Genomic DNA, 57,671 nt, shown 5'->3' on the forward strand with positions numbered 1-57,671 from the left:
TATTGTTTTTACCAGCATGAAGTTGTGGGATATCACTTAGGTTTTATGCGAGGCTAAGGCGGATAAGCTGATTCAGAGATAAAAAAACCACCTTTGCGATGGCGTTAAAAATGAATATAACCAAATAAAATTTCACTATTAGTCAGCAGCTCCCCCCCCTTTTCACTGATTCAGGAGCCCCTTTAATAACCATTCCAGTGCGTTATTTTTAACAGCGCTAAACACAAAAAAAGCCAGCTTATTTAAATAAGCTGGCTTTTTGTCAAAATTCAATAATGCGTTAAGCACTTTATAAACGCTTTTCTATCAGCGCTTTTCGATTAAGAGCACGAACAAAGTGATTCGTTTTCGTTACAACACTGTCATTGCGACTAATTAAGCCGCTTCTGTCTCAGTTTTTTCAGACTCAAGCTCAACTTGCTCAGCCGCTGACATGTCAGCTTCACTGTGTCTAATCAGATAATCAAAGGCACCGAGTGAGGCAGTCGCGCCGCTACCCATGGCAATAATGATTTGTTTATAGGCTGAGTTAGTGACATCACCTGCGGCAAATACCCCTGGTATGGAAGTTTGGCCTTTGCCATCAACAATAATTTCACCACGATTAGTTAACTCTACAGTGTCTTTTAACCATTCAGTATTTGGCACTAAACCAATTTGAACGAAAATCCCTTCAAGCGCGACATTATGCGATTCGTTAGTACTGCGATCGGTATAAGTGAGCCCGGTAACGCGTTTGCCATCACCTAGCACTTCTGTGGTCATCGCTTCAGTGATGATGGTGATATTACCCATTGAGTTGGCTTTGCGCTGCAAAACTTCATCAGCGCGAAGGCTAGTATCAAACTCAAGTACAGTAACGTGCTCAACGATATTCGCTAAATCGATAGCCGCTTCAATACCAGAATTACCGCCGCCAATCACAGCGACGCGCTTACCTTTAAATAACGGCCCATCACAATGTGGGCAATAGGCTACGCCGCTGCCGCGGTATTCTTGCTCACCAGGGACGTTCATTTCACGCCAGCGCGCGCCGGTTGCTAACAATATGGTCTTACTTGATAAAATCGCGCCGCTTTCAAGTTCGATTTCAAAACGCTCACCCGATTTAAGGGATAGCGCCCGTTGGTTGTCCATGACATCAACATCGTAATCTTTCACGTGAGCTTCAAGATTGGCAACTAATTTTGGCCCTTCGGTTTTTGACACTGAGATAAAGTTTTCAATGCCGACAGTTTCTGCCACTTGACCGCCAAACTTATCAGCCACTATGCCAGTGCGCAGGCCTTTACGCGCCGCGTAAATGGCAGCAGATGCGCCTGCAGGGCCACCACCAACCACTAATACATCAAAGCTTTGTTTATTATTTAGTTGTTCTGCTTGTCGTGCTACAGCATTGACGTCTAACTTATTTAAAATTTCTACTACGCTAATGGCGCCAACAGAAAATGGCTCGCCATTCATATATACCGTCGGTACTGACATGATATTACGGTCATTAATCTCATCTTGGAATAATGCACCATCAATCATCACGTTAGTAATATTGGGGTTAATCGCTGCCATCATATTCAGTGCTTGTACCACTTCAGGACATGTCTGACAGCTTAGTGATACGTAGGTTTCAAACTTAAACTCACCGGGCAGATCTTTAATTTGCCCAATAACCTCATCGGTTAATTTAATTGGGTGGCCACCTGAGTGCAGTAGTGCCAACACTAACGAGGTAAATTCATGGCCCATAGGTAAACCAGCAAAGCTAATGTTGCTACCAAGTTCTGGGTTAATGATACTCATTGATGGGGTTCGGATCCCTTGCTGCTCTTTAAGGCTTACAAGGTTTGATAAGCCAACAATATCATTGGCTAAAGAGCTCAATTCTTTTGCTTTCGGGCTATCGTCTGCTGACACGACAAGTTCAACTGGTCGTTTAAGGTTTTGCAGATAAGTCTTCAGTTGATTTTTAATATTCGCATCTAACATACGTGTGCTCCTAGTATTGAAGTTGAGCCAAAAAAAAGCCTAATTCATAAATGCTAAACCCATTTAGCATTAACAAAGAACCAGGCAGATTGGAGTGTGATGAAACTTAGCTGAACCGTGGATGAGGCGACTCAGCTATTGGAGAGAATTAACGCCAGTGGTTTAGATTTTACCTACTAGGTCAATTGATGGTGCTAATGTGTCTTCACCTGGCTGCCATGCTGCTGGACATACTTCGCCGTCATGTGATGCAACATATTGTGCTGCTTGAATTTTACGAACTAATTCAGCTGCGCTACGGCCAATACCTAGGTCATGAATTTCAGCAACTTTGACTTCGCCTTCCGGGTTCATTACGAACGTACCACGAAGTGCTAAACCGTCTTCTTCAATCATCACACCGAAGTTGCGAGTAATTGCGCCAGTTGGGTCACCAATCATTGGGTAGTTAATTTTACCGATAGTGTCTGAACTTGAGTGCCATGCTTTATGAGTGAAGTGGGTATCTGTTGATACTGAGTAAACTTCAACACCCATTTCTTGTAACTTAGCGTAATGGTCTGCCATGTCGCCTAATTCAGTAGGACATACAAAAGTAAAATCAGCTGGATAGAAAAATACTACTGACCATTTGCCCAGTAAATCTTGTTCAGTTACTGAAACAAAGTCACCATTGTGAAAAGCAGTTGCAGAAAATGGCTTGATAGTTGAATTAATAATTGATTGAGTCATGGGTGTGCTCCGTTATATTTAAAGTAAATTCTAATTTAGTGTGTAGCTGTATCTGTTTGATGGAATAGATAATAGCGACAAGTTAGAATTAAATATAACGGGTAAAAACTATCACCCTAATCGATTTTTTAGAAAGTGAACACTAAATAAACCTTGGCAATCGAAATGCTCGATAAGCGAGCATTCGTTGGTGTAAAGGTGAGCAATGGCTATTAATTAAAGCAAAAAATAAACAATTAGCAGGATAGCCAAACTGTTGAGGCAAAGGCTGTCATTAATCGGTTGCTTGTTCGTTCGTTAGTTATTAGTACTAGCACCGCAAGTGCCACTATCATTTGCTAACAGCTATTCCCATTGAGTGAAACGTGTCAGTGAACGCCCTACTGGGTAATCAAGCTGTTGCGATAATTGCTGCAACTGCTGTTTGTTATAAGCTGAGCTAAAAGAATGTGGCTGCTTACTGGCGTAAACCACCCAATTTCCCCCTCCTGTTAAAGTGGCATAAACATTGGCAAAGTGCGCTGATAACACTTGCTTTAGCAGCTCACTTTTACTGTGCTCTTTCCAGCAGTTAAGCACTAAAAAACCTTCCGCTTTAAGGCCTTTATGACAAGTGCCAATGAACTCGCTGGTTAATTGCTTTTCATCAACCCCTTGCTCGATATACATATCAGCAAAAATAATATCCACTTTTTTGTGTTCAGCTCTGGCTAAAAATGTGCCGCCATCATCAAGTTCAATTTTAAGCTTTTTGCCAATAGGCAATTGAAAATAGCGTTTAGCAATCTCAATCACATCAGCGCGCAACTCAACTGCAGTCAGCTTAATCCCGGCATCAAAACGTCTAAGTGCATGCACCAGCCCGCCGCCACCAAGGCCAAATATGATGGCACTTTTAGGTTTGCTAAATAGCAGTACCGCTAGCATGGCCTGAACATAGGTATGCTGAGGGATATGGGGCGCCGCTTTCAGTATTTTACTCTGCTCGTCATTGTCACCAAAAGATAACACGCGAAAATCGCCATCATCTAATACATAGATGGGGCCGATATCGTCACTGACATGGTGTAACAGCTGGTACTCTGACATGGAGTTCTCATGGTTTATAGGCAGGATATTCGGCGAAATTATACCGCATAAATAGATCTTTTAAGCAGTTTTTATTGCCCCTAAAACCCCAACATTTAGCTCACCAATCGTTAAAAACAACCAAGCAATAGCAACAGTTAGCCAACCTGCACACAGTAAACAAACTAGTTCAACATTTCAGATACTTAGCCATAAATAACCCAACACACTGACGTGACAGCCATCACATACTCCAAGGGAGAAATGCCTATAATCCGCAGCTGATAAAAAAATAAGAGATTGATGAAATGAAAAAGAAGTTTTTAGCAACTGCTGCAATGATCGTAACTTGTAGCCAACTATCTGGCTGTATGGGACAAATGGCCACAAGCCAAATGGTCACTAAGTTAAATTTAGATACTGTCGACAACCGTTATGGTCGTGCGGGTTTATTCGCATTATTGTCGCCAGTTTATGGTTTAGCAGCTACAGCTGATCTTTTTGTATTTAACAGCATTGAGTTCTGGACCGGGACTAACCCATTAACAGATAAAGAAGCGGTAGTTGATTTACCAACTGATGCTATTTTTAAAATGAATAAGCACGTTAGCGACGACTTTAAAACGGCGCCAGTTAAACTATCAAGTGCACAAATTAGTCAACAGGATGAGCGCACTCTGGTGATGACCTTGGCTTATGAAGATGGCTCTAAGCAAGAGTTGATTGGCAGTAAAGGCGAAGAGCATATCGATTTTTATCTTGATGACATGCTAGTGGCTCAAGTAAGCCTTGCTGAATTAGCGCAATATCAACAAGCGGCTTAAGCCATAATTCATTTGCGATTATGTCGTGAATTAATAAGCCCTGAGTATCACTCAGGGCTTATTTTTTTACTGATCCTAACAAGGTTTTACTTTAAGGTGCGCTGAAAAAAGCTCACCGCTTGCAAATACATTTGCAGTGCTAATGCCGCATCATAACGCTCGCCTTCATCACGCATAAAGGCATGCTGAGCATTCACCTCTAACCAGCTAAAGTTGGTATCAAGCTGCTCTAACTTTTGATAAATGGCTTTTCGGCCTGCTTTAGATACATGAGGATCTTGCTTGCCAAAGACTAATACCAGCTCACCATTAATATCACCACAGCGAGTTAATGAATCGTTCTCTGGCTCACAGGGCAAGGTATTTGAATGGATATCTGTGGGATATAAGCAAAAAGCACCGCTGATATCGGGGTTTAACGCTGCACGAAAAGCCAAATGGCCACCTATGCACACGCCCATCGCGCCCACTTTACAGCTGCAATATGCTTGGCTACGGGCAAAGTCGATAATCGCCTGAGTATCGCTATCATGTTGCTCTAAGGGCTTAGCAAATTTATCAGCATTGCCCTTATCTTTACCCACATCGTCATACTCAAGCACAGTGCCTAGCGGATTCAGTTCATGAAAAACTTCTGGCACTAACACCACAAAACCATGTCCGGCTAAGATGGCTGCACTTCTGGCAATAGGCGCAGTTTGTTGAAAAATCTCAGAGTAGAATATGATACTGGCAAATTGCCCAGGGGCATCTGGGCGATATACATAAGTCCGCATATCACCTGTTGGGGTTTCAATATCGTGGACTTCTTTGGTAATGATCATATTGCTGATTCCTTGTTAAGTAACCTAAGCTTGGGTTAAGTCGATTTTTCTCAATCCTTTACAAACTCGAGCGACAACGGCACTAGTTGGTGAGTTCATTTACGCAGCGCTGACCATCAAGCAAGTCGGTGACATTTTGCAAGGTCGTTTGGGCAATCGCATTAAGCGCTTCAACGGTTAAGAACGCCTGATGTCCGGTAAAAATAACATTATGGCAAGCAGAAAGCCTTCTAAAGACATCATCTTGAATAATTTCATTAGAGTTATCTTGGAAAAACAGCTCTTTTTCATTTTCATAAACATCTAACGCCAATGAACCAATTTTACCGGTTTTTAACGCTTCCATGGCATCAATGGCATTGAGCAAGCCACCACGACTGGTATTAACCACCATCACCCCAGGCTTCATTTTTTCAAATGTCTTAGCAGATAACAGGTGATGATTTTCAGGTGTTAATGGACAATGTAAACTAATTACATCACATTGAGGATAGAGTGCTTCTAAGTCAATATACTCAACGCCTAATGCCTCAACTGCAGGATTAGGGTACGGATCGTAAGCCACCACTTTACAGCCAAAGCCTTGCAATATTTTGATGGTAGCAAGACCAATTTTACCGGTGCCAATCACTCCAACGGTCTTACCTTGCATATTAAAGCCCACCAGGCCAGTTAAGGCAAAATTCGCGTCTCTAGTACGTTGGTAAGCTTTATGAATTTTACGGTTTAGGGTTAACATTAAGGCAATGGTATGTTCAGCCACAGACTCTGGCGAATAGGCAGGCACATTAACCACTGTGATACCTAAGCGCTTAGCGGCATCTAAATCAACATTATTAAAGCCTGCACAGCGCATGGCGATAATCTTAGTACCGCCATTGGCAAGCTCAACCAATACCTCTTCACATAGGGAGTCATTGACAAAAGCACAAACCACTTCAAAACCATCAGCCAGTTTTACTGTTTGCATACAAAGTCGATAATCGAAATATTCAATCTCTGCGTTAAAGCCTGTATTCATGGCATCAAAATGCTGAATATCGTAGTGCTTAGCACTAAAGAACCCGATTTTCATCCTTAACTCCTGTGTTGTTTATTTGGCTCATTAAAAATGGATTGCCCGACTTTACCTATGTCAGTGCAATTGAGCGTTTGGTTAAAGCATAACAATAATTGAGTTTTTGCTACAGATCGCTGAACATTTTAGATCTTCTTGTTAAGCTGAGACATTACTCACAGGAATATGTGTATAGACATGTCAAAAAAGCAGCAGCAAGCAGTTTCAGAAGTTCAGTTTTGGATTCAACGTCTAGGAAAAACCAGCCTGAGAGCATTACATATTGTTGGTGTAGTCGGCGCTGGCGGTGGCATTCTTCTTGGCTTAGAGCAACCACTTTGGCTCAATTACTGGATCTTAGCCATGGTCAGTGGACTTGCATTATTGTCATGGGAAGTCATCAGAGATTGGCGCTGGCTTATCCAGCTAAAAGGAGTACTGACTATTTTTAAAGTACTGCTATTACTGCTGTTTATCCCTATGGCCAACTGGAAACCTGAAATTACTATTTTTATCATCCTATTATCTGTCATCGTATCCCATGGCCCTGCGGGTTTAAGACATTATTCAGTGGTTCATAGAAAAGTAATACATGGCAAAAAGGAAATAAAAGGTTAACCTAGGGTTACAACACATCAAACTTAAGGTTAACAAATGTTCCCTTACCCAGAACAATATCGATTAGCAACACCGCCTTTAACCACAAGTTTTATGGTTTTTTGGGCTTTACTCAGCCACAGTATTTTTGCTGATGCGAGCCCATTTGCACTCTACCCTTTAATGGCGTTATTTCCGCTAGTGGTGTTCAGTCATGTGTTTTTAATTTGGAACGCCCAAGGGTTATCGCGCTTAGATCAAGGTTTTTATGCCTTAGTCCATATTCCGCTAGCCTTTGTGGTGTGGACATTCACCATCATGCACGTTAACGGCAATGCATTTTCATAAAAGCTTTTTAATAAACCATTAGTTCAAGTTTTGTATAAAAGCTATAACCCTCTTAAATAGGCTCAGATGACTTGCACTCACGCCAAGGGATAGGTATCTTTGCCGCGCATTCTCTATTAAGGCTAGGCGCAACACATGGCAGACTTTATCTATACTCCCCCAACCGATCCTTGGTTAGATATTATTCATGAAGATAAAGATATTATCGTTTTGAATAAGCCATCTGGATTGCTGTCTATTCCTGGCCGCCAAGCCCAATATCATGACAGCATCTATAGCCGAGTGCTTGAACGCTTTCCTAATTCACACATTGTCCATCGACTTGATATGGCTACCTCAGGGGTCATTGTAGTGGCGTTAAGGCGTAACGCTGAGCGTGAACTGAAACGGCAATTTCGCGATCGTGAAACCGCCAAAACATACTATGCCAGAGTCGCAGGCCATGTCAGTCCGGCCGTTAAGCAAGTTGATTATCCCTTAATTTGTGACTGGCCTAATAGACCAAAACAGAAAGTCGATCACCTTGTGGGGAAACCGTCTTTAACCCATGTTGAAGTGGTAAGCTATGGGAAAAAATCAACACTGGTTAAGCTAACGCCTATTACAGGGCGGTCCCATCAACTTAGAGTACATATGATGGCAATTGGCCACCCAATTTTAGGTGATGGCTTTTATGCTGATCCTTGGGCCAAAAGTCTATCAAACAGGCTGTTATTGCACGCAGCTGAATTAACCATAAAGCATCCTTACCATCAAACGCCATTAACCTTTAATGCTGAAGTGCCGTTTATAACGCCCTTAGATACACAATAATATCAGTCACAATTGACGATAAGTGCTTAGTAAAAAACTAATCATGAGAACTTTTTGATAGCCAATTATCACATTTATCCGTAAATTAATGTCTAATTATAATTTAATTAGGCATTTTACTATGGAAACTCCATTTCAGCGTGACCAGCTAGATAACCAAATCCTAGAAGCATTAATGCAAGAGGCCAGAACCCCATTTGCAGAGCTGGCAAAGCGTTTTGCAGTAAGTGCCGGCACCATTCATGTACGAGTGGAAAAAATGAAGCAAGCCGGCATTATCACTGGCGCGCGCATTACAGTAGACCCCAAAGCTCTAGGTTATGACGTTTGCTGTTTTATTGGGATTAACTTAAAAAGTGCCGGCGATTACCCTGCCGCGATCTCCAAACTCAATGCCCTTGAAGAAGTGGTAGAAGCCTATTACACCACGGGTAATTACAGTGTTTTTGTCAAAGTGATGTGCCAATCAATCGATGGCTTACAGCACGTGTTAATTAACCGCATTCAATCAATCGATGAAATTCAATCGACAGAAACCTTGATAAGCCTGCAAAATCCTATCGTTCGCGGTGTTAAGCCTTAAGCACTGAATTGTCGATACAAAAATGCCCAGCAATTGCTGGGCATTTTTGTCAGTTAATCTGGCGATAGACTAATGGTTTATCACCACTGTTGATAGGAAGTAGCCTAATACTGTTGCGGTACTCACCCCAATAAATCCAGGCACAATAAAGCTGTGATTTAGGACGTACTTACCAATATTAGTGGTACCAGAGCGGTCAAAACTGATTGCCGCTAAATCACTTGGATAAAACGGGAAAAAGAAATAAGCATAACAGGCTGGAATAACCCCAATCAGCACAGGGGCAGGAATGCCTAATGCAAAGCCCAGCGGAAACATAATGGTTAGCACGGCTGCCTGACTTTTTAAGAATATTGATGCCATAAACATCGCAATGGCAAACGACCAAGGGTAAGCACTAACTAAATCACTCAATGAGCTCACTAAGTAACTCTTATGGTGGCCAATAATGGTGTCACTTAACCATGCGATACCAAAGATAATCACCACCGCCGTCATACCGGCTGTAAACACATTGCTGCTAACGATTTTTTGCGGCGAGACTTTTGTTGCCAGTAAAATAATGGCGCCAACGGATAGCATCATAAACTGAATGGCTACCGACATTTTTACGCCTTCAGGCAGTAATTCTTTGCTGAACATTGCCAACATGATCACAGATAAAATACCGCCTAAAAACAGCATTAGACCTCTTTTAGCTATGGTATCAGTATGGGCTTGGTCATCCGTTTCAATTTCTGGGTCAATTAAGTTGTTTTTAAACTCGTCATCTTTTAAACGCGCTTGAAAGTCTTCATCTTTATCAAGATCTTTACCGCGATTTAAGCTCCAAGCACAACCTGCTAATACGCCCACTAAAGTCGCCGGGATAGTGACAGATAAAACATTGATTAAGCTAATATCAAGATGATTATCCATTGCCGTTGCCATAACCACTGCGGCGGCTGCGGCAATTGGGCTGGCTGTAATGCCCATTTGTGATGCCACGGTAGCCATTGCTAAAGGACGCTCAGGGCGGATACCTTTTTTATAGGCCACGTCATAAATAACCGGTAATAATGGATAAACCGAATGACCCGTACCCACTAACACAGTTAATGAATAAGTACATAATGGCCCTAAAAAGGTAATTTGATTGGGGTGTTTTCTTAATAGTTTTTCAGCATACTTAACCAATAATTTCAGGCCACCAGTTGCTTCTAACGTCGCTGATGCCGCGACAACCGCTAAAATAATTAACATCACACTGACAGGCGGTGAACCGGGGGCGACTCCGAAAGCAAACGCTAATACGGAAACCCCTAAGCCTCCTAATAACCCAAATGCGACCCCGCCATGACGGATCCCCACAAAGATCACTGCAAGCAATAACAACATGTGAACATAAAACATTAGCCAATCTCCTTAGCAAAACCCTATCGTTTTCGAACCTGACTTGGGACAACTAAGCCATTAGCTAACTCAACAACAGCGTTAATTATCGACAAAATCATATCGATACAATTTCAAAATATGTTTCAATTATCTGAATTTATGGCTTAAATTTTAGTTATCTTTCTTACTTAGCCACATACAAGGTTATACATGAAAAATCATCCTCAAAAGTGGGCTAAAAAACAATAAAGTGACAAAGCGCATACAATCCCATAACTATCTTTCATATTTGTGATCTACCAATAATTAAGTCATATGTGATATGGCACCTCGATTCAAAAATTAATTCGATTGCAGTTTCCCAGAGCCTATTTAAGCCAAAACATTGCCAGCAAAAAACCAGTGATAAAACCAGTTCTACCCTGGTAAAAAATACATAACTCTTCTAAGCGATATGAAAATAGCAACGATTTTATTCAGTAACGATTCAGCTAGCTCGCACTATGGTGACCTCAACAGCAAAAAAACACTGTGAGAAATTATTAATAGTGATTATTTACACTTGGAGTAAAAAATGAAAACGAAGCATCTTGTTCTCGCGGGTTTAATCTCATCGGTAATGTCAGTTCCTGCTATGGCATCAGATTGGTTTGTGGGTGGCGCAACAGGTTATCAGCAAGATACCTATAAAATGAAATCTAGTGCAGAAAGTAATCAGAGAAATATAGAAGAAGATATAAGCTACCAATTTAGAGTGGGTAACTACCTCAATGATAACAACCGTATATACGCCACCTACGGCTATAACTCTGATGATATAGCAAGACAACAAACCTTTTTATTATCATATGATTACCTTGTTAGCTTAGGTGACAGTAATAAAATGAACTGGTTTGTTGGTGCAACTGCAGGTATGACGCATAACGGGATTAAAGACAGTGGCTTTGACTCTAAAAATACCTTTGTATGGGGCGGTCAAGCAGGTTTGATGTATAACATTAATAACAGCTGGTCTACTGAAGTGGGTTACCGCTATTTAAAACAAGATTATGATGTAAACGCATCTAACGGGGCGAATAGTGCCAGCTACTCATTAAATGATACACAGCAAGTGTATTTGGCTATTGATTATAAGTTCTAAGCTTAACGCCAATTTAAAGTCTCTATAGCCGATGAAACAAATAAGGATGCCTTGGCATCCTTTTTCATTAGCTGAAAATAAGAACACTATTATTCAACTTTATTTACGCGATCGCATCCATTCCACATAGGTCACGATTGAAAGGATTAAAGACTCAGAGCTTGTCTGAGCAATCACCCCAATAATAACTAACCTTGCTAAGTTTCATCGCTGACGAAATCAGTTCGCCCGAGTATCAGAATAGTTTTACAACATTCCTGTTTATCTAAAAAACTGCGATTAACTGCAGAGTAATGTCATTTTATGCCTATACTCAATACAAAGACATTAATTAAGGATGATTATGAAGGGTATTATTTTTTCTGAGTTTTTAGAACTTGTTGAAAGCACATTTGGTTTAGAAGTATGCCAAGAAATACTTGATGAAAATGCAGATGAAGGAGTGTATACCTCCGCTGGCACCTACGATCATAAGGATTTAGTAAAACTGATTATCTCTTTGAGTAAAATAACAGGTATCAGTATTGAAGAATTACAGGCTGTATATGGTAAATCAGTATTCACTAATTTACTAGACAGTATGCCAGAGCTTAAAATTAACTCGAGCTCGACTTTTCAATTTATTACCCAAGTCGAAGAATATATTCATCTTGAAGTTAAAAAGCTTTACGGCGATGCAAAGCCACCCAAGTTTGACCTTATTTCAAGCAGTGAATATGACATGGTGTTAGATTATATTTCTGCCCGTTGTTTTTCTCATGTTTGTTTTGGCCTCATTGAAGGCTGCGCTGAATATTATAATGAAAAAATTGATATCCAAATGAAACCGATTCAAGCGGACGGTTCTCAGGTTCGCTTTACATTGACCAAAGTTTAGGCTTTATAAATGGATAGTGAAAAAACAATAGAACTGCTTAAGAAAAAGATTCAACGAGAAACTAAAATTCGCAAAGCAGCTGAATCGCTATTGGAAGAAAAAAGTACCGAACTGTATTTCGCAAAATTACTTGTGGAAGACTCTTTAGTTGTTGCAAAAAAACAAGCTGAACAAGATGAACAACTGCTGATCTTCATCAATAAATTAGAATCCACCCTGTCACATTATAACTCGCAGTTATTACAAGTCCCTCCCAGTGAGCAGGTGATCCAACAATTACTTGAAGATCTGATGGATACTGCCAGTATTAAAGCAATCCGGCTGTCTTCCAGCTTGGATATATTAGAAAATGAACACTTACAATCCGGTGAAGCAACCACCTTTGATGAGTTTCCAACCCCGAAAAATAACTTCCAATGGAATCAAGATAAAACCGAGCTAGTAGTATATCTGCAATTTGGACCTAAAAAAGTGGGCCGATTACATTTTATTTTCCGTACCAGCCCTCAAGAAAGCTGGCATCGCGTGATTGAAAAACAGTACTGTTTAATTGCCGATATGATAAGTGCCTCTTTTCAGCGCCAATTATTACTTAACAAAACCATTAAGGAAAAAATAAGAGCGGAACACTCTGAAAAGTCGACCCGTGACTTTGTGGCAATGATTAACCATGAATTAAGAACCCCCTTAAATGGCTTACTTGGGGCAGCGGAGCTCATGGAGGACACCTCCATTACCAGCTACCAAAAAAAATTACTCATGAGCGTACATCAAGCGGGAGAAATGCTTCGAGTTATTATTAATGACTTACTTGATATCAGCAAAATGAACGCTGGTATGCTTGAGTTGAAATTAGCCACTTTCAGCCCGCAAACCCTAATTGATACCATAGAACAAATTTTTACTGAGAAAATCAAAGCCAAGGGACTGACATTCAGTTGCGAAAATGACCAATCAATACCTACCACCCTGCTTGGGGATGCAGACAGGATTAAACAAATCCTAATTAACCTAATCGGCAATTCAGTTAAATTTACCAATCAAGGATCGATTCATCTACACACATCATGGCAAGACACGTCATTGATTTTTATTATCTCTGACACTGGCTGCGGCATCCCCCAAAATAAGCAAGCAAGCTTATTTGAGCCCTTCACCCAAGTCGATAACTCTAGCCAAAGAAAGTTTGAAGGAACAGGTTTAGGGCTATCCATTTGTAAGCAGTTGATTGAATTGATGAATGGTGAGGTCAGCTTCGTCAGTACCCTTGATAAAGGGACAGAGTTTACCGTTAAGCTTCCCCTTGAACTTGCCGTAGAAAATAACCAAAGTGTTATTGAGGTAAACAGGAATACTCACAGTATCAATCATCTACGCATTTTAGCCGTAGAAGACATCAAGACCAATCAAGTTATTTTAGGGATGATGCTAGATAAATTTAGCATTAACTATCAGTTCGCTGATAATGGAGAACTAGCCCTTGAAGTCTTAAAAAATAATGAATTTGATATCATTTTAATGGATTGCCGTATGCCCATTTTAGATGGATTTCAAACAACAAAGTACTTACGTAAACAGGGTTATACTAAACCGATAATTGCACTAACGGCTGGCACAACATCCACTGAAGTCGCTGAGTGCGTTGAATCAGGCATGAATGACATTTTACACAAACCTTATAAACTTAAAGAGTTGGAGGCCGCGTTAAAAAAATGGAGCTATAGGCTACAACACTATGATATTTAGCTTTCGAAGCTAGCGCTTTAGCGGGTAATTGTGTCTCATACAACAAAGCAATGAACGCAATGAACGAAATGAACGAAATCAACACAATTACTATTAGGAAATTAAACCTGGCTTGGTAAATTTCAAGCACAAAAAAACCGACTTACGTCGGTTTTATCCTCAAAGAGGAGATGGTACCAGCGGTCGGACTCGAACCGACACGTCTTTCGACAGGGGATTTTGAATCCCCCATGTATACCAATTTCATCACGCTGGCATCATATTGTAGTCAATCAAGCTTGGCTCAATTGAGTGACGGAATTATACCTAGGCCAATGACAATGGCAAGCCCTTTCATAAGCAAAATGATCAAATCAATCTCAATAGCTTAAATCTCATTCAAGTAGAGTAAATTTGCGCTAATCGACATTAATAAATCTTCCCCATTAAAAAGCACTGACTTTATTGATCAAGATCATAAATGTTAAGAAATGAAAATAGTATGTTAAAGCTAGTTTTACAATGAAAGGATAATGATTATGGCTTTTTGGTTAGATTTAATGTTTGGTAACGCAATCGGATTGCTGTCAATGATTGTTATCTTCTGCACCATGGGGATCATGTCTTACATGATGTGGATGTTTATTGTGAAATCTGCTCCTAAGGAATAGTTACTACCCTCCTTCTATAATTTTTGTTATTTGTTATTTGTTTCTTTAGGGGGCTTTCGCCCCCATTTTTATGTTTATTAAACCTAATTTTTAGATTACGCGGCATGCTTTCTAGATTGCACTAGACCATTTACAAACTGTGGTCGCGCTTTAATAAGGTGATTAAGCTCTTCCTTACTTGGCTCGCCTGCGGGTAATCTCAATACTTCACGATTTAAATACAAACGCGCTTTCATTGAAATTTTATACTCAGCAGTCGGTCCTTGAATCGCATAGTGACGCTCATTACCCACTAACTCTAAAATATTACTGTCCACTAGACCTTTAACTGCCAATTCGTTTTGCGGTAGCGCCAAAATTGTCGCTCCCTGTAAAAAGAACTCTCGCAGTAACGCTCGCTCAGCGGGATCGAGTAACTTAACTTTGGCTTCTATGGTTTCAACAGCGCGTTTTTCTTTTAAAATCCCAATCGACTCGTCAACCACAAAGGTGAATAATTGGCTTAAGAAAAAAGCGGCACCAACAATGAGCCCTAAGCCAATAAAATGGCCATAATCTGACACCAGAGCCGACAAAGAAAGCGTCTCAAGCACGTGCTGAGGTGCAACTAATAATACCGCACAAGCGATCACTAACCACAGCATAGTGCTGACTAAAACGCGTTTGATATTCACTAAATTTACAGCCTTTAATTTCATTTTCATCATCATGCTATCCACAGTGTCAGATTTTTGAATCTAGACTTAGTAAAGCAATTTCAATGCCAATAAAATGAGAAATGAATAAAAGCAGTTAACGCAATGACTTATTTAGAGGGAAGAGCAAACAACGGCAGTTAGGCGCATCAAATAAGCTGTTTAATGCGCCATGAAGATCGAAACTAAGCTATAGGTTAAATGAGATTGATAAGCTAAACGTTAAGCTTAAAAATATTGGCATTCTGTATACATTATTTGGCTGCCAATTTGGCTAATACTCGACTTGCAGCAATAAAACCAAAAGTGCCAGTAACCATAGTCACTGCGCCAAAGCCTGACGCACAATCCATTCTCATACTGCCATCGGCGCTATTTTTAGTACTGCAGACGCTACCATCATTTTGAGGATATACCAGTTGTTGCGTTGAAAACACTGCGTCAACGGCAAACCTGCGGGCAACATTTTTTGAAAAGTTATATTCTCTACGCAAAATGTTTCTGACTTTCGCTAATAATGGGTCTTGATAAGTTTTAGCTAAATCGGTTAACTGAATTTGAGTGGGATCGGTTTGACCTCCCGCGCCACCTACGGTGACAATTTTCAGCTTATTTCTTTTACACCATGCAATTAACGCCGCTTTTTGTTTGACGGCATCAATACAGTCAACCACATAATCAATCGCTAACGGACTGGCTTTACTACCCAGATGCTCCGCCAAATTATCGACAGTGATAAAGTCTTCGACTTCATTCACCACGCACTCAGGATTAATTTCAATAATTCGCTGCGCCATTACTTCAACTTTGGACTGGCCGATGGTGGATGCAATTGCGTGAGATTGACGATTGGTATTAGTGACACATATGTCATCTAAATCAATCAGTGTTATTTGCCCTATACCACTTCGAGCCAGCGATTCAGCGACCCAAGTCCCTACCCCACCAATACCGATGATCACGACATGTGCATTAGCAAAGTTTTCCAATGCCGCTTGACCGTATAGTCGACCTATACCACCAAAACGATTTAAGTATGATTCAGACAACATGTATTGCTCTTTAAACTCTCAATGTGGGGGCGGTATTTTATACGAAATCAACGCAGATCTGAATGTATTCCTCAATTAAACCTTAGTTAAACCCTAGTTACACGCTGAAACACCTATTACCTAAACCCGCAACATGCAGCAAAAACAAAGAAAGCCAGTTAACCGCACCAATAAAACTGTTAACTACGATTTAAGTCATTGTAAATCATAATGATACATATAAATTAAATCCAACCTAAAGTGACATAGATCACACTTTGGTATGAGCTTTTTGTGGCAATATCCTCCACAGAACAGGAATTACTATGAATAACGATAAGGTTGATAACCCAGTCGTTATTTTCTATCAATATCAGCAAGCATAGCTGATAAAAATCAAGCCCTTACCAAAGGAAGATTAAGATGATGAAAAAAAAACTGATCACTGCAGCTATTTTATCTTGCACTGCAATGACCTCTTTTACTGCTCTAGCTGATGGCCCAAATTTTTATGGCCGCGCCGATCTTGCAATCACTAACTCTAGTGAAGGTATTGCAACTCAAAACCAAAAAGATGGCACTGTCCTTGAAAATAACTTTTCATGGTTAGGTGTTAAAGGTTCTGAAAAAATCAGTGATGACGTAGAAATCTTATATCAAATGGAGTTCGGCGTTTCTAACTTTGATAACTCTGGTAATACTTTTGCTGCTCGTAACAGCTTTTTAGGTATTAAAACAGTTGCAGGTACTGCATTAGTGGGTCGTAACGACACTGTGTTCAAAGCAGCAGAAGGTGGATTTGATTTATTTGGTAACAGTAACTCTGATATCGATTTATTAGTTGTTGGTCAAAACCGTGAAGCTGATGGCATTAGCTATTACTCACCAAAAATTGCAGATTTAGTGACATTAAATGCGACTTATTTAATGGATGATAATCACGAATCAACTAGCAGTTCTATGTATGCATTAAGCGCAACTGTTGGTGATAAAGCATTTAAAACACATAACTTTTATGCAGCTGCAGCATACCAAGATGGTATCAGCGATGTAGAAGCATACCGTGGTGTAGTACAAGCTAAATTTGGTGACTTTATTGTTGGCGGTTTATACCAAAACAGTAAAAGCCAAAAAGCTGAACTAGCTCATCTTGAAGGTGATAGCTACTACGTAAACCTAGCTTACCTAATGGGTAACCTAAAGCTTAAAGCCGCTTACGGTTATGATGATTCAGGTCTTGGTAAGTACGCTAGCCGTTTTGCTAATGATACTTCTAGCTTAGAAAACATGAGCGATTTCGAAATCAACCAGTTCAGTGTTGGTGCAGATTACCGCGTTAGCCCAAGTACCTTAGTATATGGTCACTACACTAAGTATGATGGCGACATGGTACTAAACCAAACTAGCCAAAGCTTAAATGACGATATCGTGACTGTGGGTTTACGCTACGATTTCTAACTCATCACAGCGACTTATTAACGGCTTAATCATCGTTTTTAAGCGTTAATTTATCTACCGATATGATGATTAAAAACGGTCTATTTAGGCCGTTTTTTTTGTTTTAGTCATTAGAGGTTGATTTTAATGACCTAATAGCTAAAAAAACTGCAATAACAACACTTCAAAGCTCCCACTTAAGCAATCCCTAAACCTGATGTAGATCTCATAAATTACTGGGCTAGCGCATTTTTAATTAGATGTGAACCTCTCTAAATAGGTATAACGCTATAAAAGTGTTAACCAAAACCCAAATACACAGCATTTATCACATCTTTTACACGCCAATTTTACCTCAAAACAAAAAACTTGATCTAGGCCACAACTTTTTAACGATAAACCTGTAAATATTGCAACAAGTTTGTTACGCAGAGTGTTCTGCGAAAAATACCACTAAAACAATCCCATATAAATGGGGATAGAACATCATGTTCTAAAGGGAGTATGAAAGATGAAAAAGACATTATTATCTGCATCAGTTGTATCGGTTTTAACCCTCACTTCGTTCGCTGCGTTAGCCGACGGTCCTGATTTTTACGGTCGCTTAGATTTATCTATCACCAACTCCGAAACCGGTGCAACCCTGCAAGGCGGCACTAACGGTGTAACCCTAGGTGAAAGTGGTACTTACATTGAAAATAACTTCTCAAACTTAGGCGTTAAAGGCAGTGAAAAAATTACTGATGGCGTTGAAGTGCTATACCAAATGGAATTTCAGGTAGAGAACACGTCTGGCAAAGGTGATGTTTTCAAAGCGCGTAACACCTACTTAGGAATTAAAACTGAAGGCGGCTCAGTGCTAGTCGGCCGTAACGATACCGTATTTAAAGCTGCTGAAGGTGGTGTGGATATTTTTGGTAACACCAATGCCGATATGGATCGTTTAGTTGGCGGCCAAACCCGTAGTGCCGATGGTTTTTGGTACTATTCTCCGCTGATTGCTGACATGTTTACCATTAATGCCACTTATTTAATGGAAGATAATCAAGCCTCTGATGACTCTCAATATGCCTTAAGCGTGACCTTTGGTGACAAAGGCCTTAAAAAACACAATTACTATGTTGCTGGTGCTTATAACAAAGCCATTGGTGGTATTGATGCATACCGCGCAGTAGCACAATTTAAAGCCGGCGATTTTAAAATTGGTGGTTTATTCCAAAACTCAGAAAGTGTGACTAATTCAGATCAAGACGGCAATACTTACTTTATTAACCTAGCTTACAACTTAAATGGCGTAAACTTGAAAGTAGAGTACGGTGCTGATGAAGCAGGTTTTGGTAACTACTACAAAAATCTAGGTGAAGCAGGCGCAGATGATGTCAATGTGCAAAATATCACAGTGGGTGCTGATTATCGCGTTGCTAAATCAACCTTAGTGTTTGCCCATTACGCTATGTATGAAGGTGATTACACCATGGCTAATGCTAAGACAGATCTTGAAGACGATAATGTCTTCAGTGTAGGTATGCGTTACGACTTCTAACAACGAGTTAGTCTACAACTGAAAAGCGACCTGATGGTCGCTTTTTTATTGTCTGCAGCTCACTAAAACAATAGAGAAAAGTTTATGATGATTTGCGGGTTAACAAATAAGCCGCTTCATTTAGCCAAGAGACATTCTTATTTAAAAATCGAGGGTTATCCGCTAGTACATCAGCGCACTCGAGTAATTCAATCTCGAAATATGGCGCCAGGTATTGTTCAATCCACTGCGGGCTCACCGCAAATGGCGGGCCATTAAGCTCGGCTTGTGGGTAATCTAAGGTAATCAATAACCCTTTAACTTTAGCCGGAATTAACTTGGCAAGCTGTTGTGCATATTGCTGGCGCATTTGCTCTGGCCAAGCAATTAAGGCTGCGCGATCGTAAAAAGCCTGAATCGACTTTGTCGCCGTTAATGGTAGGGTAAAAATATCACCTTGAATAAGGGTTACTTGATCAGCACAAAAAAATTGATGCTCAGCTTGCGAAGTCATGCTCACAGGCAAATTATTGTCGCTAAAAAAGTCCTCAACAGCGGTTTGGCTTAGCTCACAGCCAACAACATCATGGCCTTGCTCTGCAAGGTAACACATGTCTAATGACTTGCCACATAAAGGTACAAACACCTCTGCGCTGTTATCGACGGCAAGTGTAGACCAATACTTTACTAAAAATGGATTCACTTGCGGCTGATGAAAACCGATTTGTTGTAACTGCCACTTCTCATGCCAAAAACTCGCTTCCATGTAGATAAACTCAAGTCAGTAAATAATGCGTCTAACTCTAATCACTCTAAAAGTGAGATGCAACACTAAAAAGCTTAAACCCGTAAACCACAGTTTGAACCCGACAAACGACAACTTTGATTGACTAAACCTAAGCTATAAAGCAACAGTAATGGCAATGTCTGCTACTCTTGTTCAGCTTTACCTTGAAGCACATGCTGAACTTTTTTAAGCCACTTGCAGTTATCACATTGACAATTACGACGTGATAAATGATGTGGGCTCAAATTCGAGTCAATAAAGTCCACCGCAATCAACAACTGTTGTTTCAGATCTTCCACTGATTTTTTCTCAAGGGCCACCAGTTCATCATTATGATTCATCCAAATGCACTCTTCGCCCTGATGACAAGTAGTACATTGCTCATCACTGGCATTATAAAACACCGCATGTGGACAGTGAGTAACTTCCATCGACTGTAAAATACGTTGCCGTGGAAAAGGAAATAGTGAAATTAAATCCGCTTTGTTAATGGTAGGCATAAGCACTCCTTGATTAAACCGAATATTTTTACTTACTTAAATACTACCTACCTAACGCACAAAACAATTTGACTCACGTCAAAGTTTACAACAGCTAATTTTTACGATAGGTCGGTTTGAGATCTAGGTGAGGTTAATTTGCTTTATAAAGGCTAAAACAGAAAAAAAATCGGCTCAATCAATCCAATAGCTTGCCAGCAATGTGTAAATATGAGTTTATGAGATAAGCCAATACCAATACACTCAACAGGCACCTTGGTACATAGGAAGTTAATTTTGCAAACACCGCAGTTACAGCATTTTTATATCAATGAAGAGCAATCAGTTTACCTGCTCAAGGCTGAAGATGCCCGTAAGCATCGAGCCTGGATCCGTTTATGTAAACAGCAACTAAGCAAGCTTGGTTATCATGATATCGAGTTTATCGGCAAAGGTGCCTATGGCTTTGTGTTTGCGGGTATCAATGATATTAGCCAATCCCATGTGTTTAAGTTTTCCCGCATTACCCTGCCACGAAGCGTGCAAGATAGACTTGAAGAAGAAGCCTTCATGCTCAGTCAATTAGTGCACCCTAATGTCCCTAACGCCATCAAATTTGAGCGGGTCGGCAAGCAAGGCATTATGGTCATGGAGCGAGCCAAAGGTGAAGATCTCGATAAAATCTGTCACCGAATGGGGACGTTACCCATAGCCATGATCATCAGCATTGCACGGCAATTGGCCAATTTATTGTACTACCTGCGCACAGGTAAATGCTTAGTCCATGGCGATATTAAGCCATCAAATTTAGTGTATGACATTGAAAACGAACATTTATCACTCATTGATTGGGGCTCGGCGGTGTTTGCCCAACGTGATGAGCATAATAACTCGGTTGAAGACAATGTGATGTCCTTGATGTCGAGCGATCAACAACACACCAACGCCAGAATGGGCGATGTGTACTTTATCGGTGAAGATCAGCTTAATGGGGCGTTATCCAGTCCAAGATTTGATGAGCAAGGGGTGGCAGCCACCTTATACGCACTGGCATCAGGGCAAATTAGCCGCTTTGGCAGTAAAGTGATCACCGCCAGTAGTTTAGGTTTACCCATTGAGCTGGCCCGCACTTTAGATGGCATGCTTAGCGATGACCCCAGCAGACGTAATTTAGCCGGTGATTATTTTTTAAAGAGCATGCGCCACAATCACCGTATGCACTTGCCACACCTTGGGGCTCAGCCGTTAATTGAAGATATACCACTGTGGGTTTTACCAAAGCAAAAACAGGTCGAAACCGTGAGTTACAGTTCCAGAAAATCATTTTTAAAGGAACATAACACCCAAGACCCCATTACGAAGATGGATGATATTCAATTAGAAAAATATTACCGTAATTTTCTTGCGGGCATGGGTGACACTGAAAAAGGCTTTATTGCCGCAGTGGGTAAATTAGCCCAATACCCGATTGTGGGAGGCCTTGCCATTCATTGGCGTAAAAGCGGCGTCTATATCGACTCTAACCTTGCTATTTATGACCCCGACACTAAGGAAGTGTTAATCCAAGCGGTCAATAATATGGTGACCTTAGCCCGCGGCATTCGACGTATCGGGGTATTTAAAGCCTGCTTTTTTAACGCTAAAGACACCTTACATTTAGAGCGAAACAATCCATCTGAGCCATATAAAATGGTCAACGATGCGCAATTAAGTTTTGAAGTGGGTGATGTGCCCGCATCAGAAGGCCGTTCGCGGCTACATTCTTACTTTGAAGATGGTAAAGATCCTGAAGAGAACCTTGAGCTGCCCACCGAGATCATGACAGAACTGGGTTGGATAAACCAAATTCATCATACCGGCTGTATTATTTTTGAAGCCTTACCTAACCATCTAAAAATACACAGTTATTTGCGCTTATTAAACCCGAGAAAACAAGCAGCTTTTAGAGCTTCTCTGGATAGAATCTTATTTCATGCCAGTAAGATTCAAGGCCATGGGGTCTCAGGTTTTATGAAACTGCCTTATAAAAATACCCGTCAGTTTTCCCATATTGATCATAAAGCGGATCATTTTTACCCTAAAAATCCAAAGCAAATAGCAGAGTGATTATCTGCAGATGTCATCTCATCGGCTAAATTACTGCCAATAAAAAGCCCTGTTAGTCCGAGCATACCGGCTTAACAGGGCATTTTTAGCCACGCACTTATAACGAGCAGTTCATAGCAAAAAACTAAATTGGCGAACCCGGTGGCATCATTAGACGTTTGGCAATAAAGCGATACTCCGCTGACTCAAGCCCTTTGGCTAAACCTTGCAATAACCATTCAAAATGGGCAGCTTGATAATTACTGGCGCGATTGCTACGGCGCTTTAATTGCTTCTCGGCATACGTTAAGCGCGCTAACAATTGCGCTTTTACTTCAGCTGAGGTGTTGTCGTTATGGTAGCTAGATAGTAACTCATCTAATACCACGGTATTGACACGCATCTGCACAGCTAACAACTGCCCACGCTGTAAATCTTGAAAAAGCGTTTTCGCCAATAACTTATCGATGAGACTCACCACAGATAACTGCTCTGAATCATCCATAAAGCCTTGATTGACACGGTTTAATCTTTCTGGAACTAATATTCGGCTTACCACATGGCGGCTCATCACCTCTGCCATTCCTATGGGGTCGGTTAACACCCCAATGCCAGAATCAAAGCTTTCTCGGGTTTTGCGGTAATTACCTGCTTTAGGCACTAATAACTCAGTGACTTCAGTCGGTACTGCTAAGCTTTCAGCCGATAGTAGCGCTAATAAAGAGCTTAAGGCTTCAGTTTGTAACTTGGGCGATAAATAATGCCAGCGCTCAGCTGAGCCATGCTGCTGATAGCTATAATCACTGCCACCAATCCACTTCGCTGCGGCATCCACTTGAAAACGGGTCAGTAAGTAAATTGGCACAAACACATCGGCAAGTTCACCTAGTGGCTGCTCTTGCAGTAAGGCATTGGCATTAAACTGCTCAATTGCCTTGCGGCGCACTTGCTCTAATCGTGTTAGTTCTGCTGCTGCAGAGTTACCGTTATCCCATAAACTTGCATAGGCATGGCTTGCTGATGCTGAGCGGGAATCTGCTTCACCAATGTAACGCAATCCTGCTGTTCTGGCTTGTTTCACTAGCTCGTCAGCATTAGCTTTATCGCCATAGCCGTAAGCAATAGTAAACTTGTCCCACTCACCAATGCCTTCAACGTATGGCGCTGAAATATCAACTTGATCCCCTTTAAGGGTAATGTTGGGATGGGGATAATCCATCACCGAAGCATTGTCATTGGTTGAGGCGGCAAAGTTATGATCTAGCCCCAAGGTATGGCCAATCTCGTGAGCTGACAATTGGCGTATACGCGCCAATGCTAAGGCCATTGATGCCTCAGCAGCGGCATCTCGGTCTTGCCAACCTGCGGTTAAACCGCGAGCAATAAGGTGGTCTTGTTTAACCCGCAAACTCCCAAGGGTGACATGGCCTTTAATGATCTCACCGGTGCGCGGATCTTTAATTGACGCGCCATAAGACCAGCCGCGAGTCGCACGATGCACCCATTGGATCATGTTATAACGAATATCTTGTGGGTCGGCATCTTCTGGTAATATCTCCAGCTTAAAACCATTAATAAAGCCTGCTTCATTAAAGGCTTCTTCCCACCAGCGGCCACCATCGAGTAATGCTGAGCGAATAGGCTCTGGCACGCCAGGATCAAGATAATAAGTAATCGGTTTAACCACTTCACTAGGAGCAATACCTGGGGTGACTTTTTCAAGTCGATGACGTAAAAGATATTGTTTGCTTACTGGCGAGTCGATAGGCGCAGAGTAATCAAAATACTCATCTGATAAATAACCACTCATCGGCTGATAAGCGCGGGGCTGATAACCCGCTTCTGGCAAGGCCACAAAAGAGTAGCGCATTCGCACTGAAACAAACTTGCCATCTGGAGTCACCTGCTTAACAAATTCGCCAGCTTTAGCGCTATTGAAAGTCAGTAAAACATCGACATCGGCATTTTGCTCAAATGACTTAACTCCTTGGGGTAAGATAACTGAGCGGGATTTATCCAAGGTATAACTGCCTTGCTTAGTGTCAGCTAAACGCTGAGAAACCCCATGTAAATCATTAATCATTAGATCATTAACCGCAACTAGCGGCGTTTTACCTTCGACCACTTTACCGCGCCATAATACCGATTCAGCAAACGCCTCTTTGACCGCTAGCTGTTCCGCTGGGTTATCGCTTGATGCCCGATAAAAGGTATTTAACTGTTTAAGCAGAATATAAGGACCGTGGCGCTCAAATTGCACCATGCGTGTTTGCCCGAGTTGGCCTCGGTCTAGGCCTATATCATTAGAACCAACGCCATGGGGTAAACTGCTGATCAGTAAAAAGGGCTCATTGAGTCGGTTTGCTTCTAAAAACAATTCCCCAGAGCTATTTTGGAAATAAAAGTTGATAAACCCTTGGGCTTTGTCACTTTGCTTTATCACTTTCTGCGCCGCTGAGGTCGCAGCGTAAGTCATAATTGGGGTTGCCATGAGTACTGGCGTTAATGCCATGACTGAAGCAAGCGCCATACTTTTACGATCCATTCAACACTCTCCCTTGTTGTTGTGCTCAGGTTAATTGTTATTATTGGCGACTTAACTGACGCCATTATTGTTGTTATTTTTGCTGCTGATTTTTATAGTCAATCCAATGCTCTAAGGTATCAAACAATTCATTTAATACTATCGGCTTGGTGATATGGGCATTCATGCCCGCTTGAATACTTTTCTCTCTGTCACCAGACATGGCGTGGGCCGTCATGGCAATAATCGGCATTTGCTCTGTAGTGTAACGCTTACGTAATTCTCTGGCAGCAGTCAAGCCATCCATGACCGGCATTTGAATATCCATCAATACGGCATCAAACGGACGAGTATCGATCATATCTAGTGCTATTTGACCATTATCAGCCACTTCAACTTCATAACCGGCGCTTTTAAGTAGCTCGGTGGCTACCTGCTGATTAATAAAGTTATCTTCAACCAGCAAGACTAATCCGGTTTGTTTGGCAGCTTCGGAATCCTCTTCAACCACAGGCGCTACATTCAATTGAGGCTCAGCGGCAAAGGCGCCAATAATCTCATCAAACAAGGCTGATGCTTTAAAAGGCTTTTGCAAAACAGCAAACACACGACTGACATCAAACTCGGCCTCTAACGGCTCAGCACTATAAGCGGTCATTAAAATAATCACCGGACGCTTTTTAATCCGCCCATCAGCAACCATTTCATCAATGATATTAATCACATCGCCGCCGCCCATTTCAGGCATCATCCAATCAAGCAATAATAAATCTATTGGGCTGTGGGCTAAAACATCTAGTGCCTGTGCACCACTTTGCGCGGTTTTCACCCCAAAGCTAAAGTCGCGCATCACGGTGGAATATATCTGCAAAGCACTTGGGTTATCATCCACCACTAAGGTAGTTAAGTTATTTAACTGCTTTGGCACCACCAATGGCTCAACCACATTTTCTTCAGCAATTTCAAAACTAATGGTAAAGCTGAAAGTACTCCCTTGATTGAGCTCTGATTCAACGGCCATGGTGCCGCCCATCAGCGAGACTAAATGCTTACTAATAGACAGGCCTAATCCGGTACCACCATATTTTCGAGTGGTAGAACCATCAGCTTGGGAGAAGGCATCAAACAAGTTCGCTTGTTGCTCTTGGCTAATACCAATACCGGTATCGCGTACCCAAAACTTAAGGGTAATACGGTGATCTCGCTCGCCTACATCTTCACAGCCCAGTTCAATCTCACCATTTTGAGTAAATTTAACCGCGTTAGATAATAAGTTAACTAAAATTTGCCCTAAACGCAGAGGGTCACCACTGAGAATTAGCCCAGCGGTAACCGGGGCATATAGTAGTAACTCAACGCCTTTTTCTTGAGCCTTTTGCGCATTCATATCAATGACATGATCAAGCACTTTATCCAGTGGGAATGACACCCTTTCAAGCTCTAATTTACCCGCTTCAATTTTAGAGAAATCCAAAATATCATTAATAATGCGCAGTAATGACTGAGCAGAGAATCCCGCTTTATTTAAATAATCTTTTTGCTGAGCGGTTAACTGAGTTCGCAGCGCCAATTGCAACATGCCGATAATGGCATTCATCGGAGTACGAATTTCATGGCTCATATTGGCCAAGAATTCACTCTTATACATGTTGGCTAACTCAGCATCTTGCTTAGCTTCAAGCAAGGCCACTTCGTTACTCTTTTGGCGGGTAATATCTTTATGCGTACCCAGCATTCGCTTAGACTGACCATCGGCAGCAAACTCCACTGCTCGGCCCCGAGACAGCACCCAATGATACTTTCCAGATTTAGAGCGCATACGGTATTCAATCTCATAGGTTCCTTTGGGCTTTAGCGCATATGCACTTCGATACTCTTCGACTCGCATGCGATCGTCTGGGTGAATAAGTGCATCCGTTGCTGAAATAAGCGCTGGAAATTCGTTCGGCTTATAACCTAGCATTGAATAAAATGCGGGGTTACAAATCAGCTGCTCTGAATCTAAATACCAATCCCACAAGCCATCTTCTACTGCATCCATGGCTAAATGGTAACGCTCTTCAGATAATCGTAATTGCTCAGCCGATTCATATTCACGGGTGACATCACGCCATACTGAAATAAGCCCTAATAACTCGCCGCGGCGGTTATAAAATGGCAGTTTTAAGGTATCGAGCAGTACCGTTTTACCACCAATATCGGCTTTTTCTTGATAACGCATCAGTGAGCGTTCGGTTAATACTTTTTGATCTTCTTCGCGGCTACGCACGCCTTGATCGTAACTGGTATCAAGGGACAATTGCCCGATCATGTCACTTTCTTTGCAGCCCAGCATGTACTCAGCCGATTTATTACAGCCTAAATACTTACCTTCTTTATCTTTGTAAACAATCGCCTCTGGGATTGAGTCAATCAATGAGCGTAATAGTGCAAACTCACGTTCTCGGCGCTCAGTAGTATCGCGCAAACGTTGGGTGCGCCTTGCGACTAAGTTATCCAGACGTTTATTTTGCTCGGCTAGATGACCGGTATATTGTTTGTTCTCTTCAAAAATACGACTCACCAGCAAGAACCACGGCTCCCAACCTTCAGTGATTTTTTCAGGTGGCGATTTAGGCTCGCGAGAACACTCTTCCAAATGGGTCAATAAACGTGAGGCAGGGTTAACGAATGAGCGGCGAGTTTGCCAGTGAACAATGGTCACCAGCACTGACAAGGCGAAAACCACCAGTAAGAAACTCACTTTTAACTTATCCCAAGCGTCTTGGAATAACAGGTCTTCATCTTGCAGATATAGCAAGCGCCATGGCGGGTTTTGCAGCGCGACTGAGTGAATATAGTAGCCGTTGCGCAGTATGCCATCATGGGCATCGAACATTTCTGATTCAGGCAAAGAATGCAGCTCTGACGGAATGCGCTGACTGATATGATAAACCCGGTTCATATCGCTGGCTTCAAAATCACTGTGGGACAATATATTGTTATATTGATCCAGCAAAATCACTGTACCCGGCATTTTAAAATACATCCGCATTTGCTTAGCTAACGATGCCAAAGTCATGTCTAAATTGATTGAACCAATAAACTCATCTTCAAGATATACTGGCAGACCTAGGGTGGTTAACAAACCTTGATCGGCTAAATCTACATAAGCTTCACGCCAAAAAACACTGCGCTGCGGATTCATGGCAGGAGTAGCAAGTTGGAATTGTTTTTTATTAAGCAGCTCTTCTCGAAAACGGTACTCGTCATTGGTCCACGGAAATGACGACATGATCCTTTGTTTGGATATGTAATAAATCGAAGAAGCTTTAGGGGCGGCCTCTTTCGCAACAGGGAAAGACAACGACAGCTCAAATAGCATTTCTAATTCTTGATAAAACCTGTCGCTGCGGCCATCAAGGGTACCCATACCGGTAATGCGCCCCATATTGGTAAAGGGCTCACCACTAGTGGCATAACTTGGCTCTAAGGTAAAAAATTGACCATCTTCATTGAATTTTTCGTATTGAGGTAAGCGATCTTTACGGACTAACTCGCCTAAACGTAAGTTATCTACGGCGACGTTACGTAAGCTTTTTACTGCACGGATACTCGACTCCAGCAGTAAATCAATTTGCAAGACATGACGCAATACTTGCTCTTCACGCTCTTTAATTAGCTGGGTTTTTTCACGCTCAAACAATACCCATGCCGATAAAAGTGCCATAACAATTACACCAATATAAGTATAAAAAACGGCTCGGTTATACTTTCTTTGAATAAGCGATTTTAATTGTAATTCTGGCTCGGTCGATTTCATTGAAAACCCTTTGGCTTTTCTTAGCAGCGTAGATATTTAATAAGGTAAAAAAGGAGGTACGCTAACAATGTCTATTTATGCATATTATCAGGAACATATTCGCAATCACACGAATAAATGTTCACAAAACATGACTAATTTATTTTTCACTCCATTCCACTAAAAACATAGCAAAAATCTGACCATTATTCTTGGCAATAACCCGTAAACTGGCCGCTTACATAAAAGGCGCGTTAAAAGAGCTCGTTGAAACAGATTGCTTAAAAATAAAAAATGGCCACCTAACAGGTAGCCATAAACGGTACTTTAAAGCAGAAGTGCTTATAAGTTCTCTTCAGCAAACTCTGCTAAGCGAGATCGCACCACACCATTAAGGTAAATATTGGCACTGCCGTCAAAGTCTTTAAAACGCTCCACAATATAGGTTAAACCTGATGTCACCGCCGTCAAATAGGTTGAGTCTATTTGCGCCAAGTTACCACAACACACTAGTTTGGTGCCCTCGCCCATGCGGGTGATCATGGTTTTGATTTGTGATGCGGTCAGGTTTTGGCATTCATCTAAAATGACCACTGAATTTTGAATCGAGCGGCCACGCATAAAGTTAATCGATTTAAACTGCACGTTCGCCTTCTCCATGATGTAGTTCATGCTGCCGGTGGGGTTAACATCATTTTTATGCAGCACCTCAAGGGTATCAGTAATTGCCGCAAGCCAGGGCGCCATTTTTTCCTCTTCGGTGCCTGGTAAAAAACCGATGGACTCGGCAATTTCAGGGGTGTTACGGGTTACAATGACTTTTTCGTACTGGTTTTGCTCAACCACCAGCTCAAGCGCAGCCGCCATGGCAATTAAGGTTTTACCACAACCGGCGGGGCCGGTGAGGATCACTAAGTCAATATCTGGATCTAGCAAAGCATTTAACGCCATCCCCTGATAAATATTCTTAGGTTTAACACCCCAAGCTTGCAAATGATTAAGCCTTTCGCGGCCATAATCGATGATATTAAGATGTGTTGCGGTTTTGCTGGCAACCTTGCCGCAAAAATCAGAGGTTTCATCGATAAGGTATTGATTACTGTAGAAGGGCTCGTTACCTACGGCATCGATATCCACCTGATGGACGACTTTGCCAGCTTCTCTATCGGTAGAGACTTTATCCACCTTGTCCCAAAAATCACCGTCAAACTGATAAAAGCCTTTCGCCAAAAAGCGAATATCATCAATTAACTGATCGGTGCGATAGTCTTCAACTCGCTCAATACCCGCCCCTTTAGCTTTAAGGCGCATATTAATGTCTTTGGTGACTAATACGACCTGACGAGGCTGATGCAGATTTTGTAGATGAAGTGCGGTGTTAATAATACGATTATCGTTATTATCGCCTGGCAGAGCGCCAATGATAAAGTCGATTTGATGGTCGGGGAAAATAGATAAACTACCTGATACGTCTAAATGTCCTTCGCGGCTTGGGAGTGCAACGCCGTTTAGAATTTGTTCCGGCGAGGTCTTACCGCCAAGTATGTCTTCCAATGCCCTAATCGCGACCCGGGCATCACGGCTAATATCGTGCTTTCTATCCTTTATATTGTCTAATTCTTCTAACACAGTCATGGGAATTATTACGTCATGTTCTTTAAACGAATATATCGCTAAAGGTTCATGTAGTAACACATTGGTATCCAGTACAAACAACTTTCTGTCGTCTCGTTCCATGGCGCCTCCAGAGTGCTCAATACAAAATGTAACTATGGGATTAAAGCAATATAAACTCCTGTTCATAAGCTGGAATAATCGAATCATCATGATTGATTTTCAACCAAACTTAAATTTACTATGCCAGTAATTATATCAAGTCTCAATATCATTTTATTGATTAAAGGTTCGAGTTTAAGTTGTTAAAGTTGGCACTGAGATGACACCAAGATGACACTAAGATGTCAAAAATTCGCTGGCGTAAAAGTGAAATTCCTTCAGATGAATATTTAAATCACTGCTAGAATTTAAATTGAGTAGCGTTTGGTATAACATACGCGCCCTTTGTGTTTATCCGTCCCGAATGAGAGTAAAAAATGCCGTTTTCTTTAGGTCAACGCTGGATTAGTGATACCGAGTCAGAACTTGGTTTAGGAACTGTGGTTGCTGTTGAAGGCCGTATGGTGACAGTATTGTTTCCTGCCGCCGATGAGAACCGTTTGTTCTCCCGCAGTGAAGCGCCATTAACTCGTGTAATTTTTAATCCCGGTGACTCCGTAGAAAGCCATGAAGGCTGGAGCCTAACCATCAGTGAAGTCGAAGAAAAAGATGGTTTAGTCACCTATGTTGGTATCCACAGTGAGACCAACGAGACGGTACGTCTGCGTGAAACCTTACTAAACCACAACATTCGTTTTAATAAACCACAAGACAGATTATTTGCCGGTCAAATTGATCGTCTAGAGCGCTTTGGTATTCGTTACCAAAGCCAAATGCTACGCCATAAACTTGCCACCTCAGATTTGCTTGGGCAACAAGGCCCACGTGTTGGTTTAATTCCACATCAACAGTGGATTGCCCATGAAGTCGGTCGTCGCTATGCCCCTAGAGTACTTTTAGCCGATGAAGTAGGTTTGGGTAAAACCATTGAAGCTGGCCTTATTATCCATCAACAATTATTGACTGGCCGTGCTGAACGTATCTTAGTGATTGTGCCTGACACTTTGCGCCATCAGTGGTTAGTTGAAATGCTGCGCCGCTTTAACTTACGTTTTTCTATTTTCGATGAAGATCGCTGCGTTGAAGCCTATGCCGATAACGACAACCCTTTTTACACTGAACAATTAGTCATTTGTTCATTAGAACTATTACGTAAAAAGCGCCGTTTAGAACAAGCTGTCGATGCCGATTGGGACTTAATGGTAGTGGATGAAGCCCATCACCTTGAGTGGAGCGAAACCGCCCCAAGTCGCGCTTATCAAATCGTAGAAGCCTTAAGTGAAGAAGTGCCTGGAGTGTTATTGCTCACGGCAACGCCAGATCAATTAGGCCATGAAAGTCACTTTGCTCGTTTACGATTACTGGATCCAGATCGCTTCTACGACTACAACGCGTTTCTTGAAGAAGAAAAAAGCTATCAAAGCGTTGCCGAGGCCGCCGAAGCATTAGCTGCCAACGACAAGTTAGCTGACAGTGCTGTTGTCAGCTTAACCGAATTACTCAGCGAGAAAGACATCAGCGCAAGCATTAAGCTTATCCAAGCAGATGATGTCGATGCTGACGCCCAGCAAGCTGCCCGCGCTGAGTTATTACAAGATTTACTCGACCGTCACGGTACTGGCCGCATTTTATACCGTAACAGCCGCGCCTCTGTCAGTGGCTTCCCGACCCGTATTTTTAATCCGCATCCACTGGCTATGCCGCAAGAATACGTCACGGCTGAGCGCGTTAATGCCATGATGGGATCGAAAAAATCAGCTCAAGATCAAGCTAAGCAATCTCTAAGCCCTGAAAAACTGTATCAAGCCTTTGAAACCGATAGTGCCAGTTGGTGGAAGTTTGATCCGCGAGTCGATTGGTTAATTGAATTCTTAAAAGATAATCGCAGTAAAAAAGTGCTGATTATTGCTAGCCAAGCAGAAACGGCATTAAGCCTTGAAGAAGCACTGCGCACCCGTGAAGGTATTCAGGCAACCGTTTTCCATGAAGGGATGTCGATTATTGAACGTGACAAAGCCGGCGCGTACTTTGCCCAAGAAGAAGGCGGCGCTCAGGCGTTAATTTGTTCTGAAATTGGCTCTGAAGGGCGTAACTTCCAATTTGCGAGTCAATTAGTGCTATTTGATTTACCGCTCAACCCTGACTTACTTGAGCAACGTATTGGTCGATTAGATCGTATTGGTCAGCAAAATGATATTCAAATTCATTTGCCATACCTTGAAGACACCGCCCAAGAAAGACTGATGCATTGGTATCATCAAGGCTTAAACTCATTTGAACTTACCTGCCCAAGTGGCCATGTATTGTTCAATGAATTTGCTGATGAGCTAATGAACGTACTCAACGATGACAACCCAGAGCTAATGACAGCGCTGCTTAACGGTACCCAAAGCCGTTACCAAGCACTTAAGCAAGCGATGGAGCAAGGCCGCGATAAGCTGTTAGAGATTAACTCCCATGGCGGCGAGCAATCTAAAAAGTTAGTTGAACGCTTAGCGGAGCGAGACTCAGATACCCACTTAATTGGTTCGGTGATCCGCTTGTGGGACATTATCGGTGTGGATCAAGAAGATCGCGGCGAGAACTCAATCGTATTACGCCCAAGTGAGCACATGCTATTCCCATCGTACCCAGGTCTGCCTGAAGATGGTATTTCTGTGACATTTGATCGTGAAACTGCCCTATCACGTGATGATATTGCCTTTATCTCCCAAGAGCATCCATTAGTGCAAACGGCGTTAGACTTAATCACTGACTCAGAAACCGGAACCACCAGTGTTGCAGTGCTTAAAAACAAAGCCTTACCTGCTGGAACCTTGTTCCTTGAGTTAATTTACATGGCTGATGTTTCGGCACCTAAGTCATCACAGCTTTATCGCTATATGCCACCAACCCCTATCCGAGTGTTATTGGATAAAAGTGGCCAAAACTTAGCTGACAAAGTCGATTATAAGAGCTTTGATAAACAGTTAAGTGCGGTTAACCGTCATATTGCCAGTAAGCTTGTGAATGCATCACAACCTATTTTGCACCCGTTACTGGCAAAAGGTCAGCAACAGGCTGAAATTGAATTAGCCAAACTGGTTGAGCAAGCCCGTGAAAAAATGACCACCCAGCTAACTAGTGAGTTGACCCGACTTGAAGCGCTAAAGGCCGTTAATCCGAATATTCGAGATTCTGAAGTGGACTTTATTCGCAATCAAATGGCTGAATTGAATGGCTATATTGATGATAGTCAATTCCAACTTGACGCTATTAGAATGGTATTAGTTAGCCACGTATAATACACTGCTAACTCGAAGCAAAAAGCCCTGAACTTCAGGGCTTTTTTGTATCTATTTTTTGTCATTGTTTTAAGTGTTTAGCGTAAACATAAGCTCATAAACATAAGCTCATACACATAAGCGCACAAGTCTATAGTGATGACATCGCAAGATTCGTTAAGGAAGCCACATTGCTGCTAAAGCCTCTGTTTGTTTTATCTGTTACCAGTCTTTTTAGCCTCAGCCTTTTCTGTCACAATGCTATGGCAGCCAGTGAGTTGCCTACTGCTAATGCTGGAAAACAATTTATCAGCGTCCAAGATCAACAACAGCCAGTTTGGGTCAAACCTTGGCAAGGCCCGCACCAGCGCGGCGCAGCTATTATCGTCGGTCCAACCGATTCCCCCGCCAGTGGCAGTGGCCTAATTCGCTATTTACGTGATGAGATCCCCGCATTTGGCTGGGCAAGCTTGAGCATAAAACCCACTGAAGGTTTATACCGACCAAATTTTGCAACTGACGCCGAAGAAATTCCCAAAGCCGGTGAAGCGCAGTTAACCCTGAGTCGTCACCAGCAAGCCCCCAAATTTAGCTCAAACCAACTACTTGAACTGCGTAACTTTCAGCAAGAACTTATGGTGGACAGTCTCGACCAATTGCAAGCTATTGAGGCGCAGTTCCCAGGAAAAAGACTATTAATCGTCACCGATGATAGTGCGGGCATGGTCATTAACTTACTTTTTGAAGCTAAGCTAGCCAAGCCCGACTTATTAGTGGTGATCAACCCCTATCGTGAATATGAGCAGATTATTGCGCCGCAACATCGCGGTTTATCCATTGCCCAACAGCTCAGAGAAATCGATATCCCAATACTGGATCTGCAATCAGCCGATGCTCATCAAATATCTATGACTGAAAGTGCTAGCAGAAAAGCACTCAATAAAGCTAAATCGAGCCAGTATTACCGCCAATATCAATTAGCGCTTAATCTCGATAATCAAAGTGGTTGGGAGCAAGTACTGCATCATATTGCAGGCTTTAGTAAAGTCATTACCGCACGATAAAAAGGGCCAGCATATTGCTGCCCCTTAATGGCTATTTGCTTATTTTAAGACTGAGTAATAAAGCGTATTTTCAATTTTTTCAATAACATCGCATAATAATCAATCTCCAATGGCCTTTCAGCTATTCACTAAATTTGTGTAATGCAGTATTGGCCGCACTAGTCTAAAAGCTGATTAACTCACAACTGACTCGCTCATTATCACCACCAAGGCTGACGAGACTGATAAGCTTGCTCGGTTTGCTTTATTTCACGATTAGCGGCAATGATACGGTTTTTACCCGCTAACAGGCGAACTTGGCTTAAAGACTCACGACTTAATAACCGCCTTGTTGAGGCTGACCAACTATGATTAATGCTCATTTTAATGGCCGCATTCACATCAGGAGAGCGGGTCATAAACTGCTCGGCAAGCTCAATAGCACGCTGCAATGGCTGTGAACTTTTCTCGGTCACTAAACCAAAATCTAGCGCCTGTGCGGCTGATAGCACTTCTGCGCTATAGGTAATTTTTAAGGCCTTATCTTTGGGCATCACCTGTCTAAGCGCTGCCAGTCCTGCCATATCAGGCACTAAGCCCCATTTTGATTCCATAATAGACAGCTTGGCATCATCACTTGCAATACGAATATCTGCCCCTAGCGCAATTTGCATACCGCCACCAAAACAGCAGCCATCTAATACTGCAATCACAGGGATGGGTAAACGCTGCCAGCCAATAGACACCCGCTGGGCTAAGTTGGCATTACCTGGTAGCCATTTGAACAGCAATTTGGCAATCATGGAGGGGGATTTAGCAATCGCTTTAACATCTAAGCCCGAAGAGAAATTACCATCGGCGCCGGATAATATGACCGCATTAATTTCGCTATCTTTTCTAATATTTTTAATGGTTTTATCAATGGCTTTAAACATTTCATAATTGAGCGCGTTATATTTATCTGGTCGGTTTAGCGTCACAAAAGCAATACCGTTTTGTTTTTGTAACGCCACTAACTTCTTATTCATTGTTCATCCTTAATATAAATAATAACTGGTCAGTCCAGAAGTTACGTTAGCATAAATTGGCTTACTGGCGAATAGTTAAGCTAATTTGATATTCTTCATAAGCTGCTAAAACTACAACAATATATATGTTCCCGCAGGAACAAAAGTGCCGTCAAAATTCAGATTTACTGAATTTAAGAGCATTTTTTCGTTAAACGCCAAAAAATTGTCGATTTTTGGTGCGAAAAGTCAGCAATAAGTTGTAGTATGTTTGCCCATAAAAAGTAACATTACTCATCGACTCATTTTTCTTGTTTAATCGGAGTTCGTTTAAGTGCTCGATCGAGTAATAGCTAATGCATTCAAAATAATAATACCCTGTAAAAGGATCTGCTGTAGCCATGACTATTCCTATTTTAATCTGTGATGACTCAGGATTAGCCAGAAAACAAATGGCGCGAACACTTCCCAAACATTGGGATGTTGAAATCAGTTACGCCACCAATGGTGAAGAAGGCTTGGAGGTGATCCGTCAAGGAAAAGGGGAAATTGTCTTTCTCGACCTTAATATGCCCGTCATGGATGGCTATGAAGTACTAGAAGCCATTCAGCGAGAAGACTTGCCCGCCTTAGTCATTGTGGTCTCTGGTGATATTCAATTAAAAGCCCATGAGCGAGTAAAAGCCCTTGGCGCATTAGATTTTATTCAAAAGCCGGTTAGTGCTGAGTCCATCAGCAATATCTTAGAAGAATACGGCATTTTAACTTTAGCCCTTAAACAATCAACCAATGACACGCCGATGTTTAAAGTTGATTTACGTGACGCTTGCCAAGAAATTGCCAATGTCGCCATGGGCCGCGCTGCCGACTTATTAGCGAAACTACTCGATGTTTTTGTAAAACTGCCAATCCCCAACGTCAATGTTTTAGAAGTCAGCGAACTGACCATGGCACTTAAAGCCACCGAAGAAAGCTCGAAGATTTCTGCATTATGCCAAGGTTTTATTGGCGCTGGGGTTGCTGGTGAGGCGTTATTACTGTTCCATGACTCAAGCTTTGCTGACATGGCTAAACTCATGGGCCACAGTGATCCTGAAGATGCTAACAATGAAATTGAAGTGCTCATTGATACTGGTAATGTGCTTATTGGGGCATTCTTGAATGGCATTTCAGAGCAGCTTGATATGAAATTTAGTCAAGGTCACCCCGTTGTACTTGGTCGCCACTGCACGGTAAATGAGCTTATCCATGACAACTCAGAAAAATGGCAACGCACCCTTGCCATGGAAATCAATTATCAGATTGAAGACCACAATATTCAGTGTGACTTATTACTGTTATTTACGGAAGACTCAATCCCTACATTGAATGCAAAGCTTCACTATATATTTGAATAGATTAAGATAATAATCATATAAACAGTTAGTTAATTGCAATGACTTAACATTGCATATAAAAAGAATAATACAATACGGATGTTAGAGCATGGCTACTGATCAAAGCGCAATGAACGAGCTACACTGGCTTATTGATATGGTACAAACCATTGAAGTTGGCTTGGTGGTGTTAGATCGTGACTACAATATCCAGCTTTGGAATGGTTTCATGGAAAACCATAGCGGTGTGTCACCTAACAGTATTAAAGGTCGCAATCTTTTTGAAGCGTTTAACGATTTACCCTCTGAATGGCTTAAGCAAAAAATGGAGTCGGTATTTCTACTCAAAAACCGATCTTTCATCAGCTGGGAGCAGCGCCCTTATGTCTTCCAGTTTAAAAATTATCGCCCGATCACTGGCCGCGCTGATTACATGTACCAAAACATTACTTTGCTGCCACTGGCGTCGCTAACGGGTGAAATCACCCATATTAGTATTATCGTTTATGATGTGACTGATATCGCCATCAATAAATTACAGCTAAAATCAGTCAATGAGCAACTAGAAACACTCAGCCAAACCGACAGCTTAACCCAGTTGTATAATCGCCGTCATTGGCAAGTTTGCTTTGAAAAAGAATACGAGCGCTTTGCCCGTTATGGTGAAAAAGCCAGTATGATAATGATTGATATCGATCATTTTAAAGCCATCAATGATAAATACGGCCACCCTGCAGGTGACAAAGTCATTCAAAGCCTCGCCAACATATTAAAGCAATCATTACGTGAAACTGATTTTGCCGGCCGCTATGGCGGTGAGGAGTTTGCGGTAGTATTGACTTATACCACCGCTGCTGAATCAAAATACTTCACTGAGCGACTGCGTAAAAAAGTCGAAGCCTCGCAAGTGGTTTATAACAATCAAATCATTAAAATGACCATCAGTATTGGCGTTAATGATTTATCCTCTGCCACCACTAGCAGTGTAAGTTGGTTATCTGGCGCCGATAAAGCTTTATATCAATCGAAAGAAAATGGCCGTAATCAAACCACGGTATTTGAAAAATAACCTGCAGAGGTTCATTTTATCCCCACCGCGATAAGCCATTAAAAAGCCCACAATTAAGTGGGCTTATTTATTAAACGAGTGACGCTAGTTAAGCGATAGTCGTTAATGATTTAGAAACCGTCGTCATCTTGGTCTTCATCTTCATCAAGCTCTTCTTCGTCACCAATAAAGAAGGTGCCCCAGCCGTCATAATCAACTTTTTGCTTGGCAGCAAGCAGCATTAACTGCTCGCATGCTTTATCAAGTAACGATGCTTCAAGAGCATGATTGGCGATAGCATCAAAGCAAATAATGGTTGAGCCATCTTCAAGCTCCATCTCTTCAGCGTCGTTAACTTCAAAACCTAATTTGAAAGCATCAACTGCGGCTTTTTCTAAACGATCAAAGTTAGTCGAAGAGAAATGATGCTCGATAGTATATTCAGCATCAGCTTGTGAACCATCATCAAGCAGCGCCTGAATAATTTCACGGTTCTCGGCAAATTGCTCTTTAAGTTGAGCTTCAATAGACATGGATTCTCTCCGTTAACAAATTTAAATACGCTATAGGGCTAATTATACGTGATAAAGCTACTGAGGTTTAGCCATTAATAGCGATGCTTCTTGATTTAATTCAGCTAAACGCTGTGACATCACTTGATGCACCTTAGCACAAAGCTTTTTCGCATCGGCTTTATCCACGTTTGCGGTCGACATAGGTGCCATCATTTCGACAATGACCACACCATTATTCCACTTGTTAAGTTTAATATGATTTTGGCAAGATGCTAATACTGGCACAATTGACGCTTTGGCGGCGATAGCAGTATGGAATGCCCCGACTTTAAACGGCAGTAGACCGCGCCCTCTAGAGCGTGTCCCCTCAGGGAAAATCCATACAGATAACAGTTTTTCTCTCATTCTCTTAACAGTCTTGGCCATAGTATCAAAGGCACTATGACGGTTTTTACGGTCAATCAGAATATTGCCTGATAGCCAATAAATCTGCCCAAATAATGGCATCCAAGCTAAGCTTTTTTTACCTAAACTCACCGTGGCTTCCGGCACTGCAGAAGTATGGGTAAATAAATCAAAATTATTTTGATGATTCGCTAAATAGATCTTAGGTTGCTTAAGGCTTGCTTCGGTTTCAGTGTCAGTACCAGTGTTAGCCTCAGCGCCAGTGTCTACTTGAGGGTTAATCACCGCGTTACGGGTAATCACTTTAATCCCTAAAATAGGAGCAACAGATGAAAATAGTTTAGCAATCACATGGACATTATCACGATGCATAGGTCTAACAATACAAAGGATGATTGCGAAAAAAAACGCCAGTGTTAGTAACACTGCTAGAATAATTGAACGAGCAATTAACAGCACAGCAGACTCCTACAAATAAAGTGGCGACAGTATAGCCAGCACATCTGCTGGACTCAATAGCTTAAGTTAATTTCGGTGTACAAATGTAAGCTTAAAGTAGTTATACCAAGCGGATTAATGCTCTGAATAGCTCAGATAATTAATATGCTTGGCATTATACACTGCTAAAAGTGAATTAATGATGCCTTAAACATTAACGCATCATTAATTCTGCAGCGTTACATTTCAGCCTTATTAGAACGATTACGGAGCAGTAAACGCATTAACACAGCACTGACCGCTAATGCCGCAACAATGGCTGCGCCACTAGGTAAGTCATAACTAGCCGAAAGTATAAGCCCTGCTAGGTAACCAACAAATCCCACCACATAAGCCAGCAGCAAGGTATATTTACCCACATACTGATTTAACGCTAACGCTGGCAAAATTAAGGTGCTGAAAACAAGATAAACACCCACTAATTCAACCGATAGTGTAATCACTATGGCAAATAGAAAGTAAAAACCTGCGCCTTCGAGGATCTGAGGCTTCAATGCAATTAAAGCGAGTATCGCTACTGACACCAAAGCCGGCAGCACAAGCTGCGACCAATTTACCCACAATATCTGCCCCGACATTAGCTGCTTTAACAGCTCTGCGCCATGGGGATCATTAGACAATAACAACATTGCCCCAACCGCGCTAAGCACATAAAAACAACCAATAAAGGCTTCTAATTCATCGGCAAAACGCTTGGATAACCAAGCAATAAGCCCAGCGCCGCCCAAGGCAAATATGGCAGGCATCCACACATGAGAATAAGGAATATCTTCAATTCTATGATCCATATGAGCCACAATAGCCCCCAGCGCAGCCACTTGGGCAATCGCTAAGTCGATGAAAATAATACCGCGTTTAAGTACTTGTCGACCTAACACCACATGGGTAGACAAAATGATGATTCCGGCAATAAATGCCGGAAACAAAATCAATAGCAGCTCGATATCTAGCATAGGCTTATTGCGCCTCAGTTAATAACGTCAGTACGCTGTCATATAAGCTAATCAAATCCTGACTTTGACTGTTGCCACCTACTGACATTGGCAAAATCACCACAGGCAAATCAGTGCGCTCACCTAACCAATGTGCGCCACGCTCATCCTGATATGAGGCCACTATCACCGCCATCACATCACCTTGTTGGCTGCGACTTACAAGTTTAGCTAAATGGCTACTACTGGGTGGGATGCCCGGCTTCGGCTCAAGATCTGCCACTTGCTCCATGCCGAGCCAGTTAAACAAATATCGAAAGCTTGAGTGGTAAGCAATGACCTTTTTGCCCTTCAGCGATTGCGCTTGCGCTTCCCAGCGCGGAATAGCTTGCTGCCACTGCTCAGTAAACTCAGTTAATGCAACTTGATACTCAGCACTTGAGTTAGGATCTAACTCAATCATTTTCGCTGATAACGCCTGCGCCACTTTAAGGAACTTTCTAGGGTCAAAATGTAAATGCGGATTACCTTTGGCATGGACATCACCCATAGAGCGATCCACTTGCTCAAGTTGATCTAAGGTCTCGATATGATCCGCGGCATAAAAAAGCCCAGTATCAGTTGAAAGCACTTTGTTGTTTGAGGCTTTCATCTGCAACATTGGCAACCAACCAATTTCGAGATCGGCGCCAGCACACACCACTAAGTCAGCTTGACGCATTTTAGCAATTAAGCTTGGACGCGCTTGCACTTGATGTGGATCTTGCTGCGCACTCGTGGCTGAATAGACTTTAGCATCAGGAGCTAATGCCTTTGCTAATGCGCCATACTCAGGCTCACAAGCAAATACATTAAGCGCTGCATTTGCAGAACTCGTTAACAAGCTGGCAAATATGCCAGCTGCTAATATTAGTTTTTTAGAATTGATGCGCACCGTGAGCTCCTAATGACATAACATATTGTAGAGTAATGATATTATCGTCTTCAAAACCATCAAAGTTGGTGCCTTTCTGGTTAGTATATTGTAGACGTACGGTGGAGAAATGGCTCTGATGCCACGCCAAACTTAATTCGGTTTCTTTTAGCTTTTGTGGGTCTAAGTGATCGCCGTGGGCTTCAAAGCTATCCACTTCACCATAACGTAAACCAGCAGACCAATTTGGCGAGAACTGATACACGCCACTTAAGTACCAACCTTGATGGTAATCGTCATGGCCTTCAGCACTGAGTATCTCATGTTCATGTTCATCTTCATGATCTTCTTCAAATGAGAAAATATCAGTTACCCGGAAGTACTCGCCGCTAACAGTTAAGTGTTGGTATTTGTAATTACCATTTGGTGCCCACTTGTAGACAAAGTCTGCAATATAGGTATTTTCACCAGTATAGGCTGCGCTATGGCTATGACCTTCATGGTCGTGATCGTCATCAACATGGGGCTCATGCTCATCTTCTAGATAAGTTTTACCGTTTTCATTACGTAAGTAACTTAAACCCACTTGCCAAGAACTCGAGATACCAATATCACCGCCAAACTTGGTGAATGCCGAATACACCCCTACTGAACTAAAGTCACGTTCGTCATGCTCATCTTCAGCGCGCATTTTTTTACCACTAAAGGCTTCAACACCCATAGTCCAAAACAAATCTGTCGGCGCTACATAAGTTAATCTGACACCATCATCAAAGTAATGCCCGCCCATAAAGGCGCGATAAACCCCAGGACGATCAGCAAAAGCGTCGGTATGAATGTGCTGATTATTTAAATAACCCACATCAGACAAGAAACGACCAGCGCGAATACCAAAACCGCCAGGCATACCCATGGTTTGAATAAAGGCTTCTTCAAGCTCAAGTTCAGTTTCGCCGTCATGCACTTCTAATATCGCAGTGACTTTACCGTAGAACATATCATCGATATTAGCGCTGATAGCAAATTCAGTTTCACCCAAACCAAAGCCTTCACTTCTGCCACCTAAACCACGATCACCTGATTGATAAAAACCATCTAACACCGCACTGATATTAGGATTGGTTAAGCTTGAATCTTCTGCAAAAACAGAGCTTGAAGAAAAGGCACACGCGATTGCGACTGCTGACAGTCGTTTATTTGAACTAAACATAAAATCTCCAAAATACAACAAACACCCGGCTATTTTACTTAATAGTCGGGAAATATAATTTATAATTATTAATTAAACTGTTGAATTAAATAAAGATTGGCGGTGCGCGGCTATGGTAATAAGCCTGATGTGAACTAAGAGATTCTGAATTGGCTAACGGTGTGAGTTCATACTCTTGACGTACAACCGGAATGCTAAATTCAATACTTGGAAGGGTTTTGTGAACCTGATGCTTATGAAAACATAAGCTGCAGTGAGTGTTAATGCTTTCATGTTTATGAACAGATTCGTGAGCGGATGCGGCAAAAGACAATAATACGAGCATGGCGCAAAGCCACATCGCAATATTTCGTCTTATGTGCAAAGCAAATCTCACTTAACTAGTCTCATCCATTAAATCATATCAGCGAATACCCAGTAACAATGGCTGCTATTCTTATAAATTAAAACTAAAAAATCAACTACAAGTTTGTTACAAATCACTTCTACTGAAAATTTGTGATCAACAAGGGCGCTTTAACCCTCTCAACATTATGCTATTTTAAGATTAGCTTAAGCTGAAAAGGCTAATATATTTACTATAAATACCAATTTAATCTGCCAATGACAGAGGAATTATCTATGATGAATTTATTAAAAGACAATGTGGGCATTATTTTAACAATGGTGATCATCGGTGTTGTAGTTCTTGGCGGTATTTACTACGTTGAAACATCACTAGAAAATCAAGTTCAAGTAGTAGATTAATTTGTTTGAGAGCCCTCTTCAGGCGCTTCAATAACCAATAAATGATCCATTAAATGCGTTACCCCTGTAAGGATCAGCGACAGCATGATTACGGGGGTAATGATATTGGCTAATCCTGCCACAAAATAGCCTGTCAGCCCCGCACCTACCGCAGTATAAAAGCCAAGTATTTTTAACATCGTAAGATAACGATGGCGACCAAGCCAAGCCTGGCAGTGATAGCACTGAATATGCGATGAGAACCCCTTACCTCGAGTTCCACTGATCTTACTAATCGACATAGGCTTGTGACAATGTGCGCATTGCAGTGCCATGATGAGCAACCTGTAGCTGAAAATAAAAAGTGCGTTAGTCTAGCAAATTATCGTCAAACTTCCTTCAATAACTTATGATAAAGTCATTATCAATATACAGGACGTTTATCATGCCTAGAATCTTGCTTATCTTATGTTGTTTCGTCAGCTTAATGAGCTTTTCACAAAGCAGTGTTGCAGCGCCAGCTGACCCTGCAACCATTAATAAAATAGCCCAACTACAACAACGCATTGATGCCGATGTAAGCTACCTTAAAACCGCAAAAGGTGAATTAAAAGCAATCAGTGAATTCCGCATTCTGAATAAAAACAATCAACTACGAGAAAAATTAGATTCATTAGTTAATCAAGAAAACCCGGATTTAGCCTATCTCACCCCGCAAATACAGCAACAATTGGGCTTTTTAGATAATGTCGGTAAATATTTAGATGATGACATCACAGCCCTGAAACTGGCATTAGATGACGAAAATCAGACTCAAACAATGAAAGCGGTTATTGATCGTGAAGCCGACAGGGATCTTTACTTACAGGCTGAACTACAAACAATCAATTGGGCCAACACCTTAAATATTAATGTCGACAGTGCCAAAACAGCATTAACCAATGAGCTAACCCTGCGGGCTGACTATCTTGAAAGTATCGTCAACTATACCCAAAACCAACTTAAACAAGCGATTAGTGACGCATCAACTGCTGGCGCTGATATCACTGCCGAGCAAAAATCCAAAGTTATTGAACTCAAAGAGCGATTATCACAGCACAGCAGCAGTTTAAGTATTGCCGCCGATATGCTTGATGACTTAGGACAAGACACTGCGCAAATTAAGCAAACGCTATTTAGTGTTTCAGGGGATATTACTCAAGATGTTTTAAACTTTGATGTAGCGTCAAGCTTACTGAATGACTGGATGGATATAGCTAAAAATCAAGCGCTGGAAAATGGCACAGGGCTTACCTTTAAAGTGGTTATCTTCATCATCATTTTATTTTTAACCAGCTTAGTGTCTAAATTAGTTAAAAAAGTGGTTCGCAAAGCAGTTAATTCTTCCCAGCTTAATTTCAGCATGCTATTGCAAGATTTCTTCACCTCTATTTCTGGTAACGTCATCTTCGCGTTAGGTTTGCTTATCGCACTATCACAACTTGGCTTTGAATTAGCACCACTGCTGGCAGGTTTTGGTATCGCTGGTGTGATTATCGGTTTTGCCTTGCAAGATACCTTATCTAACTTTGCCTCAGGAATGATGATTTTAATCTACCGCCCTTACGATGTCGGTGACTTAATCAATGCTGCAGGTGTTACGGGGCGTGTTAGCCATATGAGCTTAGTCTCTACCACAGTGAAAACCTTAGATAACCAACGCTTGATTATTCCTAATAATAAGATTTGGGGCGATACCATCAATAACATCACCGCCGAGCAAGAACGTCGTGTGGATATGACCTTTGGCATTGGCTATGGCGATGATATTCCTAAAGCGGAAAAAATCTTAACCGATATTGTTATGGCTCACCCAAAAGTGAAAAAGTTTCCAGAGCCGACGATTAAGTTACATACACTCGGTGAATCGTCAGTAGACTTTGTGGTTCGCCCTTGGGCAAATCCAGTGGATTACTGGGAAGTCTATTGGGATATTACTCGTGAAGTGAAAATGCAGTTTGATGCCCAAGGCGTCAGTATTCCATTCCCACAACGAGATGTGCATATTTATCATGAAAAGGCGGCAGACTAAGCTGTGACAAGTTAATCTAATAGCCTTAAAATACTAAAAAGCCCGCTGCAATTTCTTGCTGCGGGCTTTTTTGTTATGCATTTACCGATAACGCTAGGGTATCAATCTAAGTACGACATGGTACCCATTAGATGTGGTCTGCGGCCTTTAATATCACGCATTTCAAAACGCTTACCATTTTCTATGCTTTCAAAAGCAAAGGTGACATCCGAAGGCATAAATACTGGCAACTTAAACTCTACGTCCACCTTAAATGGTCTATCACCAATAAATTGCATCAACCCAGCAAGTGAACGGGCTTTAGACCACATTCCATGGGCTAAAACACGATCAAAACCAAAACGCTTAGACACCATTGGGTGCAGGTGGATCAGGTTATAATCACCTGAGGCTTTGGCATACTGACGGCCTAAATTTTCAGCTAATGACCAGGTATTGACGTCTTCCCACACCATATCAGAAGCTCGCGGTGGTCTTGCTCTGCGGCCTTTAGACTCAATACGGTATAGGTAAGTTGATAAGGCTTGCCACACGAGTTCATCACCAACATAGACTTTAGATTCTAGTTCAAATTCAAGTCCTGCATCCGTGGTTTGGCTAGTAATAAGGTTGCACTCAACCTTAAAAACCTCATCAGCGTTAATAGGCCGATACAAGCTAATGCTATTTTTAAGATGGATCATCCCCAATAAAGGAAAGGTAATCGCTTTATGGGTAAAAATGGTGGCATGTAATCTAAATGCAAGCACGTACAAAAATGTTGGCGGTAACACTTTGCCATCATAATCAAACTGACATACCTCAGCATATTGACGAATTTTCTTATCTGATAATCTAATGCCATCCGTCTGTACATGGATCTTTGGTAAAGGTTGCTGATCCCAACCAGGCTTACGCGATAATAATATTTTGCGGTATAAAGACAACAACGACGGCATTGACGTTAATGCTATAGAGTAATCGTTACTCAAGTGGCTTACCTTTTTATACGGTGAAATTACTGTGCAAAATAACGGTATTTCTCCGTTTCACACTACTCACAAATGCTTTAATGCGCGCATTATACTACAGTGTAAAAATACCGCACAGCCCCAAAGTTTACTCACTGGCGTTTATAAACACTGGGCATGCCAACAATCTGTTACCTCAGCCCCTGTTTGCTTTAATATCATCGGCATCGATTGGCGGCCCACCAAGTGGCCTGCACCGACAATGATAAACAGCTGCTGATAATTGCCTTCGTTTAATAGCGCTATGGTGCGCTGACTCATTTGCTGATTCCGCTGCCACAGCAGTTTTTCAACTAATTCTTTGGCTACATCATCGCTTTGATGCTCCATGATATCGGCAAGTTTTTGTTTATCTCCACCGCGCCAAGCGGCCACCATTTCCAGCATTTCTTCATCACTTGTCTCAACCGCTTCATCTAACATTTGCCGTTGCGTTTGCTGACTAAAAGATGAAATCAACTCAAACTGGTAGGCCACACTTTCAAGCTCTAACAAAGTGCGCCCTTGATTTTTAGCTACAAAAGTCACATCCACCCCTTCTTCAGCGCTAAACCCTAACTGACTGAAACGCACTAATGCTACTTGCGCAGCCTGAAGCCATGGCGCTAAAGGCGATAATCCCTGACAAACCGCTAAATTGAGTTTACAAAAAGCTGGATAAGCCTGCCCTAAATCGACGCTGCTTGCTGGAGTTGCTAGGCCATATTGACCTAATAGTTGTTGAGTATCGGCTTTAGTCACATCCGCTTCAATTACCAATGCATCAGCCTGAGAAAAAGCCTGCTCAATAACCGGTGCCATCGGGTAAAAATCAGCTTTGCCCACATGAATTGAGCCTAATATGAATGCCTGTTTACCTTGATAAGTGACTTTATAAAAAGGCGGCGTGTCGGTTTCAGCTGCAGTCGCTAAACCACAGCTTAAAATAGCGACGATTAACAAACTCAAATAAGCAGAGCAACGCTTTGTTGCAGCAAACGTTAATTTAAAATCCATTAGACTTGTTAGTCCCATAGCAGACCCTTATAATTTAGCTTAATTTGAAGATGTTGAATGAGGCTATCATGCCGTATACCAAAGTTATCCAGCAAATAAAAGAAAGCCTGCAAACAGGATACCGTCAAGCCATTGATGCCGATAAAAGACTCGATGAATTACACCAAGTCGGCCACGGTAAGTTTGTAGCAATTTTTACCGAAGAACAAGGCTTTAGCCAAAGTAGTAACCGCTTCTTGCCTTATGTACAAGAATTAGCTGACGAGTTAGATGAGATCCAAGAACTCAGACATATTCCGCCTGAAACCTTAGAGGCTTATGTGAAAAAGCTCGGTGCTTTGCTGCAAACCTTGCACTTATTCAAACAGAACACCAAATAGCTGACACCAGCACTTAGTGATGTTTAGGCACAAAAAAGCGGCTTATCAATAAGCCGCTTTAGATTTTAAATATAACATAAACTACTGAATCATAGACATTTATAACTTAGGTGCTACGGTTTTCTTTAACCAATCTTCAAGCATTTTAGTCTCATACTCAAACGGCTTTTGATTACGGGTTGAATGGGTGCCATACATAAAGTTCATATCAACTAACTTTTCATCACCGGCCATAATCACTTGCTCACCTTCAGTGATGCTGTAGCTAAAGGTCATACGTGGTGGGTATAAGTCTTTTACAATCCGCAGTTCACTAGCGGAGGTCGCGCCAAATGTTGGCCGCAGATCACCGGCTAAATCCACATCAGAAACCACCATCTCAAGTTTCTGCTCTGGTTTTAAAATCTTTTCAGCTTCTTTGTTGATATTTTTAGTCATAGTGTCGAAAAAGCGCTGCTGAAAACGAGATTTCACTTCATTGGCCGTTTTTAAATCTCGGTACTTTTTAGGTTCTTGCCATTGAATTTTAACCACACCGTCTTCAGTCACTGGGTTGACCACGACTTCGTCCTTAGCTGCAGCAACATTACATACCAATGCACCTGCTAATAGTAAATATTTCATTTTCATCATTTTCCCCTAGCTATGAACCTAGTGTTTAAAAAATCAACAATTCTATACTTGTCGGATTATACAAGCAGTTACCTGAATATAAGCTTAACCTACTCTAGCAATACTTGCTGAAACAACATTTGATAGAGATTAATACCGACCAACCCAAAATCTGCTCAAATAACAAACTAACTGTTCAGTAATCATTCAGTAAAAATAGATTAATGTGTCTCTCAACAAGTACTAGCGCCTTATTTCCCTTAACAATATCAAGGTGAATATCGCGAAAGACTGACCAACGAATAAAATTTGGACATATATATCGCTCAAGGATTCAGCGCTAATAGCAATTAACGTATCAATACTGGAGTTAATATGAATAACATCGAAACCAATACAGCAATCGGCACAACTACCAGCAATAAGATGATTAAGCCTATCGCTCTCGCAGCGACAGTTTTTATCGCCATGCTGGTGTCATCTTCAAGCTTTGCCCATCAATTTGATATCGATTCAAAAGGCGCCGAAGCGATAAAACAACACCAGCAATTAATGAACCAGCATATACAAGTCGCTGAGCAAGAGTTTAATGCTGAATTAGAGAAAAACCTTGATCAGCAGTTACAAACCGCTGCACACAAGTTTATGACTCAAGCCTGCGCTAAATACGGTTTAGAGTTTGATACTCAATCAGAAACTTGCAGTAGCTAAGTCTGCCGATTGACAGGCTTACACCTCAATTACACTAAAAATGCAGCTATAAAGCTGCATTTTTTGTGGATGCTTAATTAACTTTCAGCGATATTTAAAATGGAAAACGCTGGCTTAATAAAGGATAGTTTTTACGGAGATCTTTTTTCTTGGTACTGAACTTTTTACCTTGAGGAGTATGCTGACCAGAGGGTACAAAAGGCAGCTCTTCACCGCAGCGGTCTTCATAGATTTTTCCGGCAATCAAATCATAATCTTCAATAAAGGGATAAGCATAGTCATCTTTTGTTGGCCATAACTCAAGCTCGCCCAAACAGTCGGGGTTAGCAATAATCTTGTTATACCAGGTCTCACCTAAGGATAAAATAAACCCTCGAAACTCCACAAAGCCATAATCTGAATCACAGCCAGTAACAATGTAAGCTGCGCCCCAAATATCCCAGCGGTAACTGCGGCGCATTTGTTGGCCAAATATCTTATCAAAAGCCGCTAAGTCAGCATCATCGAGCGCCGACAATTTTTCCACTAATTGATCATGGCACGCTTGCTCTGATTGCTCAGGATGGCTACGGGTCACCAAAGACCAAAATTCCGCCTCAGTCATTACTTATCCTAATTTCTTAAAAAACGTTTTCACAAACTATCTCTACTCACGCTATTCTACACCACATGACCACTCACATAGTTCCAATAATGATAATAATACTATGAATAAACCACCGTTAAGATTAACCCTATTAATTGCATTGTACGTGTTACTGTCTATTGTGGCCCTTTGGCGCTCTTATAGCATTCAAAGTATAGATTTATTCAGTATCGGCGTTATCCCTGTGTTGGTTGGCTTATTAATGCGAACCCACTGGGCCAGCATTGCCTTAAAGGTATATTTAGCCATTCAAACCTTAGCGATATTAGCACTGTCTACCACTGCTATTATCGCCTATCAAATCACTCCTGAAGATGTAAAAGTGGTGTTCAATGGCTTTAATATCCCTATTCCTGCCATTGCTGCGGTACTATTTTCACTGCTGGTGTTTCAATACTGGGTGGCATTTTGTAAAGAAACAGCGATTTATTTGAAGCCCAAAAGTTAACAAAGGCGCCCTGCTGACTATATTCATCCCTTAGCATAAGTTAACATGCGCCCATAAAACTCAGATCGAATAATAAGAAGCTATATAATGAGCCATTTATCGCCCAGTGAATTATCCATTTTGCTAGTTGAACCATCTGATGTTCAGAGAAAAATAATTATTTCACGCCTGCAACAAGAAGGCGTACATAGCATACAAACCGCCGCTAATCTTGCTCAAGCTAAAGAGATTATTGTTCGACACACGCCAGATCTCATTGTCAGCGCTTTACACTTTACTGACGGTGAAGCGACTGAACTACTCAGTTTTATTAAACAAAACTCTGACTATCAAGATATTCAATTTATGTTGGTATCCAGTGAATGTCGCCGTGAGCAACTGGAAATATTTAGGCAATCTGGAGCCGTCGCGATTTTACCTAAGCCTTTCGATGCCGATCATTTGGCCACAGCACTGAATTCCACTATTGATTTAATCAGTAATGACGAACTGGACCTAAGCCATTTTGATGTTCAGGATATTCGCACTTTAGTGGTTGATGATAGCCGCATGGCGCGAAACATTATCAAACGAACTATTACTAATTTAGGTATTCGGATGATAAGCGAGGCAACTGATGGCGCTGAAGCTATCGAATTAATGCAACAGCAAATGTTTGATTTAGTAATCACCGATTACAATATGCCAAGTATTGATGGACTGGCATTGACCCAATATATACGCCACCAAAGCCAGCAGTCTCATGTGCCGATTTTGATGGTGTCATCAGAAGCTAACGATACCCACCTAAGCAACGTATCAAGCGCAGGTGTTAATGCGCTATGTGATAAACCCTTTGAACCTAAGTTAGTGAAGCAACTCCTGTATCAACTGTTAGAAGATTGATAGCTAACAAATTTTTGTAGGCCAAAGTTCAAAATGAGCAGCAACAAATCAATAAACTTGATAAAAACGGCAGAAGCAGTTAATTCACTCAGCCGAGTTTAAGCTAACTAGATCACTAAAAAGTTACTTATTAGCAATATAGCAGCACATTTATCAGATAAAATGCTTTCAAAGCCTTATGGCTTATGGCATGTTAATCTAGTTCTAAATAAATACATCTATGGAAAGCAGAGAATACAACATGAACAAAAGTGAATTAATTGCAAAAATTGCAGAAAATGCTGAGTTAACAAAAGCTGAAGCGGGTCGTGCACTAAAGTCTTTTGAAGAAGCGGTAACTGAAGCCATGAAAAACGGCGACAAGATTTCTATCGTAGGTTTTGGTTCTTTCGAAACATCAGTTCGTGCTGCACGTACAGGTCGTAACCCACAAACCGGCCAAGAGATCCAAATTGCTGAAGCAACAGTACCTAAGTTTAAAGCAGGTAAAACGCTAAAAAATAGTGTTAACTAAAAACCGCTAAAACGATAAAACCTCCTTTTTTGGAGGTTTTTTATGTCTTTTTTTTGCATAAATAAGTAAAAACAACACTTAAACTGCACAATTAAAGTGCAACTACGCATCATTAAGTGGCAACATAAATGCAACATAAATGTGCAGTAATTTTTAAGCTATTGATTAATTTAACTTTATAAACATGGCACATCATTAGCAACACGTACCTCAGATAAAACAACATTTAGCGTCGACCCGACTTTATGCAAGATGCTAATTGAATAATAAAACTTTGAGGGAATGAAAATGAAAAAATCTCTGTATCAAGCTATTGCGCTATCAACAGGTTTACTTTTAAGCACTACAGCTTTAGCTGAAGTCACGGGTAATATTGGCGCGACGTCAGACTATATTTGGCGTGGTGTGTCACAAACTAGTGGTGCTGCGGTTCAGGGGGGCATTGATTATGGCCATGAGTCAGGTTTCTATGTCGGTGGTTGGGCATCAAATGTAGATTTTGGTGACGGCACCTCTTATGAGCTTGATGTGTATGCCGGTTTCGGTGGTGACATTACAGAAGACTTAAGCTACGACATTAACTACCTTTATTACGCTTACCCAGATTCACCGGGCAGTGTTGATTTTGGTGAAGTAACAGTTGGTCTCGCGTGGAAATGGTTAGATGTTGCATACTCTTACACAGTCAATGGCGGTGATGATATTGCTGAAAGCCCATTAGATTCAAAAGATATGATGTATGCTCAAGCTAACCTGACTTTCCCATTAACTGAAAAAGTGTCACTGGGTTTCCATTATGGTTACTCAAACGGTGATGTAATCACCAGCTGGTACGGCACTGATAGCTATTCTGAGTACAACGTATCACTAAGCACTGATACTGATTTCGGTACTATCTCGTTCATGGCAACAGATACTGATTTAGAAGATGATGATGCTAAAATTGTTCTTGGTTACTCATATAGCTTCGATCTATAACCATCAAAAGTATTAAATGATGTTAGCTATTTAATCTAAATTATTAAAAAATCAAAAAACGTCACCTTAGGGTGGCGTTTTTTATTGCTCTGAGCCTCAAAATCCTCACCACAGAAGTGCGCATTTTTTTTATTAGCTGCTACATTCAAATTATGAGGTTATTTTTCTGCTGCCTAGCAAATTATTGCTCAGCAATAAAGTAGCAATATTGTGCTCACGGTTTCAAGCCGTTCAGGCTGTGATTACCGTTTATGTAAAGCCATTAATTATGCTTTACGAGTACCACCCATGTGAGGATAAAGTGATGGCTAATATTACTGAGACTATCCCAAATGATACTGAAATCGAGGCAATGGTTTCACCAAAAAATCAACGCTCCGCTGAAATTATTGAACACAAAAGACAGGTTAAGCGGCGCTTGGATGATTATCTCGAACAAGCTGAATTGCGAAAAAGCTTAGGGGAAGATGATTTATTTTAGCCTAGCCCCTGTTACGGGGTCATTAGGCCAATACTTTTTATAAAATTAAGGCTTCACCTTAATATTAAGACTTTAAGAAGTATGCAAGACCATTGCACTCTAAATAAATTGAACAGGCTGGGTAAATCATTTTGCCGCAGTCTGTGATAATGAGTGCATTACCGCCCCTTTGTTGGGTTTGCACTTTTAATTCTTTTTTCAGCATGCTGATACTGGGGACACCAACCTCTATTACTTCAGGTTTGTTAGCGCAATACGTCGTCACCACCTCACCTAGCGGTTCATTGTCATGGTTATACAATTCACTGGGCTGATAGATTTCAACCGTTGAAGCTTTAGCTTGGTAAGTAATATATTCATCAGCATTGGTTCTTATAGAGATGCCATTACAGCCACCGACGATTAATGAAGCCATAAGCAAAAAACTCAATGGAAGTATCTGGCTTGAAAGTTTCATCGATAGTACTCCTTCTGAGTAAAGGCATACACTCCCTGTGTATGCCATCGTAATTTATCGCGATAGCGATATTAGCTCTCTAATGCCTTAGCTTTTTGCTTGGCAAAATACTCTCGGGTTAAACCAAAGACCACAGGACTTAATAGGACTAGCGCAATTAAGTTAGGAATGGCCATCATTGCATTAAGCGTGTCAGCCAACAGCCAAATAAACTCTAATGAACTCACGGCGCCTATGGGTACCACAAGGGTCCATATTAAACGAAATGGTTTTACCGCTTTATCGCCAAGCAAGTATTGAACACACTTCTCACTATAAAAACTCCACCCTAGAATAGTCGTGAAGGCAAACACAGCAAGTGCTACCGCCACAATATAATTACCCATGGGCAGTGCATGTGAAAATGCATATGAAGTTAGTGCTGCACCGTTCTCACCTGATGTCCAAGCACCGGAAACAATAATCGCTAAACCAGTAATAGAGCACACAATGATGGTATCAATGAATGTACCTAGCATGGCCACTAAGCCTTGCTTTACCGGATCATTGGTTTGCGCTGCAGCGTGAGCAATGGGCGCACTACCTAAGCCCGCTTCATTGGAGAACACACCACGGGCGACACCAAAACGAATCGCAGCCCAAACAGCTGCGCCAGCAAAACCGCCTTGAGCAGCAACTGGGTTAAACGCACTGTGAATAATTAATTCAAATGCTGCAGGAATTTGGTCTGCATATACCACTAAAACAGCTAAACCCGCGGCAATATAAAACAGGGTCATTAACGGCACGAGTTTACCAGCAACTTCTGCAATACGTTTAATACCGCCCATGAGTACTGCACCGACGAGTACCATTAAGACTAAACCAGTAACCCAGCTCGGCACGCCAAAGTTAGCACTCATGGCATCTGCCACTGAGTTAGTTTGCACGGTATTACCGATCCCAAAACCGGCAATAGAGCCCAGTATCGCAAACGCTGTCCCTAACCAGGCCCATTTGCTGCCTAAGCCATTTTTAATGTAATACATCGGTCCACCGACGTGATTGCCATTACTGTCTTTTTCACGATACTTAACTGCCAATACCGCTTCGGCAAATTTGGTCGCCATACCCACTAATGCGGTGCACCACATCCAAAATAATGCCCCTGGCCCACCAATAAAAATAGCGGTAGCCACACCAGCAATATTACCTGTTCCTATGGTGGCTGAGAGCGATGTCATTAGCGCATTAAAAGGACTAATTTCACCTTTATCAGTGCTATCACTGTCGGTTGCTCGACCCGACCACAGCAGTTTAAAACCAGTGCCTAATTTTAGGATTGGCATTAATTTTAATCCGATAGATAAAAATAATCCCACTCCTAAAATCATCACCAACATGGGTACGCCCCAAACGATGCTGTTTACTGCATTAATAAATGCCGTTAATCCTTCCATTGAAAACCTCATAATGAGTTAAATATTTATAGTTATTATTAATCGTTATCACTAAACGTTATTTTTACGGTTACTGCGTTCACACTACTAATACATCAGTGCGTGAATTTCAGATTACCTTCATTGGCACTAAATTGGAAACATCGGTACGATTCAAACCGAACAAATCAGCAAATAACAGTTTTTTATCAGCCAATTAAATTAATTTAATTATAAAAAAAGCGCTAACTAAATTAGCGCTTAAATCTTATTGAACCATTACAACCTAGCCTAAACACCCTGAATAAGCAGTCATTAAGGCCTTCACTGGGACAGTTTTTGATAGCAGCTTTGACAGACGCAGGCTTTGCCCTTTAACTCTGTGCGCAGCTTGTCACTGATCACAGCTTTAGCTGAAGCGCTTAAACACCAGCAGTCTTCAATCGGTTTACCCGCACTAACAGCGCATTGATTAACCTGCTGGCAAACGGGGCACGCTAATGGCTCAAAAATCGCGTCTTGTGCCTCAGATACTAATGGTTCATTTGCTTGGTTTGGTGAGTATATTTCTACATCTTTCATCTGGTTCACTTTGTTTCGTTAACTGGTTTAATTTCCATAAAATGCTTTATGAGATAAGGCTATGCCTTAACGATTGTAGCTTAAAAGCATAAGCTTGAAACTGGTTAAAGTCCTACTTATTAACAGGAAAATTTGGATAAGCTTCGGCGCCTAAAACATTACCAAGCTGCTGCTTGCCATAAAAGCCATCATGTTGATGATAACTTTTTTGGGTTTGTGGCAGGTCTCCTTTAAAACGCGGATCTTGCGGCCTTTCATGGGCATTAACAAAAGCTGCCACATCCCAAGCCTGCTGCACTGTTAGCTGAATACTTTTACCCAGCGGCATATTCTCATAGATAAAATTAGCTGCAGTGTTCACTCTATGCATCCCTGCGCCCCAGTTGTAGCTTTGCGGCCCCCATAATGGCGGTAAAGCGCTCACATTAGCCATTTTAATGCCTTGACCATCAACGCCATGACAAGCCTGACAATGGGTTTGATAAACTATTTCGCCTCGCTCAGTTGAATAAGCTTGTTCTGGCGCTTCTAACTTGGGAAAACCTCGGCCAGCAAGTGAAGTTAAGGCTTTTTGATCCCATTTAGCTTTCACTGCAGCTGGAATTGGGAACTCTTCTCTATTGCCACCTTTTACCAGTTCTACATCACTCAACTCTGCTACTTTGCTATCGAGATTAAATTGATTCAGTAAACCGCTCATGGCTAGCCAATAAGAATAAGCTGAGATAGCCACAAGTTCCTTACTGCCTGATGCGGGGGCTGTACCATTCATTGAATAAGTAAAGCAACCTTGAATCCGTTCCTGGTAGCTATTCACTTTGTCATTTTTCTTTCGATAAGCGGGATAAGCCATATAGGCAGCCCATAGCGGTGAAGCATTGGCTTTATTACCTGCGTTCATATGACAATTAACGCAATTAAGCTCATTGCCGACATATTTATCTCTTAATTGCTGAGTATTAACAAATATCTGATAGCCCAAACGTACTTTGTCGCCAAACTCACCCTCTGGAATAGCTGATAAATCGCTAGGTTGCAGATACTGCGCTGCGGGATCTTTTGCTATAGCGGGGATCTGAGCTTGCCTATCGGGTAATTCTGCAGCGCTAACTGAACTGATAAACACACCTGCGACTAAATAATTAAACAGTTTCATGGTATGTCCTTATTTTTGTGCCAAAGGCTGTTGAGCAGCAGCATTTTGAACCAGAGGTTTTAAAGCTGAAAAGTACGCTGACAATGCGTCAATTTCATCAGCAGTCAGCTTAGCGGCAATATTAGCCATCATATTATCGACATCACCTTTTCTAGTACCATTTTGCCAAGCCAATAGTTGGTTTTTTAAATAGCTAGGTTCTTGGCCTGCAAGTCGAGGGAAGTTGGCTGCGCCAATGCCTGAAGGTCCATGACAGCTAGTACAGGCAGGTATATCGCGGCCCCAATCTCCCTGATAAGCCAATTTTTCCGCCGTATCAGTTATCACAACCTTGTCACCGCGGTATTGCAATGGGATCTCAGCTACTGTTTTAGCGGCAAAGAAATCAGCAACGACTTGGATAGCATCACCTTGTACTGTCGCAGCCATCGCCGACATTGTGGGACTTTGTCGATTACCCATTTGAAAATTAACCAGCTGCGAGGCGATATACTCACTGGATAAACCCGCCAACCTAGGCCCTATAACACCTAAACCCTCACCATTAACACCATGGCAAGTTAAACAAACTTGCGCCTGTGTGGGTACGGTTTGCAATAACTCTTTGGGAGATTGAGCAGGAATATCGGCAATAGCCAAGTTACGACTTGCCCCTATTGCTATTATCGTGATGACTTGTAAAAGGAATTTCATATACCGCCCTCTCCTTGGATGAT

Annotated in this window: 55 protein-coding genes and 1 tRNA gene; 25 read left to right on the top strand and 31 right to left on the bottom strand. The window is 41.6% G+C overall.

Annotated elements, in window-relative coordinates:
- Positions 1–375: 375 nt before the first annotated feature.
- The 3 genes from ahpF to AB4140_RS14630 form a co-directional block, all read right to left on the bottom strand.
- The gene (gene ahpF, locus AB4140_RS14620; protein WP_102436702.1) at positions 376–1,983 is read right to left on the bottom strand and encodes an alkyl hydroperoxide reductase subunit F; all 1,608 of its coding nucleotides are present in this window, start codon (positions 1,981–1,983) and stop codon (positions 376–378) included.
- A gap of 162 nt (positions 1,984–2,145) precedes the next feature.
- Entirely contained in the window at positions 2,146–2,715 is a 570-nt protein-coding gene (gene ahpC, locus AB4140_RS14625; RefSeq protein WP_076540540.1) for an alkyl hydroperoxide reductase subunit C, read from the bottom strand.
- 345 nt (positions 2,716–3,060) lie between these two features.
- Positions 3,061–3,804 (bottom strand): spermidine synthase, encoded by a 744-nt coding sequence (locus tag AB4140_RS14630; protein ID WP_102475348.1) that lies wholly within the window; start codon positions 3,802–3,804, stop codon positions 3,061–3,063.
- Between the two features lie 287 nt (positions 3,805–4,091).
- On the opposite strand from AB4140_RS14630, the gene AB4140_RS14635 reads away from it, so the two are divergent.
- Positions 4,092–4,607 (top strand): DUF3332 domain-containing protein, encoded by a 516-nt coding sequence (locus AB4140_RS14635; RefSeq protein WP_102436698.1) that lies wholly within the window; start codon positions 4,092–4,094, stop codon positions 4,605–4,607.
- 86 nt (positions 4,608–4,693) lie between these two features.
- Here the strand turns inward: AB4140_RS14635 and AB4140_RS14640 are convergent, their stop codons facing one another.
- Together AB4140_RS14640 and AB4140_RS14645 are read right to left on the bottom strand one after the other, a co-directional pair.
- The gene (locus tag AB4140_RS14640; RefSeq protein ID WP_102436696.1) at positions 4,694–5,431 is read right to left on the bottom strand and encodes a dienelactone hydrolase family protein; all 738 of its coding nucleotides are present in this window, start codon (positions 5,429–5,431) and stop codon (positions 4,694–4,696) included.
- Positions 5,432–5,513: 82 nt separating this feature from the next.
- Entirely contained in the window at positions 5,514–6,506 is a 993-nt protein-coding gene (locus AB4140_RS14645) for a 2-hydroxyacid dehydrogenase (protein ID WP_102436694.1), read from the bottom strand.
- 180 nt (positions 6,507–6,686) lie between these two features.
- Between AB4140_RS14645 and AB4140_RS14650 the strand changes: the two genes are divergently transcribed.
- From AB4140_RS14650 to asnC, 4 genes are all read left to right on the top strand, one after another.
- Complete coding sequence (locus AB4140_RS14650; RefSeq protein ID WP_102436692.1) at positions 6,687–7,106, top strand: hypothetical protein; 420 nt, start codon at positions 6,687–6,689, stop codon at positions 7,104–7,106.
- A 36-nt stretch (positions 7,107–7,142) separates the two neighbouring features.
- Positions 7,143–7,433, top strand: a complete 291-nt coding sequence (locus tag AB4140_RS14655; RefSeq protein ID WP_102436690.1) for a hypothetical protein — start codon at positions 7,143–7,145, stop codon at positions 7,431–7,433.
- A 135-nt stretch (positions 7,434–7,568) separates the two neighbouring features.
- Positions 7,569–8,246 carry a bifunctional tRNA pseudouridine(32) synthase/23S rRNA pseudouridine(746) synthase RluA gene (rluA, locus tag AB4140_RS14660; protein WP_102436688.1) on the top strand — a complete coding sequence of 226 codons (678 nt, stop codon included), beginning with the start codon at positions 7,569–7,571 and terminating at the stop codon, positions 8,244–8,246.
- A gap of 121 nt (positions 8,247–8,367) precedes the next feature.
- The gene (gene asnC, locus AB4140_RS14665; protein WP_076540553.1) at positions 8,368–8,829 is read left to right on the top strand and encodes a transcriptional regulator AsnC; all 462 of its coding nucleotides are present in this window, start codon (positions 8,368–8,370) and stop codon (positions 8,827–8,829) included.
- A gap of 69 nt (positions 8,830–8,898) precedes the next feature.
- Here the strand turns inward: asnC and AB4140_RS14670 are convergent, their stop codons facing one another.
- Positions 8,899–10,221, bottom strand: coding sequence for an anaerobic C4-dicarboxylate transporter (locus AB4140_RS14670; protein WP_102475352.1), 1,323 nt, complete (start codon positions 10,219–10,221; stop codon positions 8,899–8,901).
- A 556-nt stretch (positions 10,222–10,777) separates the two neighbouring features.
- Between AB4140_RS14670 and AB4140_RS14675 the strand changes: the two genes are divergently transcribed.
- The 3 genes from AB4140_RS14675 to AB4140_RS14685 all read left to right on the top strand — a co-directional run bounded on the left by AB4140_RS14675 (position 10,778) and on the right by AB4140_RS14685 (position 13,967).
- Positions 10,778–11,344: an outer membrane protein gene (locus AB4140_RS14675; RefSeq protein ID WP_372001504.1), complete on the top strand. Its 567-nt coding sequence runs from the start codon at positions 10,778–10,780 to the stop codon at positions 11,342–11,344.
- Positions 11,345–11,687: 343 nt separating this feature from the next.
- Positions 11,688–12,221, top strand: a complete 534-nt coding sequence (locus AB4140_RS14680; RefSeq protein WP_102436682.1) for a heme NO-binding domain-containing protein — start codon at positions 11,688–11,690, stop codon at positions 12,219–12,221.
- Between the two features lie 9 nt (positions 12,222–12,230).
- Positions 12,231–13,967 (top strand): ATP-binding protein, encoded by a 1,737-nt coding sequence (locus AB4140_RS14685; protein WP_372001506.1) that lies wholly within the window; start codon positions 12,231–12,233, stop codon positions 13,965–13,967.
- Positions 13,968–14,138: 171 nt separating this feature from the next.
- Here AB4140_RS14685 and AB4140_RS14690 read toward each other — a convergent pair.
- Positions 14,139–14,223: transfer RNA gene (locus tag AB4140_RS14690), tRNA-Leu, on the bottom strand.
- 262 nt (positions 14,224–14,485) lie between these two features.
- On the opposite strand from AB4140_RS14690, the gene AB4140_RS14695 reads away from it, so the two are divergent.
- The gene (locus AB4140_RS14695) at positions 14,486–14,617 is read left to right on the top strand and encodes a DUF3149 domain-containing protein (RefSeq protein WP_076540587.1); all 132 of its coding nucleotides are present in this window, start codon (positions 14,486–14,488) and stop codon (positions 14,615–14,617) included.
- Between the two features lie 95 nt (positions 14,618–14,712).
- On the opposite strand, the gene AB4140_RS14700 is transcribed toward AB4140_RS14695, so the two are convergent.
- Positions 14,713–15,324 (bottom strand): superinfection exclusion B family protein, encoded by a 612-nt coding sequence (locus AB4140_RS14700; protein ID WP_102436678.1) that lies wholly within the window; start codon positions 15,322–15,324, stop codon positions 14,713–14,715.
- A gap of 242 nt (positions 15,325–15,566) precedes the next feature.
- Positions 15,567–16,361: a tRNA cyclic N6-threonylcarbamoyladenosine(37) synthase TcdA gene (gene tcdA / locus AB4140_RS14705; protein WP_102436769.1), complete on the bottom strand. Its 795-nt coding sequence runs from the start codon at positions 16,359–16,361 to the stop codon at positions 15,567–15,569.
- Between the two features lie 408 nt (positions 16,362–16,769).
- On the opposite strand from tcdA, the gene AB4140_RS14710 reads away from it, so the two are divergent.
- Positions 16,770–17,801 carry a porin gene (locus tag AB4140_RS14710; RefSeq protein ID WP_372001540.1) on the top strand — a complete coding sequence of 344 codons (1,032 nt, stop codon included), beginning with the start codon at positions 16,770–16,772 and terminating at the stop codon, positions 17,799–17,801.
- A gap of 490 nt (positions 17,802–18,291) precedes the next feature.
- Positions 18,292–19,323: a porin gene (locus AB4140_RS14715; protein WP_303503048.1), complete on the top strand. Its 1,032-nt coding sequence runs from the start codon at positions 18,292–18,294 to the stop codon at positions 19,321–19,323.
- An 82-nt stretch (positions 19,324–19,405) separates the two neighbouring features.
- On the opposite strand, the gene AB4140_RS14720 is transcribed toward AB4140_RS14715, so the two are convergent.
- Both AB4140_RS14720 and AB4140_RS14725 read right to left on the bottom strand, forming a co-directional pair.
- The gene (locus AB4140_RS14720; RefSeq protein WP_372001509.1) at positions 19,406–20,068 is read right to left on the bottom strand and encodes a thiopurine S-methyltransferase; all 663 of its coding nucleotides are present in this window, start codon (positions 20,066–20,068) and stop codon (positions 19,406–19,408) included.
- A gap of 164 nt (positions 20,069–20,232) precedes the next feature.
- On the bottom strand, positions 20,233–20,589 hold the full coding sequence (locus AB4140_RS14725; protein ID WP_076540594.1) for a hypothetical protein: 357 nt from the start codon (positions 20,587–20,589) through the stop codon (positions 20,233–20,235).
- A 276-nt stretch (positions 20,590–20,865) separates the two neighbouring features.
- On the opposite strand from AB4140_RS14725, the gene AB4140_RS14730 reads away from it, so the two are divergent.
- Complete coding sequence (locus tag AB4140_RS14730) at positions 20,866–22,674, top strand: protein kinase domain-containing protein (protein WP_372001511.1); 1,809 nt, start codon at positions 20,866–20,868, stop codon at positions 22,672–22,674.
- A 124-nt stretch (positions 22,675–22,798) separates the two neighbouring features.
- On the opposite strand, the gene AB4140_RS14735 is transcribed toward AB4140_RS14730, so the two are convergent.
- The 3 genes from AB4140_RS14735 to AB4140_RS14745 all read right to left on the bottom strand — a co-directional run bounded on the left by AB4140_RS14735 (position 22,799) and on the right by AB4140_RS14745 (position 30,695).
- A complete protein-coding gene (locus tag AB4140_RS14735) occupies positions 22,799–25,198 on the bottom strand; it encodes a zinc-dependent metalloprotease (protein ID WP_372001513.1) in 2,400 nt (799 codons plus the stop codon).
- 73 nt (positions 25,199–25,271) lie between these two features.
- Entirely contained in the window at positions 25,272–28,979 is a 3,708-nt protein-coding gene (locus tag AB4140_RS14740) for a response regulator (protein ID WP_372001515.1), read from the bottom strand.
- A 321-nt stretch (positions 28,980–29,300) separates the two neighbouring features.
- Positions 29,301–30,695 carry a PhoH family protein gene (locus AB4140_RS14745; RefSeq protein ID WP_102436666.1) on the bottom strand — a complete coding sequence of 465 codons (1,395 nt, stop codon included), beginning with the start codon at positions 30,693–30,695 and terminating at the stop codon, positions 29,301–29,303.
- A gap of 356 nt (positions 30,696–31,051) precedes the next feature.
- Between AB4140_RS14745 and rapA the strand changes: the two genes are divergently transcribed.
- Both rapA and AB4140_RS14755 read left to right on the top strand, forming a co-directional pair.
- Positions 31,052–33,958 carry an RNA polymerase-associated protein RapA gene (gene rapA / locus AB4140_RS14750; RefSeq protein WP_102436664.1) on the top strand — a complete coding sequence of 969 codons (2,907 nt, stop codon included), beginning with the start codon at positions 31,052–31,054 and terminating at the stop codon, positions 33,956–33,958.
- 170 nt (positions 33,959–34,128) lie between these two features.
- A complete protein-coding gene (locus tag AB4140_RS14755) occupies positions 34,129–35,001 on the top strand; it encodes a DUF3530 family protein (RefSeq protein ID WP_102436662.1) in 873 nt (290 codons plus the stop codon).
- A 200-nt stretch (positions 35,002–35,201) separates the two neighbouring features.
- On the opposite strand, the gene AB4140_RS14760 is transcribed toward AB4140_RS14755, so the two are convergent.
- Positions 35,202–36,008, bottom strand: a complete 807-nt coding sequence (locus AB4140_RS14760) for a crotonase/enoyl-CoA hydratase family protein (RefSeq protein ID WP_102436660.1) — start codon at positions 36,006–36,008, stop codon at positions 35,202–35,204.
- A 380-nt stretch (positions 36,009–36,388) separates the two neighbouring features.
- Between AB4140_RS14760 and AB4140_RS14765 the strand changes: the two genes are divergently transcribed.
- Complete coding sequence (locus AB4140_RS14765; RefSeq protein ID WP_102436656.1) at positions 36,389–37,384, top strand: response regulator; 996 nt, start codon at positions 36,389–36,391, stop codon at positions 37,382–37,384.
- A gap of 88 nt (positions 37,385–37,472) precedes the next feature.
- Positions 37,473–38,432: a sensor domain-containing diguanylate cyclase gene (locus AB4140_RS14770; RefSeq protein ID WP_102436654.1), complete on the top strand. Its 960-nt coding sequence runs from the start codon at positions 37,473–37,475 to the stop codon at positions 38,430–38,432.
- 110 nt (positions 38,433–38,542) lie between these two features.
- On the opposite strand, the gene rraB is transcribed toward AB4140_RS14770, so the two are convergent.
- The 6 genes from rraB to AB4140_RS14800 all read right to left on the bottom strand — a co-directional run bounded on the left by rraB (position 38,543) and on the right by AB4140_RS14800 (position 43,209).
- Positions 38,543–38,944 carry a ribonuclease E inhibitor RraB gene (gene rraB, locus AB4140_RS14775; RefSeq protein WP_102436652.1) on the bottom strand — a complete coding sequence of 134 codons (402 nt, stop codon included), beginning with the start codon at positions 38,942–38,944 and terminating at the stop codon, positions 38,543–38,545.
- A 57-nt stretch (positions 38,945–39,001) separates the two neighbouring features.
- Complete coding sequence (locus AB4140_RS14780) at positions 39,002–39,790, bottom strand: 1-acylglycerol-3-phosphate O-acyltransferase (RefSeq protein WP_372001517.1); 789 nt, start codon at positions 39,788–39,790, stop codon at positions 39,002–39,004.
- 218 nt (positions 39,791–40,008) lie between these two features.
- The gene (locus AB4140_RS14785; RefSeq protein WP_372001519.1) at positions 40,009–40,782 is read right to left on the bottom strand and encodes a metal ABC transporter permease; all 774 of its coding nucleotides are present in this window, start codon (positions 40,780–40,782) and stop codon (positions 40,009–40,011) included.
- 4 nt (positions 40,783–40,786) lie between these two features.
- Positions 40,787–41,695 carry a metal ABC transporter solute-binding protein, Zn/Mn family gene (locus AB4140_RS14790; RefSeq protein ID WP_102436646.1) on the bottom strand — a complete coding sequence of 303 codons (909 nt, stop codon included), beginning with the start codon at positions 41,693–41,695 and terminating at the stop codon, positions 40,787–40,789.
- Positions 41,679–42,884, bottom strand: a complete 1,206-nt coding sequence (locus tag AB4140_RS14795; protein ID WP_372001521.1) for a hypothetical protein — start codon at positions 42,882–42,884, stop codon at positions 41,679–41,681. Before AB4140_RS14795 ends, AB4140_RS14790 begins: the two co-directional genes overlap by 17 nt.
- A gap of 85 nt (positions 42,885–42,969) precedes the next feature.
- The gene (locus AB4140_RS14800; RefSeq protein ID WP_157936424.1) at positions 42,970–43,209 is read right to left on the bottom strand and encodes an ABC-type zinc uptake system zinc chaperone; all 240 of its coding nucleotides are present in this window, start codon (positions 43,207–43,209) and stop codon (positions 42,970–42,972) included.
- 296 nt (positions 43,210–43,505) lie between these two features.
- Between AB4140_RS14800 and AB4140_RS14805 the strand changes: the two genes are divergently transcribed.
- Entirely contained in the window at positions 43,506–43,631 is a 126-nt protein-coding gene (locus AB4140_RS14805; RefSeq protein ID WP_277869338.1) for a hypothetical protein, read from the top strand.
- On the opposite strand, the gene AB4140_RS14810 is transcribed toward AB4140_RS14805, so the two are convergent.
- Complete coding sequence (locus AB4140_RS14810; protein ID WP_102436642.1) at positions 43,628–43,945, bottom strand: hypothetical protein; 318 nt, start codon at positions 43,943–43,945, stop codon at positions 43,628–43,630. The two genes, AB4140_RS14805 and AB4140_RS14810, sit on opposite strands and share 4 nt — an antisense overlap.
- Before the next feature lie 110 nt (positions 43,946–44,055).
- Here AB4140_RS14810 and AB4140_RS14815 point away from each other — a divergent pair, with 110 nt between their 5' ends.
- Positions 44,056–45,681 carry a mechanosensitive ion channel family protein gene (locus tag AB4140_RS14815; protein ID WP_102436640.1) on the top strand — a complete coding sequence of 542 codons (1,626 nt, stop codon included), beginning with the start codon at positions 44,056–44,058 and terminating at the stop codon, positions 45,679–45,681.
- A gap of 101 nt (positions 45,682–45,782) precedes the next feature.
- Here the strand turns inward: AB4140_RS14815 and AB4140_RS14820 are convergent, their stop codons facing one another.
- Positions 45,783–46,652 carry a MaoC/PaaZ C-terminal domain-containing protein gene (locus tag AB4140_RS14820; RefSeq protein WP_241901136.1) on the bottom strand — a complete coding sequence of 290 codons (870 nt, stop codon included), beginning with the start codon at positions 46,650–46,652 and terminating at the stop codon, positions 45,783–45,785.
- A gap of 141 nt (positions 46,653–46,793) precedes the next feature.
- Positions 46,794–47,705: a TraB/GumN family protein gene (locus tag AB4140_RS14825; RefSeq protein WP_102475361.1), complete on the bottom strand. Its 912-nt coding sequence runs from the start codon at positions 47,703–47,705 to the stop codon at positions 46,794–46,796.
- 50 nt (positions 47,706–47,755) lie between these two features.
- On the opposite strand from AB4140_RS14825, the gene AB4140_RS14830 reads away from it, so the two are divergent.
- The gene (locus tag AB4140_RS14830; protein ID WP_076540628.1) at positions 47,756–48,067 is read left to right on the top strand and encodes a prephenate dehydrogenase; all 312 of its coding nucleotides are present in this window, start codon (positions 47,756–47,758) and stop codon (positions 48,065–48,067) included.
- A 99-nt stretch (positions 48,068–48,166) separates the two neighbouring features.
- Here AB4140_RS14830 and AB4140_RS14835 read toward each other — a convergent pair whose 3' ends face one another.
- The gene (locus AB4140_RS14835) at positions 48,167–48,697 is read right to left on the bottom strand and encodes a DUF3016 domain-containing protein (protein ID WP_102436634.1); all 531 of its coding nucleotides are present in this window, start codon (positions 48,695–48,697) and stop codon (positions 48,167–48,169) included.
- A gap of 357 nt (positions 48,698–49,054) precedes the next feature.
- On the opposite strand from AB4140_RS14835, the gene AB4140_RS14840 reads away from it, so the two are divergent.
- Complete coding sequence (locus AB4140_RS14840; RefSeq protein ID WP_102436632.1) at positions 49,055–49,390, top strand: hypothetical protein; 336 nt, start codon at positions 49,055–49,057, stop codon at positions 49,388–49,390.
- 94 nt (positions 49,391–49,484) lie between these two features.
- Here AB4140_RS14840 and AB4140_RS14845 read toward each other — a convergent pair whose 3' ends face one another.
- Positions 49,485–49,994: a DUF4240 domain-containing protein gene (locus AB4140_RS14845; protein ID WP_102436630.1), complete on the bottom strand. Its 510-nt coding sequence runs from the start codon at positions 49,992–49,994 to the stop codon at positions 49,485–49,487.
- A 103-nt stretch (positions 49,995–50,097) separates the two neighbouring features.
- Here AB4140_RS14845 and AB4140_RS14850 point away from each other — a divergent pair, with 103 nt between their 5' ends.
- The 5 genes from AB4140_RS14850 (at position 50,098) to AB4140_RS14870 (ending at position 53,342) form a co-directional block, all read left to right on the top strand.
- Positions 50,098–50,484 (top strand): hypothetical protein, encoded by a 387-nt coding sequence (locus tag AB4140_RS14850; RefSeq protein ID WP_102436628.1) that lies wholly within the window; start codon positions 50,098–50,100, stop codon positions 50,482–50,484.
- A gap of 87 nt (positions 50,485–50,571) precedes the next feature.
- On the top strand, positions 50,572–51,369 hold the full coding sequence (locus AB4140_RS14855) for a response regulator (RefSeq protein WP_372001525.1): 798 nt from the start codon (positions 50,572–50,574) through the stop codon (positions 51,367–51,369).
- Positions 51,370–51,610: 241 nt separating this feature from the next.
- Positions 51,611–51,883: an HU family DNA-binding protein gene (locus tag AB4140_RS14860; protein WP_102436624.1), complete on the top strand. Its 273-nt coding sequence runs from the start codon at positions 51,611–51,613 to the stop codon at positions 51,881–51,883.
- Between the two features lie 288 nt (positions 51,884–52,171).
- Positions 52,172–52,861, top strand: a complete 690-nt coding sequence (locus AB4140_RS14865; RefSeq protein WP_102436622.1) for a TorF family putative porin — start codon at positions 52,172–52,174, stop codon at positions 52,859–52,861.
- A 304-nt stretch (positions 52,862–53,165) separates the two neighbouring features.
- Positions 53,166–53,342 carry a hypothetical protein gene (locus AB4140_RS14870; protein WP_198590449.1) on the top strand — a complete coding sequence of 59 codons (177 nt, stop codon included), beginning with the start codon at positions 53,166–53,168 and terminating at the stop codon, positions 53,340–53,342.
- A gap of 64 nt (positions 53,343–53,406) precedes the next feature.
- On the opposite strand, the gene AB4140_RS14875 is transcribed toward AB4140_RS14870, so the two are convergent.
- The 5 genes from AB4140_RS14875 to AB4140_RS14895 all read right to left on the bottom strand — a co-directional run bounded on the left by AB4140_RS14875 (position 53,407) and on the right by AB4140_RS14895 (position 57,648).
- Positions 53,407–53,799, bottom strand: coding sequence for a hypothetical protein (locus AB4140_RS14875; RefSeq protein ID WP_372001527.1), 393 nt, complete (start codon positions 53,797–53,799; stop codon positions 53,407–53,409).
- 71 nt (positions 53,800–53,870) lie between these two features.
- A complete protein-coding gene (locus AB4140_RS14880) occupies positions 53,871–55,238 on the bottom strand; it encodes a sodium:alanine symporter family protein (RefSeq protein WP_102436618.1) in 1,368 nt (455 codons plus the stop codon).
- A gap of 303 nt (positions 55,239–55,541) precedes the next feature.
- Positions 55,542–55,799, bottom strand: a complete 258-nt coding sequence (locus tag AB4140_RS14885; RefSeq protein WP_102531227.1) for a cysteine-rich CWC family protein — start codon at positions 55,797–55,799, stop codon at positions 55,542–55,544.
- 112 nt (positions 55,800–55,911) lie between these two features.
- Positions 55,912–56,955 carry a c-type cytochrome gene (locus tag AB4140_RS14890; protein WP_102436614.1) on the bottom strand — a complete coding sequence of 348 codons (1,044 nt, stop codon included), beginning with the start codon at positions 56,953–56,955 and terminating at the stop codon, positions 55,912–55,914.
- A 9-nt stretch (positions 56,956–56,964) separates the two neighbouring features.
- A complete protein-coding gene (locus tag AB4140_RS14895) occupies positions 56,965–57,648 on the bottom strand; it encodes a c-type cytochrome (protein WP_102436612.1) in 684 nt (227 codons plus the stop codon).
- Between the last annotated feature and the right edge of the window lie 23 nt (positions 57,649–57,671).

It is taken from the genome of Shewanella sp. 10N.286.51.B2 (assembly GCF_041469265.1).
GTDB lineage: Bacteria > Pseudomonadota > Gammaproteobacteria > Enterobacterales > Shewanellaceae > Shewanella.

Bases quoted from the DNA above. Each gene is read 5' to 3' on its own strand.
- ahpF (WP_102436702.1), bottom strand. From the start codon at position 1,983: ATGTTAGATGCGAATATTAAAAATCAACTGAAGACTTATCTGCAAAAC.
- ahpC (WP_076540540.1), bottom strand. From the start codon at position 2,715: ATGACTCAATCAATTATTAATTCAACTATCAAGCCATTTTCTGCAACT.
- AB4140_RS14630 (WP_102475348.1), bottom strand. From the start codon at position 3,804: ATGTCAGAGTACCAGCTGTTACACCATGTCAGTGACGATATCGGCCCC.
- AB4140_RS14635 (WP_102436698.1), top strand. From the start codon at position 4,092: ATGAAAAAGAAGTTTTTAGCAACTGCTGCAATGATCGTAACTTGTAGC.
- AB4140_RS14640 (WP_102436696.1), bottom strand. From the start codon at position 5,431: ATGATCATTACCAAAGAAGTCCACGATATTGAAACCCCAACAGGTGAT.
- AB4140_RS14645 (WP_102436694.1), bottom strand. From the start codon at position 6,506: ATGAAAATCGGGTTCTTTAGTGCTAAGCACTACGATATTCAGCATTTT.
- AB4140_RS14650 (WP_102436692.1), top strand. From the start codon at position 6,687: ATGTCAAAAAAGCAGCAGCAAGCAGTTTCAGAAGTTCAGTTTTGGATT.
- AB4140_RS14655 (WP_102436690.1), top strand. From the start codon at position 7,143: ATGTTCCCTTACCCAGAACAATATCGATTAGCAACACCGCCTTTAACC.
- rluA (WP_102436688.1), top strand. From the start codon at position 7,569: ATGGCAGACTTTATCTATACTCCCCCAACCGATCCTTGGTTAGATATT.
- asnC (WP_076540553.1), top strand. From the start codon at position 8,368: ATGGAAACTCCATTTCAGCGTGACCAGCTAGATAACCAAATCCTAGAA.
- AB4140_RS14670 (WP_102475352.1), bottom strand. From the start codon at position 10,221: ATGTTTTATGTTCACATGTTGTTATTGCTTGCAGTGATCTTTGTGGGG.
- AB4140_RS14675 (WP_372001504.1), top strand. From the start codon at position 10,778: ATGAAAACGAAGCATCTTGTTCTCGCGGGTTTAATCTCATCGGTAATG.
- AB4140_RS14680 (WP_102436682.1), top strand. From the start codon at position 11,688: ATGAAGGGTATTATTTTTTCTGAGTTTTTAGAACTTGTTGAAAGCACA.
- AB4140_RS14685 (WP_372001506.1), top strand. From the start codon at position 12,231: ATGGATAGTGAAAAAACAATAGAACTGCTTAAGAAAAAGATTCAACGA.
- AB4140_RS14695 (WP_076540587.1), top strand. From the start codon at position 14,486: ATGGCTTTTTGGTTAGATTTAATGTTTGGTAACGCAATCGGATTGCTG.
- AB4140_RS14700 (WP_102436678.1), bottom strand. From the start codon at position 15,324: ATGATGAAAATGAAATTAAAGGCTGTAAATTTAGTGAATATCAAACGC.
- AB4140_RS14710 (WP_372001540.1), top strand. From the start codon at position 16,770: ATGAAAAAAAAACTGATCACTGCAGCTATTTTATCTTGCACTGCAATG.
- AB4140_RS14715 (WP_303503048.1), top strand. From the start codon at position 18,292: ATGAAAAAGACATTATTATCTGCATCAGTTGTATCGGTTTTAACCCTC.
- AB4140_RS14720 (WP_372001509.1), bottom strand. From the start codon at position 20,068: ATGGAAGCGAGTTTTTGGCATGAGAAGTGGCAGTTACAACAAATCGGT.
- AB4140_RS14725 (WP_076540594.1), bottom strand. From the start codon at position 20,589: ATGCCTACCATTAACAAAGCGGATTTAATTTCACTATTTCCTTTTCCA.
- AB4140_RS14735 (WP_372001513.1), bottom strand. From the start codon at position 25,198: ATGGATCGTAAAAGTATGGCGCTTGCTTCAGTCATGGCATTAACGCCA.
- AB4140_RS14740 (WP_372001515.1), bottom strand. From the start codon at position 28,979: ATGAAATCGACCGAGCCAGAATTACAATTAAAATCGCTTATTCAAAGA.
- AB4140_RS14745 (WP_102436666.1), bottom strand. From the start codon at position 30,695: ATGGAACGAGACGACAGAAAGTTGTTTGTACTGGATACCAATGTGTTA.
- rapA (WP_102436664.1), top strand. From the start codon at position 31,052: ATGCCGTTTTCTTTAGGTCAACGCTGGATTAGTGATACCGAGTCAGAA.
- AB4140_RS14760 (WP_102436660.1), bottom strand. From the start codon at position 36,008: ATGAATAAGAAGTTAGTGGCGTTACAAAAACAAAACGGTATTGCTTTT.
- AB4140_RS14765 (WP_102436656.1), top strand. From the start codon at position 36,389: ATGACTATTCCTATTTTAATCTGTGATGACTCAGGATTAGCCAGAAAA.
- AB4140_RS14770 (WP_102436654.1), top strand. From the start codon at position 37,473: ATGGCTACTGATCAAAGCGCAATGAACGAGCTACACTGGCTTATTGAT.
- rraB (WP_102436652.1), bottom strand. From the start codon at position 38,944: ATGTCTATTGAAGCTCAACTTAAAGAGCAATTTGCCGAGAACCGTGAA.
- AB4140_RS14785 (WP_372001519.1), bottom strand. From the start codon at position 40,782: ATGCTAGATATCGAGCTGCTATTGATTTTGTTTCCGGCATTTATTGCC.
- AB4140_RS14795 (WP_372001521.1), bottom strand. From the start codon at position 42,884: ATGTTTAGTTCAAATAAACGACTGTCAGCAGTCGCAATCGCGTGTGCC.
- AB4140_RS14800 (WP_157936424.1), bottom strand. From the start codon at position 43,209: ATGCTCGTATTATTGTCTTTTGCCGCATCCGCTCACGAATCTGTTCAT.
- AB4140_RS14805 (WP_277869338.1), top strand. From the start codon at position 43,506: ATGATGAATTTATTAAAAGACAATGTGGGCATTATTTTAACAATGGTG.
- AB4140_RS14810 (WP_102436642.1), bottom strand. From the start codon at position 43,945: ATGGCACTGCAATGCGCACATTGTCACAAGCCTATGTCGATTAGTAAG.
- AB4140_RS14815 (WP_102436640.1), top strand. From the start codon at position 44,056: ATGCCTAGAATCTTGCTTATCTTATGTTGTTTCGTCAGCTTAATGAGC.
- AB4140_RS14825 (WP_102475361.1), bottom strand. From the start codon at position 47,705: ATGGGACTAACAAGTCTAATGGATTTTAAATTAACGTTTGCTGCAACA.
- AB4140_RS14830 (WP_076540628.1), top strand. From the start codon at position 47,756: ATGCCGTATACCAAAGTTATCCAGCAAATAAAAGAAAGCCTGCAAACA.
- AB4140_RS14835 (WP_102436634.1), bottom strand. From the start codon at position 48,697: ATGAAAATGAAATATTTACTATTAGCAGGTGCATTGGTATGTAATGTT.
- AB4140_RS14840 (WP_102436632.1), top strand. From the start codon at position 49,055: ATGAATAACATCGAAACCAATACAGCAATCGGCACAACTACCAGCAAT.
- AB4140_RS14845 (WP_102436630.1), bottom strand. From the start codon at position 49,994: ATGACTGAGGCGGAATTTTGGTCTTTGGTGACCCGTAGCCATCCTGAG.
- AB4140_RS14850 (WP_102436628.1), top strand. From the start codon at position 50,098: ATGAATAAACCACCGTTAAGATTAACCCTATTAATTGCATTGTACGTG.
- AB4140_RS14855 (WP_372001525.1), top strand. From the start codon at position 50,572: ATGAGCCATTTATCGCCCAGTGAATTATCCATTTTGCTAGTTGAACCA.
- AB4140_RS14860 (WP_102436624.1), top strand. From the start codon at position 51,611: ATGAACAAAAGTGAATTAATTGCAAAAATTGCAGAAAATGCTGAGTTA.
- AB4140_RS14865 (WP_102436622.1), top strand. From the start codon at position 52,172: ATGAAAAAATCTCTGTATCAAGCTATTGCGCTATCAACAGGTTTACTT.
- AB4140_RS14870 (WP_198590449.1), top strand. From the start codon at position 53,166: ATGGCTAATATTACTGAGACTATCCCAAATGATACTGAAATCGAGGCA.
- AB4140_RS14875 (WP_372001527.1), bottom strand. From the start codon at position 53,799: ATGAAACTTTCAAGCCAGATACTTCCATTGAGTTTTTTGCTTATGGCT.
- AB4140_RS14880 (WP_102436618.1), bottom strand. From the start codon at position 55,238: ATGGAAGGATTAACGGCATTTATTAATGCAGTAAACAGCATCGTTTGG.
- AB4140_RS14885 (WP_102531227.1), bottom strand. From the start codon at position 55,799: ATGAAAGATGTAGAAATATACTCACCAAACCAAGCAAATGAACCATTA.
- AB4140_RS14890 (WP_102436614.1), bottom strand. From the start codon at position 56,955: ATGAAACTGTTTAATTATTTAGTCGCAGGTGTGTTTATCAGTTCAGTT.
- AB4140_RS14895 (WP_102436612.1), bottom strand. From the start codon at position 57,648: ATGAAATTCCTTTTACAAGTCATCACGATAATAGCAATAGGGGCAAGT.